The organism is Botrimarina sp., from assembly GCF_040219535.1.
Classification (GTDB): Bacteria; Planctomycetota; Planctomycetia; order Pirellulales; family Lacipirellulaceae; genus Botrimarina.
On the sequence record NZ_JAVJSH010000008.1, the window covers coordinates 1 to 57,671 of the forward strand.

Consider the following 57,671-nt stretch of genomic DNA (forward strand, 5'->3'; position numbering starts at 1 on the left):
TCCTCACGAAGCTCCGCGACCTCTCGCTCGAGCCGCTTGCAGTTCGGGCAGTCCGTCTCGGGTCCGCGGGCGTCCATGCACCCAAGCTAGACCCACTCAAACAAGGGCGCAATAGCGCGAGGGCGGTAAACAAGTACCGCGGACAGCTTCGTTTCGCGGATTGCGTGTTGAAGCCGGCGTTTGTCATGCCGTACGCCCTGGCGCTCCTTAAGCAGGGCGGCGAAGACCAGCGTGTCGTCGACGCGGAGACGCCTCGGCCAGCCCGTCCGACGGTCCCAGACCTCGAGGGATCGCCACCGGTGGTTGGCCCGCCACTCGCCGGTCAGCCCGAACGGCTCGAATTCGGCAGCGCGGATTAACGCGAGGGCGGCTCGCGATTCTTCGCCGCGGTAGCAATCGATGTACTGGCCGAGCGACTTCGGCGCGGCTCGGTACCAGTCGATTTGGGTGTCGCTAAGCGCGAACAGCGGTACCATGGGATTCGCTTCCTTTCGATTGCCCGGCGGCGCGGTGGCTCGCGGCGCCGGGCACTTTTTGTGCGCGCGACGCGGCCGGGCGGGGTTGATGATTAATCCGCGCGATTGCTCCGCAGGTATCGAACCAGTTCGGTTCGCTCGTAGCCGATTCTGCCGCCGACCCGAGTGCCGACGACCTCGCCGCGGAGCCGAGCATCGCGCAGAGCGTGCGACGGGATGCCGAGCAGCGCGGCCGCTTCTTTCTCCGGGTACGCCAGCCGCTCTGACCGCTCGAGATCGACCTCGGCTGCGGTCGCCTCGGCGAGGATCTCGCGGACCAGGTCGCGGAGATCGGCTTTGTCGAATTGGATTCTCACCGGGACGCGCTCTCATCTGAGGCCCGATCGAACTGCAGGCGGATTCCGAATCGCTCGCGTAGTTCACGCGCAGCCGCCCGCTCGAGGTCGCGGTCGCCGGCAAGCCGAGCCGCTCGTACGATGGCGACCAGCGAGGCCGGGCTGTCGGAGCACGTGGGCCGCTTGGGCTGGCTCATGTCGTCATGGATCTGGGTGAGTGAAGTCCCTCACCCTTACAGCCGCCGGTCGGGGGGTGACCGGCTTTCCGACCGGCCCTTGAGCGGCCGCCAGACGAGAAAAGGCCGCCAATCCCGAGGATCAGCGGCCTGGTTTTTTTCGTGATTTTTCGAGCTGGTCGGCGCCCGACCGCTAACCGACCGGCTCATCGGGGTCAGTGGCGCCGCGCATGGCCCTCTTGCGAGCCTCACGATCGGAGTCGCGCAGCTTTTGGATCGTCCCCCACATTGGCGACTCTTGGACAGCGGTTTTGCTGCAGCTGAGAAGCTGTGCCCACGTCGACTTGGAAAGGTTGGTCCGGCTAGCGTTCTCTTCGACAGCCGCCATCATCCGCTGGTTGACCGTCCCGAAATTCTTGTCCCTCCAGGTCGGTGGCGGTGCCTTCTGATCGCCAGCTAGGGCAGCCAGCGTCGGCGCCAGCGCCTCGGCAACTCCGCGCCCAATCGCTTCGACTTCAATGGCGGGTGCGGCTGTGCGGCCGACGCCGAGGGGGCTCCAGTCCACCGCGTAGGCGACCTCCGAGTTGAGCACGGTCTTCACCGCGGCGAAGTCGTACAGCGGCAGCGCCTCCGGCAGCGGAGCGGAGTCCGGATTGTCGGCGTACTCCTGCAAGTGGCGCCGGACCAGGTCGATGCCTTCTTCGTTTGCGGCGCGAGCGTAAAGCTCGACCCGGTCAACCGCTGCCCGGACCGCCATGACGTTGCTATCGCCGCCAGGTAACTGAGGACCGCCCACCTGCGTTGCGCCGTGGGCCAGCGCGAGCTGCGCTTTGGGCGACGGATGCCCAGACCACGCGTCCGCTTTGCGGGCGATCTCGTTGACTCGCTGGAGCACGTTTTCCGCAGCTGCCGAGCCACGCGGGAGCACCTCTTCCGGCATTGCCTCTGGCGGATCCACGCACCACTTCAGAAGTGCCAGGGAATTGATGGCCGACCTCGCATAGTACCCGTGAGCGAGAAGCTCGTCGCGCAAGGTGAGCGGCTCTAGCGCAGCTCCGTTTGCGACATCCATCGCAGCGACCTCCGTCCAGTTCGAAGAGAGCCCGGCCACCCGCTGGGCGCCCTGGACGGGGCGACGCGCAGCGGGTGAGCCGTACAGCGGGAGCTAACCGCTTGGCTCGATGGCGTCAGTGTATCGGGATCCGCGCGGCGCCAGAAACCAGTTGGGGCTCGCGGAGGCGGGCTTCACCAACTCTTCACGATCGGATTCTGAGCCGCTGCGATTGCGACCCGCCAGCAACCCGCCAAAAACCCGCCACGCGGCCCCGATAACGCCCGACCCCGACCGATTCCCGAAACGAAAAACCCCTACGAATCCCGGGGGAAACGTAGGGGCGTGTAGACCGATGTAGGCCACTCGCAAGATTTTAAGTCCGATGCGTCTGCCAATTCCGCCACTCGGCCAAAGTGTTCAACAGCTTACGTCGTTTTTCTGCGGCCTCAACTGGGCTCAACAGTCATCAAACACTCAGTCGGGGCGTCTCAGCCATCGCCGGCAGCCCGGAGGAACCGGGCCGGCACGTGGAGTGTATCGGCAGTCCATCGCGTCTGCATCCGGCGGGCTTCGTTGATGTCGCCCCGAGTCGTCGACGCCGCGCGGCGCCGCGCGGCGCCGCAACAAGCGTTTCAGGATGTCCTCCGGCAGGTGATCGACGTTGGCGTTTGCGAAGCCGAGCCGAAGGCGGTGGAAGGCGCTGCCCCCGCGTGGCGGAGCGGAGGCAGGGCAGCGGGCCGGGAACTCGGCCGGGGCGACCTACCGCAGCGATCTGTGCGGCCCGTGGGTGGTTGGAGTCCTCTCGCCGAGCGGCCGTGAGCCGGCGGGCCGCCCCGAGCGACGCGAACTCCTCGCTTGCCGAAGCGCTGGCGGGGATCGCTTCCTACTTCGCGTTACTGATTCCGGCACGTCGCTGTCAAAGGTGACCACGTCGGTCTGAGTTCCCAGGACACGGATCGGCCTGGTTTGCTTCTCGGGCTGCGTGCGACGCTGGCGTACTTGACGGCGTCGAGCGTAATGAGCCGTTTGGCTCGGCCGCTCCGGGCGGGGGAGAGGAGAGTGCTCGGGGGCGTGCGGCGCGTCGTCGTTCGCGATGGCCGAAGCGCCGGTCGCTGCGGGGTGTAAGCTCGCCGGCGTGCCGCCTGCGGCTAGAAAGCCGCGGTAACGGTCCCGTCGGCACGATCGCCTAACGCGTTGAACAATAGGATGTCGATGTCGTACTGGATCGGCTGGACGTGGCCGTCGGCGAAGCAAGCGTTGAAGGCGGACGTGTGGGCCGATCCGAAGTGGTAGCCGTACCCGCGTAGATCGGCGGGGATCGGGTTGGCCTGCGGCTCGGGGACGTCGGGCCCCGGCTGGTAGCCGGTGTAGCGGACCGTGTCGAAGTCCCACCCGTCGGTCCACCCGATGTCGTCGTACGGCGCCCCGACCTCGTACAAGTCCGTGTGCAGCCGCTTTTCGCCGATCATGACGGTCTTTGACAGGCCATCGGTGATATGAGCCGGCTTGCTCGGGCGTGACATAATCTTTCGGGTGATCACCCCCAAGTAGTCGGGTGAGTATTTCTTGCCGCGATAGTTGAACTGCGATTGCGACGCAGCGACAACGTCCCCCTGGGTGAGCCCTTGCCAGAACCAGGGCTCGTGACTCAGCCGGTTAGGGTCGAGTTGGTTTGCGGGCGTTGCGGCCGCATAGTCTGACAGGGCGCAGCCTTCTTCGCACCCGTTCACCGGGGCGCCCGTCGATTGCTCGTAGACGATCGTGACTCCCCGGCGAGAGGGGCAGTTGTAGAGCGAGACGGGCGTCGCGCGGACGGCTCGGTCCCGCGCCTCGTCGCCGGCGCCATAGCCCTTTGAGATGGCTTGGAGCGCGGTGTTTTCGACGTAGGGTAGGATCTGGACCTGCCACCCGTAGCCGGCTCCGAACCGGGCCCCGTCGGCGCCATCGTCGTGCCAAGGCTCGGTTCCGCCGTTAGGGAACTCGCCATGAACGCTCTCGTAGTTTAGGCTCGCTAACCCTATCTGTTTCAGCTGGTTCACGCAGGTCGTCCGTCGGGCGGACTCGCGTGCGGCTTGCACCGCGGGCAAGAGCAGCGCGACCAGAATCCCGATAATTGCGATCACGACAAGGAGTTCGACGAGAGTAAAACCCGTCACTTGTGAAGGTCTGCTGCGCATGTGCGCCCTCGCATGCCTGGCTTGATGTGAGCGATCGAGAAGAATCGGCAACTCGCTCTCAGGAGCCTCTTGAAAAGCCCATACCGATAGCGGCTGCCCTCTGAAGAAGGGCTTCGGAACGGAAGGGTCACCAGGCGTTGCCGTGCCAGAAATCAGACGCGGCGAAGGTGGCCGCTGATCAGGACACCAACGCCCAGTAGCAGCAACGAAGCCGGCTCCGGAACGGCGGAGGCCGCTGGGGGAAGCCCGGCGGTCACGACGGTGCGAAGCGAGGCGACTTCGCTGTAGTTCGCTTCCCAGAGGTCGTAGTGGGGTTGACCCACAACGCCGAGGCCGTCGTCGTTCGGCAGGCCGCCGACGTTGCCGACGTTGTCTCGGTAGACGGTGTAGTCAGCGGCATCGACCACGCCATCGGCGTTGAAGTCGCCCGACGGCTGTGCGCCCGCCTCGGTTTCGATCGTAACCGCGCCGGCCACGCCGTCGCCGTACAACAGCCCCGCATCGCGATAGACGCCCAGGGCGTCGACGAAATCGTTTGGCAGCGTCAGGCGCCCCGTGCCCTGGATGTCGATCTTGGAGCCGGGCTGGATCGAGCTGGTCCCGCCATCGGTGGTGTAGATGTTGTTGAGGTTCAATTCACCGCCGCTGAGGATGTTGACCGTCGCTGAGCCGCCGCGCGGGTCCACCGCGTTCTGCGTCCCGAGGCCCAGGATTCCGCCGGTCTGATTCAGCGTGCCGCTGATGTTGATCTCGGCGGTGCCCGTCGTGCCCCACCAGAGGTGGCTATCCACGTTCATCGTGCCGCCCGCGTCGATCGTTAAGAAGCCGAGCACGTCGCCGACGATCGGGCCCCTCGCTACCCAGGAGATACGGCCCACGTTCACGACGGCGCCGCTCTCAACGATCATGGTGCCGTCGATGAATCCGTTGTTGCCAACGACGATATCTTCGATGGTTGTAAGCACGCCCCCGTCCTTGACTTCCAAGACACCCGACTCGTCGACGCCGATCAACAAGCGGTTAATGGCCGGAGCTTCGTAGTCGAGGGTCACGGTGTTGCCCGCCCAGTTAATACGGGCCTCGTCCTCCGCCTCGGGCACACGGATGCCGGGCGAGGCCGGGTTCACGCCCCATCCGGGCAGCACGCCGTCGGACACGTCCTGCCACGGCCCGCCCTGCCGATAACGGAAGACTTCCGCCTTCACGATGACGGCGGTTGTCGCGAGGGCGAGCATGAGGAGAAAGGGGGCTCGGACGAGATTGAGCGTTGGCATGACAAGGATCCCAGGATCGGAGGAGGTGAGAGCTGGCAGACAAGCATGGCGGCGAGCGACCGAAACCGCTAACCCTAAGCACGCCCAACGCCGCGACGGATCGAGGAACGGCAATCGAGCGAGATTTCCCGTAGGACAACGCGAACCGGCATCGACGGTTGGCGCCAGAATATGCGTTAAAGAAGAGTTGGCACTGAGTATACCAAACTTGGTCTACTCGTCAACCGTTTTCAGCTTGCCGTGCGGTGATTTCCGGCTCATTGACGCTCAGACAAGGAAATCCCGACGGCTCGCATGCGTCGGTAGGGCCAGTCTGTCGTGAGGGAATCGGTCAAGCGATCGAAACAAGTCCCGTCCGAAGTGCTCCCCGGAGAAGGATCAAGGCCGCGACCGACGAGTTCCCGAGAGTCGGTCCCGGCTTGATCAACATCGGAAGCCGCAGCCCTCGCCACGGTATTTCCCCCGTGGATCGCCGAGCTCTTGCCCACCAACAAGAGCCGGGCGAGCTCGTCCTGAATCGTCGTCGTTGCCGACCGCACCGACGCCCGAGGACCGGCCGTCGTGATGGCGGCCCCAGGGTAGTAAGCAATGGCTTCGTCAATCGCCTCGGTGGTGACGGCCGCAACGCGCGGGTCTAGCGACCGCCCTTCCGACTCAATCTGCGATGCGGTCGCCTGCCGGGTTTCGCCGCCCGCGGCGGTGCGGGACGTCGCCGGGGCCACGCTTCCGTAGTTCCCGCTCCAGACTTCGAAGTCCGCTTGGCTGACAACGCCGTCGCCGTTGCCGTCCGCGACTGTGTACGGGGCTACCTGCGAGCCGCGGGCATCTCGCCAAATCGTGTAATCGGCGGCGTTGACCTTCCCGTCGAGGTTGTAGTCGCCTGGCGTTTCCGGCGCGGCGGCGACGACGAACTCTTGGGACACGACCGCCTCGCCGACGTTGTCACGCCCGTCGAGTGGCGTCAGCCGCAGCCGGTACGCTCCCGGAGAGAGGCCGAGCGTCGAAAGCGTGAACCCGCCCACCCAGTCGTACGCACCGGTCACCGGGTCGTAGCCACCGTGGCTGAGTGGGCTGGGGTCCTCGACCACTGTGGCCGTCGCGATCCAAGTCTGGCCGCCGTCGCCGCTGAGCTCGACTTGCACGCGGTTATCTTCTTGGGGAGTCCACGCGTCGGACGGGCCGGTGCGCCAGTCGTCGGCGAAAGACCAAGACACGCTGACCCCGTTGCCCGGTGTGTCTACCTCCGGTTGGCCCGCGACCAGCACCGGCGGCATCAAATCGGCGAACGAACGAAGCACCTTGACCCGTCCGAAGGCGACGCCGCCGCCGGTTAGCCGGAAGTCCGATCCGCCGTTCTGACGATCCCCGAAGAACGCGTCGTCGAGGTAGAAGCGAGCGGTCCGCCAGGCGCCGCTGTCCGTCAGTTGGATCGGAGTGGCGTCCTTGTAGGCGGCGCCGGTGGAGTCGTATTGGACGCTGAGCTGTCCGAGGCCGACGTCTCGGTAGGTCACCTCGATGACGGCGTTCAGCCCCGCGTGCACCTCGTGAGCGAAGGACGGGTCGACATCGAAATACATATAAAGCGACGACGGGCCGCCCGTCAGCGATCGCGCCGGACGACCACCGACGATCGACGGGACCGTCTGGCCGTCGCCCGACGACTCAACCTGTCGGAGCCCCGCGTCGTGGTTCGCCGCCCCCAGATCGACCTGCGCTTGAAGCACGCTCTCCTTGACCACGCTGACTCGTCGGACAAAGAAGCTGCCGCCCGGCGCCACGAGCCGGAAGTCGGCGCCGCCGTTCTGGCGGTCCGCGAAGAAGGCGTCCGGGACCTCGAACCGGTGGGTCCGCCATTGCCCGCTGCCGGTCAGCGTGGCGGGTGAGCTAATTTGGTCGGCGCCGTCGACGCCGTCGTACTCCAGTGAGAACTGGCCGGCGACCAGGTCGAGGTACTCGACCTCGACAGTCACGTCCCGGCCATCGGACTCGCTCGAAAGAAAGCCGTTCGCCACCGCGAAGTAAAGGTACGGGCCACTCGACCGGATCGCGGTAGACAGCTCGCCTCGGACCGGTACCTGAACGACTTGGACGTCGCTGTCGTCCGTTTCAACGTAAGTCAGGCGGTCGCCGCCGGAGGGCGACCAACGCGCCTCACCGCCGACGTTCGCGCGGTTTTGGAGGTCGGTTTCGGAGGGGAGCGTCTGGGAGATTGCGGCTTTTCCGAGCAGCGCTTGTTTGGCGGCGCCTGTGAGGGCCATCCACCAGTCGTTCGGCCGCGGGTCGCTCACTTGGTAGGTGAGGGGATTTCCCTGCGGGTCGGTGTCGGGAACCGGCGGGTCGTCGGTCGCTGGTATGAGGTTGGTGCCCTCGTCGTACTCGTCGAACATGCCAACGAACAGCCACGGCGCGTCGGTCTCATTGACGGCGTCCTCGAGCATCCGCCAGTAGAAGGCCCCGCCCTCCCGGTCACGCGACGTGGCGGAGGAGCTGTTCTGCAGGTGGGTCCACGAGAAGCCGGGGAAGACGTGCGGCACGTGTGTGGTCACGCCGCCGAGCGTCGCCTCGTCCGGCGCGTAGGAATCACCGCCCTTCCAGTACCCCTGCCAAGGGATGTAGGCGTCGTGGAGTCCGGCGTTCGCGATCTGCAACGACGACTCCGAGTGCCGACCCGCACCGATTACGTACACGCCGCGCGACTTGAAGTAGTTGATGAGGTCTTGCTGCTGAGCCGTCGAGTAGCTGTTGTTGGGACCAACGTAGAGACCGAAGATAGCGACCACGGGCTTGCCGCCCTCACGCTGGTAGTGCGAGTCGCGGACCAAGTCCAATCCATTGGGGTCGGTCAGGTACTCCCAGTCGTCTTTGACCTGTTGGATGACCTGATCCCGCTGCGCGGCGGAGCCGCCGTTCTGGATGTCGTACTCGATCGCCCAGGTCCGGCCGGTGCGGTGCGCCGCGTCGCGGGCGTTGACAACCGGCCACTGTGGCTCGCCCGAGTAGGACCCATCGGGGGCCCTCGTCATGAACGACCCGCGGAACCTCTGGACGAACACGCCGTCGATGTCGTGCTGGCGCATCCACTCGAAGTGCCGATCGACAACCGACCCGTTCGCCGACGAGAAGAGGTACGCTTGCTCGCCGCGCGCGGTGGTCACGCCGGGGACCGGGAACAGCTCGCTCGCGTCGTAGTCGTTCGGGTCGGGCCACTGCTCGATCGACCAGTCGCCCGGTACGCCCCAATGGACGTACCCCTCGTCGGCGGCGTCGTTCGGCGTGTTGAACCATCCTTGGTAGCCAGCGAGGACCTTGCCGGTGAGCGTCGAGGCGTCGACCGATCGGCTGGGGCCGGAGTAGGGCCGCTCCCAAGGGGGGTCCCACGCCCACTGGAGTCCGCTGTCGGCGAACGGCTCGTTAGAGAGGGTCACCCTCGAAACCGGGGCGCCGAACGCGGCGATCCGAAAGTCGTGGCCGTTCGTGCCGTTGGCGAACTGTGTGCTGTCGAGGTAGTGGTACGAGCTGACGAACTGCCGCGTGTCGATCCGGGTCGATCGAGTGTGGGAGTCGGTCGGGTCAAAGTTCTCGCGGGTGCTGTCGTATTGCACCCGGATCGTTCCGGACCCCTCGTCGAAATAATCGACCTTGGCGTAGAGGGGGTCGCCCTGGCGGTACCCGGGGAAAGCCGCGGTTGGGTTGAGGTCGTAGTAGAGGTAAGCCGGCCCGACGTACACGGTCGCGCCGTCTCGGCTCTGGACGCTCCACGTGCCGTCCCCGCCGTTGGAGGAGGGCGAGTTGAAGGTCACGGTCGCGAGCAGGAGCCGGTTCTCGAGCTGTTCGACCCGACGATCGCGACGCGCAGCGGACCGCCGGGCCGGCGCCTCGGGGCCCGACAACGCAGCGAAGAGCTTCCTCATGATTCGCCTGACCTCGGTTTCTGAGCTCTGGTTCTGAGCCACTGTCCCTCTGCGAGAGGCGTCCAACGCGGCGCGGGCAAACAAAAGCTGCCACGGGCCCCGGGGGGCCCGCGGCAGCTACTCACCCCTACAACCATCGCTGGTCACCAAGCCGGCAAGCTCAACGCCGCCGCGCGGCGAACAGCGCCGCGGCGACCATTCCCCCGAGCAGCAGGCCGGCCGGCTCCGGGATCACGTACGCCGTGGTGAAGCCCGGGTTCCGCGTCAGATCGATCGCGAGGTTCGTCATCCCCGGAACGCCAGCGCCGGCCAGCTTGCCGGCGTTGGCGTAGTCGGTCAGCAGGCCGACGAAGTCACCGGGCAGGGTGAGCTCGCCGCTACCCTCGATGTCGATCAACGAACCGGCCTGGATCGACGGAAGGCCGGCCGCTCCCGAGATATTGTTCAACGCAAGGAGGCCGCCGTCCTGGATCGTGACCAGTGCCGTGCCGCCACTCGGGGTCGACGCGTTGCTTGTGCCGAGACCTAGGATGCCGTCGGTCTGGTTGATCGTGCCAGCGACGTCGATGGTCGCGTTGCCGGTGACACCCCACCAGAAGTGGTTGGCGGCGTTGATCGTACCGCCCGCTCGGACGTCGATGACTCCGTTGGAGTCGTTGTTCGCGGCCCAAAGGATGCGGCCGACGTCCACGACGCCGCCATCGTTCACGATCAGCGTGCCGGTGGCGTTCGAATTGTTATTGCCCGCCAAAACGTCCTGGTTGGCGGTCAGGACACCGCCGTTCTCGACCACAACGATGCCGCTCTCATCGACCCCGATTTGGACTCGGTTCACGGCCGGGACCGCGGAGGTGACGCTCACCGTGTTATTGCCGAAGTTGATCCGCGCGTCGTCGGAAGCGCCAGGTAACCCCGCGCCCGGGGAACCGTCGTTGTTTGGATTGAGACCCCAGCCAGCAGACGTTCCGTCCGTCACGGCGGTCCAGTCGCCACTCAGCCGGTAGCGAAACGTGGCCGCTTCAGACTGCTCGACCGAAGCGCCGGCGACAATCATTAAGGCGACGGCCATCTGGCCGCCTAGGCGTACCCGAGTCATTAGCGATTACTCCTCAGATCAACGAGAAAAGGGTGGTGAAGACTCTCAGTTGCGTCGTTCGGTCGCTCGCCCCGTCGTCGCGCGCCAGGGAACGCGGTCCAGCCAGTTGGGAAACGAAGCCGTGGTCAAGGAAGCCGTGGTCAAGGCCGGGCGCCAAAGTGGCCGTGAAGAGACGTGAAAAGAGAAGTGACGAGGGTCCTGCCGACTATACCAAAAATGGTATGCACTTCAAGCTTATTCCCAGCGTCCGCTCGATCTAAATCAGTCTCGGCTGCGATGGCGGCGTCCGCCGCCACGCGCCGGTTCGCTGGAAGTAGCGTCGTTGGCTAAGGTTGAAGCCAAATCGGCCGCTCCGCTGCGACGCGCCGCTTTTCTCCCGAGCCGCGTTTTTCCGACCGCGCCCCGCCGTGCCCCTGAGCCCCGCCGATCTGACGATCATCGCCGCCTATGTCGGATCGTTGTTGGCGATCAGCCTTTGGCTCCGCCGGCGGGCGTCGGCGGGACTTGATCACTACCTGCTTGCGGGGCGGTCCAAGCCGTGGTGGAAGCTCGGCATCTCCGGCGTGATGGACTTCTGGGACCTCGCCGGGTCGATCGTGATCGTTTCGTTCCTCTACCTGATGGGCCCGGCCGGGCTGCTGATCGAGTTCCGCGGCGGCGCGGTCCTGATTTTGGCGGTCGTCATGCTATGGACCGGCAAGTGGCGCCGTCGCTCGGGCTGCCTGACCGGCGCCGAATGGATGCGGTTCCGCTTCGGAGACGGCCCAGCCGGCAAACTGGCCCAGTCGGCGCGAGCGGTGGCGGGCGTCGCTCTCTTTATCGGCTTGGTGGCGTACGCGACCAAAGCACTGGGCGTGTTCCTCTCGTCGATCACGCCGCTCACCCCATCGCAGTCCGCGCTGGCCGTGGTCTCGTTGGTGGCGACCTACAGCGTGTTCTCGGGCTTTTACGGCCTTGTGGCAATCCAGGTGTTGCAGTTCGGCTGCGTCCTGATATCGGCCTTTGCGGTCATGGGCTTGGCGGTGTGTGCCGCTCCGCCACTCGAACCTCTGCGCGCGATGGCGATCGAGGTCACCGGCAACCCCGCGTGGGGTAGGCTCGCGCCCGGAGGCGACCTCGTGTTGCCGGCGGGCTACCGGCAGTACGAACCGCTGATGTTCCTGGCGACCATCTACCTGGTTCGCAACGTCTTGTTCGGCATGGGGGCAGGCGATGACCCCAAGTGTTTCGCGGCACGGCGCCAGGCAGACTGCCCCAAGCTCTCCCTCCTCTGGGTCAGCCTGATCGCGGTGCGCTGGCCGACGATGATGGCGTTCGCCGTGTTGGCGATTACGTTGGTCTCCGAAGATCGAGCGCGCGGCTTTGATTACCGGGCCGCTTCGCGGGCCGTTCGCGTGCACTATCCCCGAGGCGATTGGGACGCGGTCGTCGCGCTTGTCTGCGGCGACGCCGAAGCCCAGCCCCCCTCGCTGCAACGAGCGCTCCGCGAGGCGATCGGCGGCGACTGGCCGCGGCGGCTTACCGACGTGACCGAGTCGGGCGTGGTCGATCCGGAGCGGCTTATCCCTCGGGTCCTCGCCGACGCGGCGCCCCCCGGCATCCGCGGCCTAATCCTGGTGTCGCTGCTGGCCGCCGCGACCGCCGGTCTGAGCGGCTGGCTCAACCAGGCCGCGGGCCTGTTCGCCAACGACCTCTACCTCGTGTGGATCCGTCCGTCTGCCGGGGTCTCCGAGCAGATCGGCGCGACATGGGCCGTTGTTCTCGGCGTGGTGGGGCTCGGCTACCTGCTCGCGTTCTCCTCGACCACGGTCAACGACATCTGGTCGTGGCTGACCATGGGACTCGGCAGCGGGCTGATCGTCGCTCAGATGCTTCCCCTCTACTGGCGCCGCTTCAACGGCGTCGGATTCGCGGCCGGGCTCGGCGGCGGCCTAGTCGCCGCTACGGTCCACCGGTTCGTCGACCCCTGGTTGCCAACGAGCGTCGCGATCGTCAACGACGAGTGGCGTCTGCTGCTGTTGGTCCTTGCGGCCGGGCTGGTCGCCGCCATCTTGGGGACGTGGCTCAGCCCGCCGACGGACGCCGCGGTGCTTTCCCGATTCTACCGGAAGACCCTGCCTTTCGGGTTCTGGCGGCCCGAGCGGGAGTCGCTCAGCGTCGATGAGCGACGCGAGCTAGCCGCCTCGCACCGGCGCGAGGTCGGCGCGCTGCCGTGCGCCCTGGTGTACCAAGTGGCGATTTTTCTCGGCCCGATGATGGCGGTCATCGGAGATTGGTCGACCGCGGCGGTCTGTGGGGCGGTGGCGGCCGGGGCACTCGGCGGGCTTTGGCTGATTTATTTCCGCTGCCTCGAGCGGGAAGCCGCCTTTGTCGAACGGATCGCCGCCACGGCGACCGACGCGGACTAGACCGCTGTCGCTCGGGCCGTGGTGCGGCGCCGGTCAATCCGCGTCGCGCGGGGGCCCCGACGACTCGCCGTCGAGGAGCTGGAGTTTCTTCGGCTCGTACAGCAGGGGACGGCCCCATTGCTCTTTGCTGCCGCCGGCCTCGATCCACTCGACGCATCCGTCGATAAACCCCGCCGCGTCGGGCCGCTCGAACGACGTGATCGACGGGCTCAGGTAGCGCCCCAGGCCCTCGTTGTCGATGGTGCAGAGCGACAGTTCGGCGCCGAGCTCCACGCCGTGCCGCCGGGCGGCCCTCACGACCCCGAGCGCCGCGGGCAGCGTGACACAGTAGACCGCCGTAGCCTCCAGGCGCCGGGAGACCAACCAAGAGTCCGCCGCGGACATCGCCAGCTCGAAGATGTTCTCTTCGGCCGAGCACGGCCGGTCGTAGAGCACCCCTTCGGTCAGGCGACGCTCGCGGCGCCAATCGCGCCACGCATCGATCCGCTGCGTGGTGATCGCGTTGTGCCCCTGCACGTTGAGGCAATCGATCCTCTCGTGCCCCAGACTCCGTAAGTGATCGAGCAGCACGAAGGTCTCGCGCGGCGGGAACAACACGACCGACGGCACGCCGAGGTCGGTCAGGTCTTCCGACAGCGATATCAAGCCGCCCGCGTTGGCGAACAAGTTGGACGTCCACTCCGGGATCGGCTCGGAGCTGGCCACCAAGAACACGCCGTCGTATTCACGCAGCGACTCGGTGATGACCGGGTCGTCCCAGTGGAGGTAGTTTTGCACGCGGATCCGCGCTCCGTGGCGCCGAGCGACGTACTCGGAGACCGACAGCCACTGCTGCAGGTCGGGAGAGAACGAGTTGGGCGCTAGCGACGGCGTGAGGAAGGCGATCTCGACTGCGACGCGATCCTGAGCGGCGGGCCTCAGCCGCGGCCGCCGATTCGGCGGTCGATCAACAAGCCCCCGCCGTTCGAGTTCCCCCAGCGCCTTACGGAGCGTAACACGGCTCACCCCGCACTCGTCGGCGAGGTCTCGCTCGGCGGGCAAGCCGGCGCGGGCGTAATCGCCGTTGGCGATCCGCCGTTCCAGCAGTTCGGTAACTTGCGTCAGCTTCGACTTCGCCATCTGCCGCCGTCTAGATCGGGTGTGAGTGATTCGGCTGTACGCGTCGAATCCTGTCGGAATCAGGTCCGCCAATCATCCCCACCGCGTCCGGGACGCCGCCAGATCCTGGTCGGCCGGCGATCGCAAGTCGGGAGCCGACCGCGCGGCGGGCCACTGGGCAGCGCCGCCGTGTCTCGCGACTCAGGACTAACGATTGACTCCGGGGTCAACCCGATCAAGACCCCGTATCGCCGCGCTGGGGGCGCGATTAGGTCCGCGCCAACGCTTCCGCGCGGGCGGCCGTTCAGCCCGATAACGGCGCTGGTTGCTGGCGGATTCACGCGACAAGCAGCTTGCATAGTATACCATTTTTGGTACACTCGGTTTGGTCAATTCACTAGGTCGCCTAGCCAAGCTTGATCGGCTCCGGTGCGAAGCGGCTCAACTTTTCACGCCTGTCTCGTCAACTTGCGGTCCTCGCCGCGCCCAGTCGCGGTCGCCTCAACCGAGGCGCGAGGCGCTCACAGCGTGCGAGCGGGGCGATAACCGGTCGGACCCAGATCGATGCGTTCGTGGAGCAACCGCGGGGTGGGCGAGAAGCGACGCGAACTCGCGAGACGAGGTGGTGAGGTGGTCGTCGGACGGCCTCACCGCCTCTTCTCCGCCGGCCGTTTGTTGGTCTGGGGGGCGCTCGCCGCAGCGGCCCAAACGCTGGTCGGCGTGTCGGCCCACGCAGCGCTGTTCCAACACCTGGACGCCTCGCAGCCCGGCTCGTTTCTCACCACCGGCGGGGGCGCCACGTGGCTCGATGTCTCGGGCAACAACCGGCACGCGGTCAGCGCCTCGGCCGGAGCCGGGTCGGTCGCCTTGTCGACCGACCCATCGATCTTCCCGACGGGGTGGGCGAGCGTGCGATTCGACGGCTCCGACGCCGCGAACTTCGGCCGGCTCGAACTCTTGAGCGCCCAAGCGTCGGACGGCGTGCTGGATCAGTCGGGCCCGTCGGCGGCTGGCTTCAGCCTGTTCGTCGTCGCCCGCAGCGACGCTTCGTCGCCAAACAACACGTGGAACGACTTAATCGGCAACACGACCGACGTGGCCGACGGGGCGTTCCTGATGCGCTACAACGAGGGCGGCGGGCGGTTTCAGGCCGCGGTCGGCGGCTCAACGGTCCAGAACAACCTGTCCGGCCAGGCCAACTACGGGTTGGGTGCGCCCTCCATTTACGCGTTCAAGTACGACCCGGCGAGCCCCGCAGGCGAGATAACGCTGGCGAGTTCTCTAAACGACTACTCGCAGGTTTTCAATCTCAGCGACTCCGTAAGGGATCGGGATTTCTCGAACAACGACCCGCTGACTCTCGGTAAGGCTTTCGACACCGCGTCCCGGCTGTTCGTCGGCAACGTCGGCGAGGTCAAACTCTACGACGCCGCCCTCCCGCCCGCGGCGTTCCTATCAGAGATGCGCGCCCTCGAGGCGAAATGGCTCGCCAGCCCCGACGGCCGGCTCGATTTGATCGTCGATCGCGCGACAGGACTCGTCACACTGCATAGCCCAGGGGCGGTCGGCGTCTCGCTGGCGGGCCTCAGCCTGAAGAGCGCATCCGGATCGCTCGACCCGAGCGACTGGCTCTCTATCACCGACGCCTACGACGCCGACAGCGGGAGTCCGACGGTCGACCCCGACAACCCTTGGATCGAGTTCCGATCCGAGACGGACCAGCTCGCCGAGGGCACGCTCGGCGCGGCGGTGCTGGCGCCCGGCCAATCGGTCGATTTGGGCGCCGCGTTCGAGATCGGCGGCGCGACGGACCTCACAGCCACCTACGCCGACCCGGTGACCGAGACCACTCGCGACGTTCTCGTGCGGTACGTCAACTCCCCGCCGGAGGGTTTGCTGCCGGGCGACTACAACGCCGACGGGTCGGTCGACGCGGCGGATTACTCGGTCTGGCGCGACCTGCAGGGCCTGAACATCCCGATGCCGAACGAGGTGGTCTCGATCGGCCGCGTGACGGCCGAGGACTACGCCGCGTGGGCGGGCGGCTTCGGCGCGTCGGCCCTCGCTACTTCCATCGCGGCGCCAGAGCCACTGTCGGCGGTGCTCGTGTTTGTGGCCGCGTCCTCCGCGCTGGCGTGCGCGCGCACGACGCGATTCGCCGGCCGGAAAGGGCCCATCGCGGCAGTCGCGGCGGCAACGATCCTCGGTCTCTCGGCTTCCGCCGGCCAGGCGGCGACCACCGTCGGCGCCTACTACTACCCGTGGTGGGACACGCACGACTGGAACGATACGCTCCGCGCGCGGATGCTCCCCGAGGATCACCGGCCCCTAGCGGGCTACACGGACAGTTCGGACTCTGGCCTGATCGCGGAGCACATCAACCAGAGCCACCGCGGCAACATCTCGATGTGGTCGCACAGCTGGTGGGGGCCCGGGTCGATCGAGGACCGAACGCTCCGCGACTACATCCTGCCGCACCCACGGGCGGGGGAACTCAAGCACTCGATCCTCTACGAACCGGTGGGGCGCCTGGGGAACAACTCCAGCCCGGACTTCTCCAATCTGAAGCCCGACCTGGAGTACCTCGCCGAGCATGTGTTCTCGGACCCCAACTATTACCGCATCGACGGCCGTCCCGTTCTGTTTATCTGGATCAGCCGGGTCTACTTCGAGACCGCCGAGGGCATGCAAGCACTCGCGGACGCCCGGCAGTCGATCGTCGAGAAGCATGGGTACGACCCCTACGTCGTTGGTGACGAGGTAACCCCGAACTTCAACGCGTCCCGCGCCGCGCAGTACGACGCGGTGACACGCTACGGCGTCTACGGTCTCGCCGGGCTCAACCGCGACGGCGTTGATCCGAGCGACATCGGCCTGGCGGGCGACGCGTTCGCCGCCGCGGCGGCCACCGGCGCGACCGTTATTCCCGGTGTGGTCCCGGGCTACAACGACAAGGCGGTCCGCGCGGGGAACGCCCCGGCGCAGCGCTACTACGACAACCAAACGATCGACGACGCCGGGAGCGTCTTCCGCGACCTCCTCCGGGGCGCCGCGGTCCCGAACACCGACGCCGCCAGCAACAACCTCTTGATGGTGACCTCGTTCAACGAGTGGCACGAGGACACCCAGATCGAGGCGACCGTCATCGCGCCGCCTAGCACGCTGGATGACTCGCCGTCCGGGGCCGACCTCACGACCGGCCTGGCGTACGAAGGGTACGGCTACAAGTACCTCGACATCCTCCGGCAAGAGACGACCAACGGGCCCATGCTCGTCGACGGCGACGCCGACTTCGACGGGGACCTCGACGCGGACGACGTGCTCGCCTTTGCCGCGGCGTGGGGCTCGGAGAACCTGATCGACGGCGTGCGGGTCGGCGGATACGCCAGCCGGGTCGCGCGGCCGGACTTCAACTACGACGGCGTCGTCGACTTCGCGGATTGGTTCGTCATGCGGCGGGCCCACCCAACCGTCACCAACGCGACTCTGAGCGCGCTCCTCGAGGTTCCGGAACCCAGCGGGCTGGTCTTGGCGTGTCTCGCCATCTTTATGGACCGGTCGGCGCCTCAGCACTTCCGTCAACGCGCCTCCTAGGCCTCTTCATGTCCCCCTTTCATTGGACTCACCGACTCCGCCAAGCAGCGATCGCTGTGGCGGCCGTCGGCCTGCTCGGCCCGACTCCGCGGGCCAGCGCTAGCGACGAACCGACTGTCGGCGCGTACTACTATCCCTGGTGGGACACCCACGACTGGAACGAAACGCTCCGCGCCAGGATGGCCCCAACCGACCACCGCCCCACCGCCGGGTATTCGCCGAGTTCCAACCCGGACGTGATCGCCGAGCACATCAATCAGAGCCACCGCGGCAACATCTCGTTGTGGGCGAGCAGTTGGTGGGGGCCCGGATCGATCGAGGACACCGTGCTGCAGACACGCATCCTCACCCACCCCCGGGCCGGCGAACTCGACTACGCCGTCCACTACGAGTCGACCGGCCGGTTCGGCTCGTTCAGCTCGCCCGACTTCTCGACGCTCACGCCCGACTTCTTGTACCTCGCGGAGAACGTCTTCGACGACCCGAACTACTACCGGATCGACGGTCGCCCGGTGGTCTTCATGTACGTGACGCGGGCCTACTTCAACGACCCCGACGCCGCGCCGGCGCTGGCGGCCGCCCGCCAGGCGGTGCAATCGGCTTACGGCTACGACCCCTACGTCGTGGGCGACGAGGTGTTCGGGTCGGGCTTCAACGCCACGCGAGCGAGCCACTTCGACGCGGTCACGACGTTCGACGTCTACGCGATGTCCGGCATGAACGACGGGGTCGTGACCCCGTCCGACATCACCCGCGCCGCGACGAAGTACGCCCAGGCCGAGTCGGCCGGCGCGGCCGTGATCCCCGGCGTAACGCCGGGTTACAACGACCGCGCGGTGCGGGACGGCAACCAGGCGACAGGCCGCTACTACAGCGGCCAGACGATCGCCGACGCGGGGGCTGTCTTCACCGACCTGATCGATCAAGCCGGCCTGCCCCACGTGAACCCTGCGTCGGACAACCTGCTGCTGGTAAACTCGTTCAACGAGTGGCACGAGGACACCCAGATCGAGGCCACGATCCTCGCGCCGCCGAGCAGCCGGGACGACTCGCCGTCTGGCACGGAGCTGACGCAGGGGAAGACCTACGAGGGCTACGGCACGAAGTACCTCGATCTCTTGCGACGGCACACCACGCCGGGCGCCCCGAACCTTATCGATGGCGACGCCGATTTCGACGGCGATCTCGACCACGACGACATCACGGCCTTCGCGGCCAGCTGGAACTCGGAGAACCTGATCGATGGCGTTCGGGTGGGCGGCTACGCGAGTCGCTTGACGCGGCCCGACTTCAACTACGACGGCGTCGTCGACTTCGCCGACTGGTTCGTCATGCGGCGGGCCCACCCCGCGGTCACCGACGCCACTCTGAGAGCCCTGTTGACGATCCCAGAGCCCGAATCGCTCTTGCTGACCTTCTCGGCGGTCGCCGCGCACGTCGGGCGACGACCCCTCTCGTCGAATCGCAAAGCAAACAAAGGCGCCACCCAATGAAAGCCGATCGTCCCACGAAGCGCGTCCCCGCGTGCGGCCGTGACCTGCCGGCCCGCCCGGGTGGCTTCACTCTGGTCGAGCTGCTTGTCGTGATCGCGATCATCGGCATCCTCGTGTCTCTGCTCCTGCCCGCCGTGCAGTCGGCGCGTGAGGCGGCCCGCCGGGCCCAGTGTGTCAACCAGATGAAGCAAATCGGCCTTGCAATCCTCAACTACGAATCCGCCAACGCAGAACTGCCGCCCGGGTCCGTCACCTACGGTCTATGGGGCTTCCGCAATCCCGATCTGCACCCGTTCGACTGCCCACGCGGCGAGGCTTCGCAGCACGACTGCAGCGGAGAGAACTGGATGATCGAGTCGCTGCCGTACCTGGAGCAGCAGGCCCTGTACGACATGTACGACCACGACGAACACAACCTCGAGGTCGGCGATCCCGACGGCGACGGGTTAGCCAACCAACGGGTCCGCGACAGCCCGCTGCCCAACGCGCTGTGCCCGACCGACGCGTTCGCCAACGAATGGGGCGGGGCGATCGCCGCCGGTTCTTACAAGGCGGTGGCCGGCGTCATCACCCAGGACGGGCGTTGGATCAATTGGACAAGCCCCTACGACGGCGCCGCAAACCCGATGGTGGACGACATGAAGAACGTCTGGAACCGCCGTGGGCTGTTTCACAACGTCGGCATCCCGGGGACGAGCCCCTCGCAGATGCGACACGTGATCGACGGCACGAGCAAGACCTTCATGGTCGGCGAGTTCCACGCGACCGGCGATGACCCCGCCCGGCCCGCTTACTGGGCGCTCTCACAGCGGTGGTACGCACGCGGCGAGGCGTTCGCCGACCCGCTCCTGCGGTCCACCGACGTCGACTTCTGCCTCAACAACCTGGTCACGGCGCCGAAGTGGGCGTGCAGCCGCGCTTTCGGCTCGACCCACACCGGCGACGGGGGCAACTGGCTCCGCGTCGATGGGTCGGTCGCGTTCGTCACCACCGTAGTCAACGGCGAGGTCTACGAGGCGTTGGCGACGATCGCCGGCGAAGACGGTTTGGAGTAGCGTCGCGCCTGCGCGTGCTCGGTGCGTGGCTCGATCTTCGGCATGACAATCGGGAGGTAACCATGCGGTCTGGATCAACCGGCGTGACAGGTCGGGTCGCGGGGGCCTTGAGCTTCTTGCTCGCACTGAGTTGCGGCTGCAACAGTTCAAAGTTCGAGTTCGCCGAGGTCCGCGGCCGAGTCGTTCTCGACGGCAAACCGGTCAGCGAGGCGAAAGTCGTCTTCATGCCGACCACCATCAACGAAGACGGCGAGTCCGGGCCGTACTCTCAGGGACTGACGGACTCCGACGGACGCTACGAATTGACCACCCAGGACGAGCACGCACGCTCCGGCGCCGTCGTCGGCCGCCATCGGGTGGTCGTGAGCACCAAGCAAGCGCACCTCGCCGAGGGCGTCATGGACCGCGAGATCATCGACGTGCCCGAATCGATCCCGCGGAAGTACACCCACTACCGAGAGACACCGCTAGTTTTCGAAGTGCCGACCGGCGGCGCCGACGACGCCGATTTTTCACTCGAGTCTCCGGGCCGCTAGGCGGACTCACCGACCGACAATCCGCCGAGCCACCTCCTGATGACGTTAAAACAACGAACCGTCGGCCCCGCACCGCGCTGGCCACGATCGACCCCGCTCCGCGGTATAGCGGCCGGACTTCTCTTTTCCGTATGGGCCGCGACCGCCCCGGTCGCTAGCTGTGCGTCGGCGCCGCCGGGCCCGGCGCTGCCGAATGTCGTGATCGTGCTGGTCGACGACATGGGCTACGGCGACCCGGCCTGCTTCAACCCCGATTCGCGGATCGGCACCCCGAATCTCGACCGACTCGCCCGCAACGGCATGCGGTTCCTGGACGCCCACGCCCCGGGGCCTTTGTGCCACCTGTCACGCTACGGGCTGATCACCGGGTGCTACCCGTTTCGGACCGACGTCACTCGTTGGCCGACCGAGGCCCTGATACGCCCCGACCAAGAAACCATCGCAACCCTCGCGCGACGCGCCGGCTATCGCACCGCGATGGTCGGCAAGTGGCACCTCGGGTTCAACGAGCGCGGCTACGACCGCCCCCTACGCGGCGGTCCGGTGGACTGCGGCTTCGACACGTTCTTCGGGATCCGAGCGTCGACCGACATCCCCCCTTACTTCTACATCCGCGGTGACCGGGCGGTCGAACCGCCGACACAGCCGATCGACGACAAGTTCTCGCCCGATTGGTCACAAATACAGGGCCGCCGCCGGCTCGGCGGCAAGATCGCCCCGGGCATGCGGCTCGAGGACGTGCTCCCGACGTTCACCGACGAGGCGCTGCGAGTCATCGAAGCCCACCGCCGGCCCGATGAGCGGCGCCCGCTCATGCTCTACCTGGCGTACCCCGCCCCGCACACGCCGTGGCTCCCTTCGCCGGAGTTTCGCGGCAAGAGCGAGGTCGGCCTGTACGGCGACTTCGTCGAGATGGTCGACGCCGAAATCGGGCGGGTCGTCGGCGCGCTCCAGGAGGCCGGCCTGTGGGAGGACACCCTGACGGTCGTCACTTCCGACAACGGCCCGTGCTGGTACGACGCCGACGTCGAGCGCTTCGGCCACGACTCGGCGGGCGGACTCCGCGGCATGAAGGGCGACGCCTGGGAGGCCGGCCACCGGATGCCCTTCGTGGTCACGTGGCCGGGGGTGGTCCGAGCGGGCGCAATCTCGCGGCAGACGATCTGCTTCACCGACTTGCTCGCCACGCTCGCCGAGGTCTTCGGTGAGTCGCTCGACGACTCGGTGGCGGTCGATAGCTACAACCTGCTCCCCGAGTTGCTCGGCGTGCAGCCGACCGACCACGCGGCCCGCCCCCCGGTGGTCACCCAGGCGGGCAGCGCGCCGGAGGTTTTCGCGATCCGCGGCGGCGCATGGAAGCTCATCACCGGTTTGGGTTCCGGGGGCTTTTCCGATCCTACACGCATCGAGCCGACCGCCGGCGGCCCGAAGGGGCAGCTCTACGACCTCGACGCTGATCCCGCCGAACAGCACAACCGCTACGCCGAAGAAGAGCGCCTCGCCGACCGCGCGTTCACCGCGCTAGAGCAGACCAAGAACGAACCGGTTCCGCGGTCGGAGATGCAGCGTGCGGCGGTCGACGCCACCACGCTCCACGGCAAGGTGATGTGCGGATACCAGGGGTGGTTCAACGCTCCGGACGATGGCATGGGGCTCGGCTGGAAGCACTGGGCACGACGGGGTCGCGACCCGCTGGGACCCGGGAACGTGACCGTCGACCTCTGGCCTGACGTCAGCGAGCTGGACGCCGACGAACGGCACGCGACCGAGTTCCGACTCGCCGACGGCCGTCCCGCAGAGGTGTTCAGCAGCGTCCACCCGAAGACGATCCGCCGGCATTTCGAGTGGATGGAGCAACACACTATCGACGGCGTGTTCCTCCAACGGTTCGCGAACGGCCTCGCGAACGAGCGCCTGTTGGCGAACAAGAACCGCGTTCTCCAGGGAGTCCGGACCGCGACTCACGCCACGGGCCGTGTGTACGCCGTGATGTACGATCTCTCCGGACTCCGAGCCGGCGAGACGGCCCGCGTGACCGACGATTGGCGCACCCTCCGTGACCGGCTGCGAGTGACCGCCGACGCAACCTACCTGCATCATCGAGGCAAGCCACTGGTCGCCGTTTGGGGCGTGGGGTTCACCGACGGCGGCAAGCCGCGGGATTACTCGCTCCAGGAGTGCCGGCGGCTGGTCACCGATCTCAAGGAGCAAGGCTGTGCGGTCATGCTCGGGGTTCCGACCGGCTGGCGGAAGCTCGATCGCGACTCGATCAACGACCCACAGCTTCACGACGTTATCCGCTTAGCGGACGTGATCAGCCCGTGGACGCCGGGGCGCTACCGCGATCGCCGCGGTGTCGCAGAGCACGCCGAGGCCTACTGGGAACCCGACGGCGACTGGTGCGACGAGCACGGCGTCGACTACCTGCCGGTCGTCTTCCCGGGGTTCAGTTGGCACAACCTGAAGGGCGAGAAGCTCGACGCGATCCCTCGGGAGGGGGGACGGTTCCTCTGGTCGCAGTTCGTCGCGGCCCGCCGCGCCGGCGCCGAGATGGCCTACGTGGCGATGTTCGACGAGGTCGACGAGGGCACGGCGATCTTTAAGTGCACGAACAGCCCCCCGGTGGGCGACGGGGCGACCTTTCTCACCTACGACGGGCTCCCGAGCGACCACTACCTGTGGCTCACCGGCGAAGCCGCCCGCTTGTTCCGCGGAGAACGCCCCTTGTCGAACCGCATGCCGCAGAGGGAGCCATGACGATCGCAACCCGTCGGATCGAGGCCGCCGTTGGCGCCACGCCGTGCCGGGTGCGTCTGGCGCTGGGCGCGTTGCTGCTGGTCGGGTTGGCGGCGGCCGACGCGGTGTCGCGCCCGAACGTCGTCTTGATCGTCATCGACGACCTGCGGCCCGAACTGCACTCGTACGGCGTCGACGCGGTTCAGACGCCCAACATCGACGCGTTCGCCGAGCGGGGAGTCCGCTTCAACAACGCGTACTGCCAGTACCCGGTTTGCAATGCGAGTCGGTCTTCGTTCCTGACCGGGAAGCGGCCCGACGAGCTGGGTATCTACAGCAACGAGAAGCCGCTGCGCCGCGTCCACCCCGACCTCGTGACCTTGCCCCAAGCGTTCCGACAGGCCGGTTACCGCACGGCCGGGTTGGGCAAGGTGTTCCACCAAGGCCTCGACGAGCGCGGCGAATCGACCCTCTTCCGCGACGACCTCTCCTTCGAGCATCGGTACCGCGCCCTGGGACGCAGCCCCGCGGTCGGCAAGCAGGGCGAAGGCCGTCGCGCCGGCGACGGCAGCATCCCGTGGTGTCGCTGGCTCGCCGCCGACGGGGGCGACGCCGCGCAGCCCGACGGCATGCTCGCCGCCGAGGCGGTTTGTGTGCTCGAAGCGGCCCACAAAGAACCGTTCTTCCTGGGCGTCGGTTTCCACAAGCCACACGACCCGTTTATCGCCCCGCGTGAGTACTTCCAGCCGTACCAAACCGCGAACGTCGCCCTGCCGCGGGCGCCCGACGACCGCTCGCCGCTGTCACGCCACGCCCTGCCGCGGAGCTACGACTTTTCGATCTTCACCGATCGCGACCGCCGCGAGATCAAGCGGGCGTACCACGCCTGTGTGAGCTTCGTCGACGCCCAGGTCGGTAAGGTGCTCGATTGCTTGGATCGCCTCCAGTTGTGGGACGACACGATCGTGATCTTGATGGGCGACCACGGCTATCACCTCGGCGAGCACGGGTGGTGGAACAAGGTGACGATCTTCGAGCTTGGCGCGCGAACCCCGCTGATGGTGTGGGTCCCCGGTGCGGCGGCCGCCGGCTCCGACAGCGACGCCGTCGTCGAGTTGCTCGACCTCTACCCCACGCTGATCGACTACTGCGATTTGAGTCCGCCGCACAGGCTCTCTGGGAAGAGCCTGCGCGACGTCATCGAGGGCCGCGATGCCGGCGATCGGCACACGGCGGCTTACACCCAGGTCACACGCGGCGGGGTCGGCATGGGATACAGCGTCCGCACCGATCGCTTCCGGTTGATCCGCTGGGGGCGTGAGGGCGAGGGGGGCGTCGAGTTGTACGAACATCCCGAGGACCCCGACGAGTACTACAACCTCGCGGAATCGCCCGCGTACGCCGACCGCGTCGAACAGCTCACGGAGTTGCTGCGCGCCGGGTTCCCGTCGCTGCCTTGACACCAACCCCCAAGTTTCCCACGAGTCATCGACCGCATGGCGACCCTACGCCCTACGATCGCGACCGCCACAAGCACCGCCACAAGCTTCGCCGACATCGGCACGCTCGGCTTGTGGAACGTCCGGCGGCTCACCCTCGGCGCGCAGGAGGTCACGTGACCGCCGCCGCACCGAACGCCGCTAGGTCAGCCCCGCTGCTCGACGCGTCCGACGAGCGTGTCGTCCTCACGCTCGACGCCGGCGGCACGAATTTCGCCTTTTCTGCCCTCCAGGGCGGCCGACTTGTCGGGACACCGTGTGTGCTGCCCTCGTGCGCGGACGACCTAGACGCGAGCCTCGACAACCTCGTCGCTGGGTTCGAGCGTGTCGCCGCGTCGGTCCATGCCAGGCCGGTCGCGATCAGCTTCGCGTTCCCAGGCCCCGCTGACTTCCCGAACGGGGTCGTGTTCAACGTCGGCAACTTGCCGGCCTACCGCGATGGCGTCGCCGTAGCGGCTTTCCTGGAAGATCGCTTCGGTCTGCCAACTTTCCTGAACAACGATGGCGATCTGTTCGCCCTCGGGGAGGCCACGGCGGGCCTGCTCCCGCACGTGAACCGGCGACTCGCCGAGGCCGGCTCAACTCGCCGGTGCCGCAACCTTTTCGCGGTCACCCTGGGAACCGGACTGGGGGGCGGCGCGGTGGTGGACGGCCGCTTGCTGTCTGGTGACAACTCCGCGGCCACCGAGGTGTGGCGTCTGCCAAGCGCCCTCGCGAGCGACCGATTGGCCGAGGAAGACGCCAGCATCCGCGCGGTCCGACGCGCCTACGCAACCGAATCGAAGACCCCGCTCGACGAAGCCCCGACGCCGGCCGATATCGCCGAGATCGCCCACGGCAGGACGCCGGGGGATCGCGACGCCGCGTGCGGCGCGTTCGCGAGACTCGGCGAAGCGGTCGGCGGGACGATCGCCACCGCGACCTGTTTTCTAGACGCTCTGGTCGTGATCGGCGGCGGCCTCTCCGGGGCCGCCGACCTCTTCATGCCGGCGCTGTGCGAGAGTGTCACCGCGTCGCTCCGCGGCCCCGACGGAACCGCCGTGCCCCGCGTGCCCCACAAGGTCTTCGACCTGCGGACCGACGAGGGGCTCGCGGCCTTCGGCGCGAGCTCCGAGCACCGTGTGGCCGTCCCGCGGGGCTCACGCACGATCGCGTGCCAACCCGACGCGCGGCTCGGCGTTGGCGTTTCGCTGCTGGGAGCCAACCACGCGACGGCGGTCGGCGCCTACGCGTACGCGCTGCAACAAATCCATTCAGACTAAATCTCTCTACTCGGATCGGCTTCGATGAAACCAAAGTGCCCGCGAGTCCCGCACCCGCTCGCCGTCGCGTGCCTGTTGTCCAGCGCGGTCGGCTTAGCACAGCAAGAACGGCTCACGGCCTACGTCGATCCGTTGATCGGGTCGGACGCCCACGGTCACGTGTTTGTCGGCGCCAGCGTGCCGTTCGGCGCCGTGCAGTTGGGCCTGACGAATTTCCACCAGGGCTGGGACTGGTGCTCCGGCTACCACTACTCGGATGACGTCGCCGTGGGCTTCTCCCACACGCACTTGAGCGGCACGGGCATCCCCGACCTATGCGACGTCGTCGTGGCGCCCTTCGTCGGCAAGGTCAGCCACGCCCGGGGGACCCGGGAACGCCCCGAGGACGGCTACGCCTCGCGCTACTCGCACGACGACGAGACCGCCAAAGCGGGCTACTACGCCGTCCGCCTGATGGACGACGACATCCGAGTCGAGCTGACCGCCACCGAGCGGGTCGGCTGGCACCGCTACACCTTCCCCGAGGGCGTCGCTCCGCGAATCGCGATCGACCTGGAGTTCGAGAACGGCTCGGGGCGGGCGACGCTTACCGAGATGCGACCGGACGGCGCCGACCGGATCGTCGGCCGCCGTTTCTCCACAGGCTGGGCGGAGGACCAACGTGTCTTCTTCGCGCTGGAGGCTTCCGAGCCAATCGAGTCGGCCGCCTTCTTCCGCGGCGGCGAATCGGCGGCGGCCGACGACGCCGCCCGCCGAATCGATGCAGACGTCGCGGTGCTCTCCTTCAAGCAAGGGGTCCGCACCGTGCTGTTGAAGGTCGGCCTCTCCCCGGTCAGCGAGTCGGGCGCGCTGGAGAACGTGCGAGCCGAGGCGCCCGGGTGGGACTTCGACGCCGCGGCCGCCGCCGCCGAGGCGGCTTGGGAGCGCGAGCTGAGCGTCGTGCGGTTCGAGTCGGCCGATCGCTCGCGGATGCGGACGTTTTACACCGCTCTCTACCACACGATGATCGCGCCCGTCCTCTTCAACGACCACAACGGTGACTACCGCGGGACGGACAAGCTGGTGTACCGCGACGCGACGCACACGAACTACTCGATCTTCTCGCTGTGGGACACCTACCGGGCCGCGCACCCGTTGCTCACGTTGACCCAGCCCGATCGCGTTAAGGACATGGTGAACTCGATGCTGGCGATCAACCGTCAGCAGGGCAAACTCCCCGTTTGGCACCTGCTCGGCAACGAAACCGACACCATGGTCGGTTACCACGCCGTGCCGGTCGTCGTCGACGCCATCCTGAAGGGGATCGAGGGGATCGATGCCGAGGCGGCTTTCCAAGCTGCCAAGGCAACCGCGATGCGTGACGAGCGTGGCCTCGATCACATCAAGGAGCGTGGCTACATCCCCGCCGACGCGATGCACGAGTCGGTCGCGCTCGCGATGGAGTACGCGATCGATGACTGGTGCATCGCCCAACTGGCGAAGCACCTCGGTCACCAAGACGACTACGAGTACTTCCTGAATCGGTCGAAGCATTACGAGGCCTACTTCGATCCGGAGACCGGCTTCATGCGTGGCCGACGAGCCGACGGCTCCTGGAACACGCCCTTCGACCCATTTACCTCAAGGCATCGAGCGGACGACTACTGTGAGGGCAACGCCTGGCAGTACCTCTGGCTAGTACCGCACGATCCGGAAGGGCTCATCGGCCTCTTGGGAGGTGAGGAAGCGTTCGTAAGGCGGCTCGACGAGCTCTTCCGCCAAGACTCGACCAAGAACGCCGAGGCCTCGCTCGACATGTCGGGCTTTATCGGTCAGTACGTGCACGGCAACGAACCCAGCCACCACATCGCCTACCTCTACGCGTTCGCCGGCCAGCAATGGAAGACCGCCGCACGAGTACGGCAGATCATGGATGAGATGTATAGCGACTCGCCAGACGGGCTGTGTGGCAACGAGGACTGCGGCCAGATGTCGGCCTGGTATGTCCTTTCGGCGTTGGGCTTCTATCCCGTCGATCCGGTCGGGGGCAGGTACGTCCTCGGAAGCCCGGAGTGCGACTACGCTGAGATCGCGACGCCGGGCGGCGGCGCCTTTCAGATCCGCGTCTCCGACAATAGCCGCAAGAATCGCTTCATCCAGTCCGCACTGCTCAACGGCGTTCCCCTGCGATCGCCGGTCTTGCTTCACGACGACATCGTGAACGGTGGCGTGCTGCGTATCACCATGGGGCCGGAGCCCGGCGACCCGTTCGGCGGCGACGCTCGGGCCGCCCACGCTTGCCCGGGGCCGAGTGATCACCGCTCTGCTTCTCGCGCCCGTTCATCCGTATCCGAATGAGCCGCCCCGGGCCCATCCTGACTACCCCAGCGGTGTTGGAGCCTGTGGCCGCAGCCGTTACGCCGCGAGTCGTTTGTAGGCGATGAGTGCGCAGGCGAGTCCGACGAAGGCGTCGTAGTGCGTCGCTTTGCGGTCGCGTCGGGCGCTGACTTCCCGGTGTTATTGGACCCATGCGATCGCCCGCTCGACCGGCCAGCGGCGTTTGCCGAGCCCCGCTGGAGGGGCCCGCCCACGCCGAGGGATCTCCGCCCCGGAGGCCGCATACCCGGAAGGACCCGAAGCCGTCTTCTCGGTGACGGCGGCAAGGGTGCGGCTGACGGCGTCCACGGGTCGGCGGTAGGTGGGCTGCGGGCTGGCCCGCAGCCTGCCGGTGCGCGCGCCACGCGCCGAAGGATCTTGGCGTGTGTGACGGTTGTGGCGCGCAGGGCGTGGGGCGCCGCGGAGTCGATCGACCCGAGGGGCGGGTTTCCGCGAGCTACTCTCCTCTTGCCGGGTCGTCGGCGACCCGTGCTCCGGAGTGCCCCAACCAAGAGTTCCATCGACTCCAAGCAGCGCCCCGCCCATGATGCGAACCATGTACGTGAGCAAAGCCGAGCAGGCGTTTACGCACGGCGACCTGCAGTCGATGTGCTTCCGCTTCGCCGCCGCGAACGCACGGGTGGAGATCTCGGGCGTGCTGCTGCGGATCGGCAATTACTTTGTGCAGGTGCTCGAGGGCGAAGACGCGTTGGTTGCGGGCTTGATGAGGAAAATCAGGCGTGACCATCGGCACTCGTCCGTCACGGTCCTGTTGACGGAAGAGGCCTCCTCACGGGTGTTCGCGGAGTGGTCGATGCACGTGATCGACTGCGACCAGACCTACTACGTCGACTTGGAAGAGCTCGCCGAGCTGCGCGAGCAGATCGAAGACGTGTGTTCGGCCACTGCGAGCAAGAAAGAAGCGTTCGCGCGGCTCGTCGTCCACATGGTCGAACACGTCAGGCGACGCAGCGCCATCACTCACGCCGCGGCCGCGTCGGGTTAGGCCGCAACCCGCGGCGTCGGGCGCGGCGATCGCGCCGACGCCCAACGCCGGGGGCGCCATCCGGATCGGCTCGGGGCGGAATCGGTCCGTGCCGACGACCGTCAGCTCGTCTACCGCGCACGGGCTGGAGCGGAAGTCGTTGCAGGCGCAGGAGAACCACGACGTCCGCGCCTATTTCTTCCGCAAGCACCGCGACGAGCTCGCGCGGGCGGGGGTGGCGCACCTGTTCCTGCTCGACAGCGCCCGGCGGCGCCTGGCGACGCCCGACAGCGGCCGGGGCCCGGCGTGGCGCTTGGCCTTGGCGGCCGCGCGCGAGGCGCCGCTCTCTCGCAGGCCTTACCAGATGCTGCTGCGCGTGGCGCCCGGCTCGCGAATCGTGTCGCGTCCGTTCCGGCGTGTCTTGAGCCTCGCGTCGCGGGTGGTGAAACCGTAGCCGCCGCAGGGCTTCCTCTCGGTCGGCGCCGCCGGCCGCGGCGCGTCAGGTCTGGCGGCAGGCCCTCGCCAGAGGCCCCTCGGCGGCGGCCGCTGCCGCCCACGGCCCGCGGTCGAGCCGCCGGCGCCCTCAGCCGGATCCCTCCCGCGGCACTGGCCCCCGACGATTCGCGCCCGCATAATAGGGGTCTCCGGTGGCGGCACACCCCCCCGGGGAACTGGTATCCTGCCCGGTCGCCTATTAGGCTTGTCGCGGGGCCTTTCGGGGGCCCCGAGCCTCGCGTTGGCCGCCCTGTTCTTATTTGGAGACTCCTTCGATGAAGCCAGCTAGTCTTTCCCGCCGGGGATTCCTCGCCGCTTCTGGCGCCACCGCCGCTTCGGCCGTAGGGACTTCGGCGCTCGGAGCGGCGAGCGGATCGACGGGGCCCAACGGCCGTCTGCGGATCGGCTTCATCGGCGTTGGCGGCCGGTGCGACACGCACATCAACTCGGCGATCAAGCTGCAGAAGAACGGCGGCTCCGTCGAGTGCGCGGCCGTGTGCGACGTGTTTAGCCGCTACCGCGACGACAAGGCCGCGTGGATCGAGCGGGAGACCGGCAAGGCCGTGTCGAAGACCGGCGACTACCGCGACATCATCAACGACGACTCGATCGACGCGGTCGTCATCGCCACGCCCGACCACTGGCACGCGCGGCAGACGATCGACGCGCTCAAGGCCGGCAAGCACGTGTACTGCGAGAAGCCGATGACCCACACCGTCGACGAGGCGGTCGAGGTCTACCGCACGTGGAAGGTGTCCGGCAAGACGATGCAGGTCGGCGTGCAGAGCACGTCGCTGCCGGTCTGGGGCAAGATCAACGAGGACATCTGCGCCGGCAAGCTCGGCAAGGTGATGCAGTACCAGACCGAGTTCTTCCGCAACTCGGACATGGGCCAGTGGCGGTACTACGAGCTGACCCGCGACATGACGCCCAAGAACATCGACTGGGCCACGTTCGTCGGCCACGAAGAGGGCCTCGCCCCCGAGCAGCCCTTCGACCGCGCCCGCTTCGCCCAGTGGCGTTGCTACTGGGACTTCGGCTCGGGCCTGTACACCGACCTGTTCGTGCACCGCACGACCTCCATGCTCAAAGCCACCGGCCTGCGTTGGCCGGGCCGTGTGGTCGGCGCGGGGGGCATCTACCTCGAGTACGACGGCCGCGAGGCGCCCGACGTGGCGACCGTGGTCGCCGACTTCCCGCAGGGCGTGCAGGGCCTGGTCACGGCCACCATGTGCTGCAGCAACACGCCGATCCGGCAGATCATCCGCGGCCACTTCGGCTCGGCCGTGCTGGGGACCGGCGAGGAGTTTTCGGGCTACGACTTCGTCGCCGAGCGGCCGCAGGTCACGCACGACTCGTCGATCAAGGACGAGCGCGTCGACGTGGGCCGCCCCGAAGACACCTCCTTCGCCCACTTCAAGAACTTCGTGAAGTGCGTGAAGGAAGACACGCCCGATGAGGTCAACTGCTCGCCCGAGCTGGGCGCCGCCGCGATGGCCGTTGTGAAGCTCGGCGCGAAGAGCTACCGCGAGGGCCGCGCGTTCCACTTCAACCCCGACTCGCTCACCTACTCCGACGCCGACGAGTCGTGGGCCAAGCAGTGGGAGAAGATGTCCTACCAGGAGGCCTCGCCGAAGCACGTGCCCGGCTGGCACGCCGGCGACAAGGGCAGCAAGCTCATCCCGCCCGACTACCAGAAGCTGGCCGGCCCGTGGAAGAACGGCGAAGACCCCGCCCCGTCGGCCTGAGCCGCACTCCGATCCCAAATCGAAACGAGCGGCCCGCCTGGCTCCCAGGCGGGCCGTTTTTTGTTTAACCACGACGGACACAACGAGCACGACGCATGCTCCGCCGGGTCTGCACCCGGGTGCTCTGCGAGCCGGGGTGGGACGGCGACCGGAAGAGCCGTCACGTTTGGACCCGCGAGGGCAGCCGTCGTGTCCTTCGTGCCCGTCGTGGTTCTCATGCTTCAGGGCTGGGCTAAACGCGTGCTAGGCATCGGGCGACTCGCCGGCGAGGGGGCGTCCCCTATAGTAGGGCTCACCCCGCGACCCGCCTGCCTCCCTTCCCGCCCGGCCCGATGCCTGTTGACCTCTCGCACCCGCCCCGCACGCTCGCCGAACTCCGCAACGCCGGCTGGCGCAGCAAGACCGTCAAGCAAGAAGTCCACGACAACTTCCTCGCTCGCTTGAAGTCCGGCGAGGAGCTGTTCCCCGGCATCGTCGGCTACGACGACACGGTCGTCCCCGAGCTCTGCATCGCGCTGCTGGCGCAGCACGACCTGCTGTTCCTCGGCGAGAAGGGCCAGGCGAAGAGCCGGCTGATGCGGCGCCTGGTCGACTTCCTCGACCCGGCGATCCCGTACCTGGACGACCGCAAGATCCCGCTGCACGACGACCCCTTCCGCCCGATCACCAGCCGCGGCCGCATGCTGGTCAACGGCACGCCGGCCGACGACGTGCCGATCGCGTGGTGGCGGCGCGAGGACCGCTACGCCGAGCGCCTGGCGCCGGGCACCAAGTTCGCCGACATCATCGGCGAGATCGACCCGGCGATGCTCGCCGCCGGGGTGAGCATGGGCGCCGAGGAGGCGCTCCACTTCGGGCTCATCCCGCGGATGCACCGCGGCTTGTTCGCGATGAACGAGCTGCCGGAGCTCGACGAGCTGGTGCAGGTTGGCCTGTTCAACATTCTCGAAGAACGCGACGTGCAGATCCGCGGCTACCCGGTGAAGTTCGACATCGACGTGATGATCCTCTTCAGCGCGAACCCGGCCACCTACAACCGCTCCGGCAAGGTGATCCCGCAGCTCAAGGACCGCATCGGATCGATCATCCACACGCACTACCCGCTGGAACGCGCGCTGGGGGTGGAGATCCTGGAGCAAGAGGTGGACTCCATTGCGGATCCGGGATTGCGGGATGCGGATTCTGACCAGGGAACTCCGCAATCGGAAACCCGAGATCCGCAACCGGTCGTCGTTCCCTTCTTCATGAAGGAGCTGGTCGAGGAGATCAGCCGCGCGGCGCGCGAATCGAAGTACGTCGACCACGAGTCGGGCGTGTCGGCGCGGCTGTCGATCGCCAACTACCGCACGATGATCGCGTCGGCGCGGCGCCGCGCGGCGGTCCTTGGCGAGTCGCCCGCCGTGCCGCGGATCAGCGACCTGGGGCACCTGTACGCCAGCAGCCTCGGCAAGCTCGAGCTGGACCTGATGGGCTCGCACCAGATGAGCGAGCGTCAGGTGCTCGACGCGGTCATCGCCGAGGCGATCGCCACGGTGTTCTCCGAGTACGTCGACGAGCACGGCCTGGCGGAGATCGCCGAGGTCTTTTCGCAGGGCGTGAAGATCGAGGTCGGCGACATGCTCCCGTCGCGCCACTACGCCGAGCTGCTCCAGCGTGTCCCGCCCGCGTGGGACAAGGCCTTCGAGGTGAACGCGTCGGAGGACGCCGCCGTGCGGGCCAGCTGCGTCGAGTTCGTGCTGGCCGGCCTGTACGCCACCGACCGCATCAGCCGCAGCCAATCGCACGGGCGGATCATGTACGAGACTTGATTCTCCTCCGAATCGTGCGAGCACCCGCGAATGGAAAAGCGCGGGCAGAGCTCGGCTGCTTGTTCGTGTTCGTTCGCATCGTTTGTGGGCCAACCCAATCCGGGGCATAGCGTGGACACCCTCACCGCCATCCGCGAGCGCCGCAGCGTCAAGAACTACGACCCGAACTTCGCGATCCCCGAGGAGCAGCTGCGGCAGTTGCTCGACCTGGCGCTGCTGTCGCCGACCTCGTTCAACATCCAGAATTGGCGGTTCGTCGTCGTGCGCGACGCTCAGCAGAAAAAGCAGCTCCGCGCCGCCGCGTGGGATCAAGCGCAGGTGACCGACGCGTCGGTCGCCATCGTGATCTGCGGCGATCCCCGCTCGTGGGCCAAGGAGCCCGAGCGCTACTGGCGCAACGCGCCGGAGTCGGCCCGGGAACAGATCGTGCCGATGATCCGGCAGTTCTACCAGTCGCGCGGCGAGCAGGTGCAGCACGACGAGCTGATGCGCTCCGCCGGGATCGCCGGCCAGACGATCATGCTCGCCGCCAAGGCGATGGGTTATGACTCGTGCCCGATGATCGGCTTCGACCCCGACCAGGTCGCCAATATCATCGGTCTTCCCGACGGGCACGAGATCGCCTTTATGGTCGTCGTCGGCAAAGCGACCCAGCCGGCGCAGCCCCGGGGCGGGCAATTAGACAAGTCGGAAGTCGTTTTCTTCGACCGGTTTCCCGCCGCCAACGGGTGAGAGCGGTGTGGGGAGTCCCCCCTGCAGGGTTTGCTATGCGGCAACCCGAGTGAGTAAGGTTTCCGTAGCGAATCACGCCCGAGCCCGCTCCGGAGTGCGATGCGACCCGAGACCTTACGAATCTGGCTGCTATCAATTGCGCTGGCGCCCGCCGGCGTCGGCGCCGCCGCGGAGGGTGCGCCCAGCGGCGCCGAGCTGTTCGCCGCCCAGTGCGCCGATTGCCACGGCGAGAAAGGGCAGGGGACCGACTACTACAGCTCGCCGCTGGTAGGCGACCTGCCGGTGCGCGAGCTCGCGCGGGTCATTTCGGACACGATGCCCGAGGGCGACCCGGCCGCTTGCGTCGGCCCCGAGGCCGAAGCCATCGCCCGCTACGCGCACCAGGCGTTCTACTCGCCGATCGCCCAGGCGCGCAACGCGCCGCCGCGCCGCGAGCTGTCGCGGCTGACGGTGCGGCAGTACCGGCAGACGCTGGCCGACCTGGTCGCCGAGTTCCGCGGCCACGGCCGGTGGACCGACGAGCGGGGCGTGAAGGCGCACTTTCGCACCAAGGTGAACACCGGCTCGGTCGCCGAGCCGCGCGACCTGCGCTTGCCGCGGATCGACTTCCGGCTCACGCAACTCGACGAGTTGCCGGACGCTTTCCGCGACCCCAACGCAGAGGGCAAGGAAGAGTTCGGCAACACGCGGATCGACGTGCACGTCGACATCAACGGATCGCTCCTCGCGCCGGTCACAGGCGACTACGAGTTCATCGCGCGCACCCGCAACGGCGTGCGTGTGAGCGTCAACGACCGGGAGCTGATCGACGGATCGGTACGCTCCGACGACGAGCCGGAGCTACGCGGCGCGGCGACGCTCGTCGGCGGGCGGGTGTACCGGCTGCGGGTGTCGGCCACCCGGATCCGCGAGGCCGACCTCGAGCTCGCGCTCGCTTGGAAGCCTCCGGGGTGCGTCGAGGAGCTGATCCCGGCGCGTTACCTGTCGCCGCGGTGGAGCCCGGCGGTGCACGTCACCGCGACGCCCTTCCCGGACGACGACCGGAGCGTCGGCTACGTGCGCGGCGCGGCGATCTCCGCCGGCTGGGACGAGTCCGCCACCAACGCCGCACTCGAAGCGACCGACGCGATCCTCGCCGACCTGCCGCAGTTGGCCGGCGTAGAGCGCGGCGAGGAGCTCACGGCCGACGGCGCCAGGGACTTCTGCCGCCGGCTGGCCGAGCGAGCCTTCCGCCGCCCGTTGACCGACCAAGAGCAGCAGCGGCTCGTCGATCGCCACTTCGCCGACGACAGCGACCAAGACCCGCGGCCGTTCACCGAGGCGGCCGAGCTCGCGCTGCTCTCGACGCTGAAGAACCCGATGTTCCTCTACCCCGAGGTCGCCCTGCTCGGCGCGACGCCGTCGGAGCGCAACGCGGCCCGCTTGGCCTTGTACCTGTGGGACGGCTTGCCGGACCAGGCGCTCCGCGAGGCCGCCGCGCGGGGCGAGCTGGCCGACGCCGCGCAGCTCCGCCGGCACGCCGAGCGGATGCGCGACGACCTCCGCGCCCGCTCCAAGCTCGACGACTTCTTCCGCGCGTGGCTGAAGCTGGACCACGTGGACAACCTGTCGCGCGACCCCGAGGCGTTCCCCGACTTCAACGAGCGCGTAGCGGCCGACATGCTCGCGTCGCTCGAGCGGCTGATCGAAGAGGTCGTGTGGCGCGGCGACGGCGACCTGCGCACGCTCTTCCTCACCGAAGACCTGTACGTCAACCGCCGGCTGGCGGCGTTCCTCGGCGTGGAGGCCGACTTCGACGTCGACGACCCCGCCGCCCACGGCGACGACTTCTTCGTCAAAGCGCCGCGCGACACCCACCTCCGCGCCGGCGTGGTCACGCACCCGCTGCTGGTGACCGCGTTCTCCTACTACAGCGAGCCGTCGCCGATCCACCGGGGCGTGTTCCTCGCCCGCAACGTGCTCGGCCGCCGGCTCAAGCCACCCCCCGAGGCGGTCGCCCCCCTCGCGCCGGAGCTCGCCCCCGACCTGAGCGTCCGCGAGCGCGTCACGCTGCAGACCAGCCCGGGGCAGTGCCAGGCGTGCCACGTGCTGATTAACGACCTGGGGTTCACGCTCGAGCACTTCGACGCGGTCGGCCGCTACCGCCCGACCGACCTCGACAAGCCGGTCGACTCCAGCGGCGGCTACATCGCCACCGACGGCAGCGAGGTGCGCCTGGACGACGCGCGCGAGCTGGCCTACTTCCTGGCCGGCTCGGACGACGTGCACCGCTCGTTCGTCAAGCAACTTTTCCGCCACCTGACGAAGCAGCCGATCGAGGCCTACGGCCCCGAGACCGAGGCCCGCCTGCTCGAGGGCTTCCGCAACAGCGGGTTCCAGATCCCGTGGCTCTTGGCCGAAGCCGCCACGGTCGCCGCCCTGGCCGAGTGAATCAAGGTCGGGCACGGGCTGGCCAGCCGCTTTGAAACCTACCACCGAGGCACGGAGCACACGGAGCGAATCAAGAAGGACCAACGACCAAGCCGCTCCGTGGATAATCCGAACAATCGCAAGCGAGAATCGACCATGACCCATCGCCTGTCGTACGCCAGCCGCCGCGAGTTCCTCCGCGCGGCCGGCGTCGCGCCGGTCGCGTTGCCGTTCCTGCAGGGGCTGCCCGCGCTGGCGGGCGTCGAGCCGGCGCCGCCCCGGCAGCGGCTGATCGTCGTGTTCAGCCCGAACGGCACGATCCCCAAGCACTTCTGGCCCGAACCGGGCCCCCTCGCCGAGGCCGACGCGCTGCCCGAGATCCTCCAGCCGCTCGCCCCGTTCCGAGACCGCACGCTGCTGCTCAAGGGCCTCAACAACCAGATCCGGGGCGACGGCGACGGCCACATGCGCGGCATCGGCTGCCTGCTCACCGGCATCGAGCTGCTGCCCGGCAACGTGCAAGGCGGGTCGGACACCCCCGCCGGCTGGTCCAGCGGGATGTCGATCGACCAACACCTCCGCGGGTTCCTCCAGGCGCGGCCCGACTGCCAGACGCGGTTCGGCTCGCTCGAGTTCGGCGTGGTCGTGCCCAACCGCGCGAACACCTGGACCCGCATGGTCTACGCCGGCGCGAACAAGCCGCTCGCGCCGATCGACGACCCCTACCAGATGCTCGCCAAGCTGTACGGCGACACGCGCGACCGCGAGTCGCTCCGCTCGGTGCTCGGCAGCGTGCAGGAAGAGTTCCGCCGCGTGAGCGACCTGGTGGGCGAGCACGACCGCCGCGTGCTCCAGGAGAACGCCCAGTTCGTCCACGACATGCACCTCCGCTTGGAGGCCGAGCAGGACACGGCCGAACTGGACCACCCCGTGCCGGACCTCGAGCCGGGCGTGGGGGAGTCCGACGAGAACATGCCGAAGATCAGCCGCATGCAGATCGAGCTGATGGTCAACGCGCTGGCGTGCGACTTCACACGCGTCGCGACGCTGCAGTACACGCAGTCCGTCGGCGGCGCGCGGATGCGGTGGCTCGACGTCCAGGAGGGCCACCACGAGCTGTCCCACAAGCCCGACGCCGACGCGGAGGCCGTCGCCAAGCTCACCCGCATCAACCGCTGGTACGCCGGCGAGATCGCCCACCTGGCCAAGCGGCTCGACGAGACCCCCGAGCCCGGCGGCGACGGCACGCTGCTGGACAACACGCTGATCGTGTGGACCAACGAGCTCGGCAAGGGCAACAACCACACCCGCGACGACATCCCGTTCCTCCTCGTCGGCGGGCGCAACCCGCGCACGTGGAACGTGAGCGGCGGCCGGGCGATCGACTTCGGCGGCGTGCCCCACAACCGCCTGCTGATGTGGCTCGCCGGCGCCTACGGCGACGACCTCCAGAGCTTCGGCAACCCCGACTTCTGCGGCGACGGCGCGCTAACCGGGCTGGGGTAGCGTGGCCGGTGGCGGCTGGGTCAGTGGTCAGTGGTCAGTGGTCAGGCGATTAGCCGACAGCCGACAGCCACCTTCCCCCCACCCGGCGGCGGTCTTCGGTTAAACTGCCCGCGTCCCCCCCCGCAGAACCCTGGGCGACCCCGCAATGGCCCCGCAGCGATCCTGTGCTTGGCGCGTCGTGCTGAGCGTTAGCGTCTGGCTCTCTCCGATTGCCGCGGCGAAGGCCGAGCCCCCGTCGGCCGCGGCGGCGCTGACGCCGCGGAGCGTGGCGGCGGTCACCGTGCGACTCGCCGACGCGTTGCGGACCGAAGTCGCCGAGCCCTGGCCGATCGAGGTGGCCGCCGCGGCGAGCGAAGAGTTCCTCGGCGTGGGCGTCGAGTCGATCGAGCGGGTGACCGTCATCGCCGAGCCCCCCGCCGGGCCGCTGCCGCTGTGGGCGATGGTCGTCCACACGTCGGCCCAGGTGTCGCTCGACCAGCTCGACCCGCGCCTGACCGCGCACACGACCCCCTCGGAGCTCGAGGGCCGCCCGTTCCTCGAGAGCCAGCAAGCCTTCCTGCCGAGCTTCTGCACGCTCGACGAGGGCACGCTCGCGGTCGGCGCCAAGGCGGTGCTCCGCCGGCTGCTCAAGCCCCGCGCCGACGCAGGGGCGCCCGACACAGGGGAGCCCGAAGCAGGGGAGCCCCCGCTCGCGTCGGCCATGCGCACGCTCGGCGGCGACCAGAACCACCTGCACGGCGCGGTGATCCTCGAGCCGCTCCGCCCGCTGATCCAACTCGGCCTCAACCAGGCCCGCGGCGATATCCCGCCCGAGGGGCAGAAGTACCTCGGAGCGGTCGACCTCGTCAGCGGCGCGGTCGTCGCGGTCGACCTGGCGGGCGAGCGCGAGTCGTCGCTGACCGTGTACGCGAACGACGCGCGCGACGGCGACCGACTGGAGGGGCTGATCCTCGCGGCGATCGATAAGCTGCGCGCCAACATGTTCGGCAGCGAGGAGTTCCAGGAACTCGCGGGCAGCGACGACCCTATCCAACGAGCGATGGCAGAGTACTCGATTCGCTCTTTTGAGCGGCAAGTAGCGAGGTTCACGCCGCGGCGCGACGACGACCGAGTGTTCCTTATTGGCGAAATGAACGTCGCCGAGCCCGACGCGGCCGTTTATGCAGCGAGCCTCGGTCTGCTTGTCGCCCTGCTGCTGCCCGCCGTGCAAGCCGCGCGTGAAGCGGCCCGACGCAACGTGTCGATGAGCAACATGAAGCAAATCCTCCTCGCTCTGCACAACCACCACGACACCGACGGGGCGTTCCCTCCCCAAGCGATCCGCGGCGCCGACCGCGCGCCGCTGCTGAGCTGGCGGGTCGCTATCCTGCCGTACATCGAAGAGCAAGCCCTCTACGACCGGTTTCACCTCGACGAGCCGTGGGACAGCCCCCACAACCTAGCGCTGCTGTCCCAGATGCCCGAGACGCTCATCGACCCGTCGTCGGGGCTCGACATCACCGAAGGAAAGACCCACTACCTCGCCGTCGCGGGGAGCGACACGCTCTTCCCGCCCGGCGAGAACGGCCTGCAATTCCGCAGCATGACCGACGGCACGGCGAAGACCCTCGCCGTCGTCCAGGTCGACGACGAACACGCCGTCGAGTGGACGAAGCCTGCCGATTACGACGTCGCGGCCCACGCGGCCGACCCGGTCGCGGGCATCGGCTCGCTGCACCCCGGCGTCTTTCTGGGGGGGTACGCCGACGGCCACGTCAGCGCCATCCCGCTAGACATCGACCCCGCAACCTTGAAGGCCCTCTTCACACGCAACGGCGGCGAGCAAGTCGAGGCGCCCTAGCCCGTAGGCCAGAACGAGCGCAGCCCCGGTCGGGCAGGCGCGCCGTTTTGCGCCGGACCGGCGCTGGGCTTGGTCCGGTCTACACCGACCTAACGGCACGTCGGGCCGAGGGCTTACGCAACGTCCTGTGAGGCGGAGTCAACCCACCCGAGCTTGACGCTCCCAGCCGATGCTGGCGAGGATAGGGGCATGAAGGAAGTCCACATTTCCGATGAACTCTACGACGCAATCGCGGCGACCGGAGGCGACGTCAGCGCCTTCATCGAGCGTGCCGGGAAGCAAGCAATTCAGAGACGAAGCGCGTCGGACCGTAGCTTCGACGTGCACGCCGTGCGGGAACGGTTTCGCGCACTCGAGGGCATGTTCGGTGGAGCAACTCTGAAAGAGGTCTTGGCCGATCGAAAGTTGGGGCGCGAATGAAGCCGCTGGTGATCGGTGTCTCTGCGATCTTGCCACTGGCGTTCCCCGACGAGGAGCAGCGTTACGCCGAGCGAGTCCTGGACGAGCTCGGCCGAGTCGGCGGCGCCGTCCCGTCGATCTTCTGGTACGAGCTCTGGAACGTGCTCTGGACCAACATGGCCAAGCGGAACCGCATCGATTGGGAGAAAGCGATCGATTTCCTCGCCGCAGTCGATAGCTTTCGTCTCGTCACGGCTCCGCTCGCGGATCCGCGGGCTCTCCTCGATCTAGCCGTCGCGACGCGAGTGACGGCCTACGACGCCGCCTATCTCGAATTGGCAAGACGCGACGGCCTTCGGCTCGCGACCCTCGACGCCGGCCTGATTAGCGCGGCCAAATCGTCTGGTCTAGTTGACATCTATAGCGACGCATGAGCCGCAGCAGCCAATGCGCCGGCCCGACCCATCGCTCAGTCCAGCCTATGGCCGCCCTACCTGGGGCGTGCGGCGTTCGGCGCCCGCACGGCGATCGGCGCCGGCTGCAGGCCCATCAGCCGGGCCAGCCGCATCTGCATCTGGAAGGCCTCGATCCGGCGGCGCCGGCGCTCCCGGGCGGTCCAGTCGCTCCGGACCTCTTCGCAAGTCCGGCGGAGGCGGCGATGGGCGAGGGCGGCGGCGCGCTTGGTTGCGGCGATGGGCATGTCGGGGTGTGCTCCGTCAACAGACGCTGTTCGAGGGGGAATCCGAGGCAAGTGGAGCCCGGCCAAACCCCGGCCGACTCCCTGTTCCGGAGCCTGATACGCCGCGAGCCGCCCAAAGGTTCAGCAGATCGGTCGGCCGCCTAGCCCGTCGGGGGGGCACGGCCCGCCACGTGGCCGACGTTTCTCTAGATGACCGACCGCAAGCGTGAGTTCGCCCGACGCTAGCGCGTGCGGCTCAAGCGCTGCGCTGCCGGTGGCGCCGGGGCTCTCCCCGGGCTGACGCCCTGGGGCTCGCTTCTCTCGGGGCTCTCCCCGGGCTGACGCCCTGGGGCTCCCTTCCCTCGTCCCTCACCCCTCACCCCTCAAGCCTCCTGGTGCGACCGCTCGGCTAGCTTCGCCAGCAGCTCGGCGGCCGCTCCGGAGTCGATCGCCGCGGCGGCGCGGCGGGCCGCTTCGCGGGGCTCGTCGCACTCGCCGGCGGCCACCAGCGCGGCGGCCGCGTTGAGCACCACGATCGTGCGCGGCGAGCCGGGCTCCCCCTTGAGCACCTTGCGGATGACGATCGCGCTGTGCACGGGGCTCTCGACCTCCAGGCCCGTCGTGCCGCTCCGCTCCAGGCCGAAGTCCTCGGGCGTCCAGCGGTACTCCCGCGTGCCCCCGGGCGTGACGTCCGACACGTTCGTGACGCCGCTGATGGTGACGTCGCCCAGGCCGTCCTCGCCGCTGACGACCAGCGTCCGCTCGGTCCCGAGCTTGCTGATCGCGCCGGCCAGCAGCGTGCGCAGGTGGGGCAGGCCGGCGCCGAGGAGCTGGCGCGTCGCGCCGGCGGGGTTCGCCAGCGGGCCCAGCACGTTGAAGATCGTGCGTGTGCCGAGCCGCTTCCGCACCGCCGAGACTCGCTTCATCGACGGGTGCATCAGCGGCGCGTAGCAGAAGCACAGGCCGAGCTCGTCGAGGCAGGCCTCGACCTGCGCGACGCCCGCGTCGATGTTCACGCCGAGCTCCGCCAGCACGTCGGCCGATCCGGTGCGGCTGGTCACGCTGCGGTTGCCGTGCTTGGCGACCGCCGCGCCGGCCGCCGCCGCGACGATCGCCGCGGTGGTGCTCACGTTGAAGGTCTTCGAGCCGCCGCCGCCGGTGCCGCACGTGTCGACCACGCGCGGCCGCGACGTGCGGATCGGCGTCATGTGTTCGCGGAGCGCCAGCGCGGCGCCGGCCACCTCGTCGACGGTCTCTCCCTTGGCCGCGAGCAGCGTCAGCAGCCGCGCGATATCGGCCTCGCCCACGCGGCCGGCCATGACCTCGCCCAGCACGTCGCGCATCTGCTCGACAGACAGCCCCTGGCCCGCCGAGAGCCGGTCGAGCGTGTCGCGGACCACGAGAGTCATGCTGCAAAGCGGGCGGGCGGGACGCCGCGCTGGGGAGGAAACCGCATTGCGGCGCGGCGGGCGGTGCGGGATAACCCGTGAAGGATAAGCCGGCGCCCACCCGCCCGCCAGGATGCGAGGCGCCGCGCGCTCTTCGGAGCGGGACCCGGCGGGCCAGCGACCGGGGTGAGTACAAAGGGGAAAGGGGAAAGGGGAATGCGGAAAGTGGAATGAACGAGTCGCTTGCGCGGCTTTCCCCTTTCCCCTTTCCGCATTCCCCCTTTCCCATCTCGCCCCGCTCGCCACAACCGATCGATACCGAACGACGCAACCCCCCTTTTGCCGCATGCCGCCACGCAAGGTCATCCTCGACACCGACCCGGGCATCGACGACGCGGTCGCGGTCTGCTTCGCCCTGGCCGAGCCGAACCTGGAGGTCGTCGCCCTCACGGCCACCGGCGGCGTGGTCGGGCCCGAGCAGGCGTCGCGGAACCTGCAAGCGATCGTCGAGCGGGTTGATCCGCCGCTGCGGCCGCGTATCGGGGTCGCCGACCCGCTGCAACCGCTGCGCACCGACGCGCGCGACCTGCACGGCCCGGGCGGGCTCGGCGGCGCGGAGATACCGGTCGCAGAGAAGGCCAACCGCCACCTGTCGCCGAAGGTGATCGCCGAGGAGGTCCGCCGTTGGCCGGGCGACGTGCTGCTGATCGGCGTGGGGCCGATGAGCAACCTGGCCGCCGTGCTCACGCGCGAGGCCGACGCGCTGAACGGCGTGTCGGGCGTCGTGGCGCAGGGCGGCTCGGTCGGCGTCGGCGGCGACGTCACCCCGTCGGCCGAGTTCAACGTGTACTGCGACGCGGGCTCCGCGCGCGAGGTGTTCCGCGCCGACGCGCCGGTCACGCTGCTGCCGCTCGACGTGACCAACGAGCTGACGTTCGGCTTCGACCTGCTGGAGCTGGTCCGCTCGCGCGGGTCGCGCACCTGCCGGCTGCTGGCGGAGATCCTGCCGGGCTTCTACCGCGCGTACCGGCAACGCTTCGGCATCGAGGGGGTGCGGCTGAACGCCGTGGCGGCGGTCGTGGCGGCGGCCCACCCGGGCCTGGTCGAGAAACAGGCGATGCACGTCGACGTGGAGACCCTCGGCGAGCTGACCCACGGCCAGACCGTGTTCGACCGCCGCAACACGCCGGCGGCGGAGCCGAACGTCGAGGTCGTTACGTCGATCGACGGCGAAGCGGCCCGCGACGCGGTGTTCCGCGCGCTTGAGCACGCGCCGTGAGCCGCGGCAATTTCCGGCGGGGCTGGGCGGGCCAAGCCGGATAATTATCCAACCAGCCGCGGCGCGCGGGGTGCGGGAGAGCGCACTTTTGGCGACGTGTAACGCTTCCCTAAGTCGTTTCTCGGCAGGGGGTTAAGGGCGGAAACGCACGCGCGAAACGCAACACGCAAAAATTCTTCGTCGTGTCGCGTTTCAAACAGAATCTCATGCGGGTGACCGCCGTTGGGGCGGGGAAGTGTTGTTCTCGGCCGCGCGGCGGCTTGCTACCGTTCGCCGCCCGCCGATCCCCCGAACCGCCGCCCGCCGGCCCCTGAGTTGAAAAAGCTCCAGCGCTATGTCTTGTTCGAGCTGCTGCAGGTTTTCCTGCTCACGCTGGCCGGCCTCACCGCGCTGATCTTCGTGGCGCTCGTGGGCCGCGAGGCGGTTCAGAAGGGGCTCGGCCTGGGGCCGCTGCTGCGGATGACCCCCTACCTGCTGCCGCAGGCGATGCAGTTCGCGGTGCCGGGGACCATGCTGCTGGCGACCACCAGCGTGTACGGCCGGCTGTCGGCCGCGAACGAGGTGATCGCCGCCAAGGCGCTGGGCATCTCGCCGTGGCGGCTGGCCCAGCCGACGCTCGTGCTGGCGTTGCTAACGAGCTTCGGCGCGGTGGCCCTGAACGACCTGGCGGTCTCCTGGGGCCGGCTGGGCGTGCAGCGGGTGTTTGTCGAGTCGCTCGAGCAGGTCATCTACCGCCAGCTCGCGCTGCACCGCAGCTACGCCGAAGGGGGCGTGCAGATCAATGTGAAGAAGGTCGACGGCCGGCGCTTGCTGATGCCGACGGTCACCGTGCAGTCGTCCGACGGCGGCGAGCCGTGGACGATCTCTTCCGCGTCGGCCGAGCTACGCTCTTCGCCGGACCGGCGGAAGATCGTCGTGCGGTTCGACGGCATCCACGTCGAGGGCGACGTCAGCATCGCCAACAAGGAGGCCGTCGAGCGCGAGATCGACCTGGCCGAGGTGCTCGGCGCTGCCGAGGGGTCGCGGAGCCCGTCGAACTACGCGCTGGGGGAGATCGACCGCGAGCTGCGCGAGGTCGCCCGCCAACAGGCCGAGGTCCGGCACGAGCAAGCCACCGAGCGCACGCTGGCCATGACGACCGGCGACTTCGACCGCCTCGGCCCCGACGCGTGGGCCCCCCTGGAGCGTCGGCTGCGGGCACATGAGCGGCACAGCCGGCGGCTGGCGCTGGAGCCCTACCGGCGGTGGGCGAACGGCTTCAGCTGCTTGGCCTTCGTCACGATCGGCGTGCCGATGGCCATCTGGCGGCAGAAGGGGGAGTTCCTCGCCAGCTTCTTCCTCTGCTTCGCGCCGATCCTGCTGGCCTACTACCCGCTGCTGATGGTGAGCGTCGACGCGGCCAAGGCCGGCGAGCTGCCGCCGCTGGTCGTCTGGGTGGGCAACGCGGTGCTGGCCGCCTGGGGGGTGTGGATGATGCGGCGGGTGGTCAGGAACTGAGGCCTTCGCCTATCCGCGTTGTCTTTGACTCGGCCGGGCTGCTACCCTCCGGCCGCGGGTGCGGGCAAGGAAGCCCGCCGCGGGGCGTGGGGGAAGGCTGACGGCGACAAGGAGGTCGCGCGTGCTTTCGCATCGATCGATCGGCTACAAACTGAGGGTAGGCGTGGGGCTGCTCGCGGGCAGCACGATCCTGCTCTTCTGCGCGGCCCTGTACGGCCTGTACGCGTACCGCGGCCTCGCCAAGACGCTCAGCGTGCGCGCGGCCGAGCTGCCGCTGACCAACGAGCTCTACCAACGGGCCGCCGACCTGCACGTGGTGCTCGGCCAAGCGCGGGAGCGGTCGCGCCGGCTGGAGCGCTTCGAGCCGCGCCGCGCGCTAGACGACCCGTTCGAGTTCGCCGCAGCGGTCGCCGAAGCCGAGCGCGAGCACACCGCGGCGCCGTGGGAGCTGAAGCTGCTGTTGGCCGAGTACCGCACGGGCTTCGAGCGGCTCAAGGACACGCTCTCCGAGTACCGGGACCGGCTGGACTACAACAGCGAGAGCGACGACTCCCGCATCAGCGGCGACGGCCCCGAGCGCAAGACCCTCGCCGAGATCGACGCGGTCCTCGGCCGCATCCGCCGCGACGACCTGGAAGACAGCCTGTTCTACGACGAGCTACGCGGCGACACCGACGCCCTGGAGACCGAGATCGGCGCGCTGCGCGAGCTGGCCGCTCAGCTGCCCAGCCACCTGCACAACCGCTTCGCGCAGCTGGCGGGCGAGGTCCGCAGCCAGTACCACCTGGCGATCGGCCTGGCGTGGGCGACCTGCGCGTCGGCCCTGCTGCTGCTGGTGGCGGCCACGCAGGTCTTCCGCCGCGCGATCGCGTGCCCGCTGGCGTCGCTCGTGGAGGCGGCCCGCCGCGTGGCGTCGGGCGACTTCGCCCACCAGATCTCGCTCGATTCGCGCGACGAGATGGGCGAGCTCGCCGAGGCGATGAACTCGATGATGGCCAACTTCAAGCAAACCCACGACGAGCTCGACCAGCAGGTCAAGCAACGCACCAACCAGGTGATCCGCAGCGAGCAGCTCGCCAGCGTCGGCTTCTTGGCGGCCGGCGTGGCCCACGAGATCAACAACCCGCTGGCCGCGATCGCCATGTGCAGCGAGTCGCTCGAGAGCCGGCTGGCCGACCTCGGCGGCGACGACCCCGCCCACGCGGCCGAGTGGGAGGTCGTGCGGTCCTACCTCGAAACGATCGGCAAGGAGTCCTTCCGCTGCAAGCAGATCACCGAGCAGCTGCTCGACTTCTCGCGCATGGGCGACCGCCAGCGGCGCCCCGCCGACCTGCGCGAGCTGGTCGAGGGCGTCATCGAGATGGTCAGCCACCTCGGCAAGTACAAGCGCAAGCACGCGGTGCTCTTGCCGGGCGACCCGGTCATCGCCGAGGTCGACGCGCAGGAGATGAAGCAGGTGATCCTGAACCTGGTCACGAACGGCCTGGACAGCCTCGACACCGACGGCCGGGTCACGGTCGCCGTCGAGCAGGTCCCCCGCGGCGCCGCCGCCAAGGCGCGGATCGTCGTTCGCGACGACGGCTGCGGCATGACCGACGAGGTCAAGCGGCACCTGTTCGAGCCGTTCTTCACCCGCCGGCGATCGGGGCAGGGGACCGGCCTCGGCTTGTCGATCACCTACCGCATCGTCGAGGAACACGGCGGCGAGCTCACCGCCGACAGCGACGGCGTCGGCCGGGGTTCGACCTTCACGATCACCCTGCCGACCGAACAACCCATCGCCGCGGCGGCCTAAGTGACCGTCGCCAGTTGTCAGTAGTCAGTAGCCAAGTCGCTGCCGACCTGCAACCAGCTACTGACTACCGACGAAACCCGATGTGCCCCCCCAGCCGCTAGACCGATATGCCCGCCAACGACAAGAAGCCCGCCGGCCTGAGCCTGCTGTTCGCCGACGACGAGCGTTCGCTGCAAGAGCTGATGAAGCTCGAGCTGCCGCGGATGGGCCACACGGTCACGGTTTGCCCCGACGGCCTCACCGCCGTCACGGCGATCGAAGAGAACAACTACGACGCGATCATCGTCGACCTCGACATGCCCGGAATGACCGGCGTGGAGGTCATCGCCCGGCTCAAAGAGATCTCGCCCGCCACCGAGGCGGTCGTCCTCACCGGCAAGAGCACCACCGACAGCGCGATCGCCGCCTTGCGGCACGGGGCCTTCGACTACCTCACCAAGCCGTGCAAGCTGGTCGAGATCGAGGCCCTGCTGCAGCGGATCGCGGCCAAGCGCGAGCTGACCCAGAAGTTCTACGCGCTGCAGCGGCGCCTGGAACGGATCGAGGGGGCGCCGACGCTGATCGGCGACAGCCGGCCCATGCAGCGCGTCAAGGCGCTGATCGGCAAGGTCGCGCCGACCGAGTCGACGGTCCTCGTGCTCGGCGAGACCGGCTCGGGCAAGGAGCTGGTCGCCCGCGCGGTCCACGACCAGAGCCCCCGCGCGGGCAAGCCCTTCGTGGCGATCAACTGCGGCGCGCTGCCGGAGACCCTCATCGAGTCGGAGCTGTTCGGCCACACCAAGGGGGCGTTCACCGGCGCCGACGAGCACCGCGTGGGCCTGTTCGAGGTCGCCAACGGCGGCACGATCTTCCTCGACGAGATCGGCGAGCTGCCCAAGGCCATGCAGGCCAAGCTGCTCCGCGTGCTGGAGAGCCGCGAGGTCCGCCGGGTGGGCGAGAACAAGACGGTCTCGATCGACGTGAGGGTCGTCTGCGCGACGCACCGCGACCTGGCGGAGATGGTCGCCGCGGACGAGTTCCGCGAGGACCTGATGTACCGGATCAACACGTTCGAGATCCAACTGCCGCCGCTCCGCGACCGGCTCGACGACCTGCCCACGCTGGCCGAGCACCTGCTCCGCCGCTTCCGGCCGCACGCGAGCAAGATCGAGCAGCAACTGACCGACGACGCCGTCGCCGCGCTCCGCGCCCACGTGTGGCCCGGCAACGTACGCGAGCTCGCCAACGTGATCGAGCACGCCACGATCCTCTGCGACTCGGGGCCGATCACGGCCGACGACCTGCCGCAGCACTTCAACCGCCGCCAGCTGACCGGCGCGGCCCGGTCGCGGGGGCCGATCACGCTCCGCGACCTCGAGATGGAAGCCATCCACGAGGCCCTCCAGCGGCACGACGGCGCCAAACCCAAGGCGGCCGCCGAACTCGGCATCAGCCTCAAGACGCTCTACAACAAGCTGAACCAAGAGACCTCGGGGCTCAAGGCGGCGTGATCGAGTTGCGAGTTGCGAGGCGCGAGGCGCGAGTTGTGGGATACTGCGGTTTGCGTTGTCAACTCAAGGCTCGCGCCTCGCAACTCGCTACTCCCAATGACCTCTCTTCTCGAAAGCCCCGCCGCGTTCGTCGCGCTGGGCTTGCTGCTGGTGACCGCCGGCGCGATCCCGTTCGTTCAGACCCGCTCGCGGAACTCGCTGCTGCTGCTCGCCGCGACGGTGCTGCTGGCGATCGGCGGGGTGGTCTTCGAACGCGCGTGGGTCACGCCCCGCGAAGCGGTTCGATCGGCGGTCGACACGCTCTTCGACCGCATCCGGGCTGGCGACCTGCCCGGCGTGCTCGCCCTGGTCGACCCCGGCGCGGACAAGGTCCGCTCCGACGCCGAAGCCCTGATGCCGATGTTCGAGATCCTATCGGCAGGCAAGGGGGGCGAGGTGCGGGTCGAGCTGCCCGGCGACCCCACGGCCGACGACGCGGTGGCCACCGCGCGCCTGAAGCCGCTGATCAAGGTCCAGCACAAGCCGACCGGGACGACCGGCGCCTACTTCGACGGGCTCGAGCTCGATTTCGCCCGCCGCGGCGATCGCTGGCTGGTCGTCGACTACCGGCCCGAGAAGGACTGGCGAGACGAAGCCAGCCGCTTGCGCCGGTGACCGGGGACCGCGGATTAGCGCGGATCGAGCGGATCAACGCGGAGAGCAACCGCGCCGTCGGCGTCGCTCCGCTCGATCCGCGTCGCTCGGCGTCCTACCTGTCGGCCATCGCTCAACGAGCGCCTGGGTAGTGGCCGAAGCCGGGACCAAATGCCGGGAAACCGCCCCAGAACGGGCCGATCGGGGCGACCGGCACGATGGCGCCGGTCTGCGGCTGGTAGGGGTACGCCGTGCCGGGCTGGCCGACGGGCGGGGGCGGGGCCGCCGCGCCGGCGCCCGCCGCGGGGTGGGGCACGTAAGGGGCTTGCGGCGCGTTCGGGTCCTGGGCTGGGTAGGGAGCGCCGTGCGGCGGCGCGTACCCGGCCGGCGGCGTGTAGCCGGCCGGCGGCGCCGCGAAGCCGCCGTAGGGCGGCGCGGCGGGCAGGCCGGGGAAGCCGTAGCCGAAGCCCTGCAAGCCGCCAAAGAACAAGAACGGGTTGCGGCGGAAGGGCTCCAGCGCTTCGAGCGTCTGGAGCGACGCGTCGAAGCCCCGCTCGCGCTGCGCGTCGTAGCCGCCGCGCGTGTTGCCGAAGCTCTGCACCTCGATGATCTGGTCGCTCGACCCGTCGGCCCCGAAGCGGTTGGACGTCGTGCGCGAGTACCGGCTGACCGTCTGCCGCGGGTCGTCCAGCGGCTCGACCCACGCGTCGGGAGCGTACCGCGTGGTCCGCACGCCGGTCATCGGGTTGTGCGTGTACGGAGCGGGCGCGAAGACCCAGCTCGTTTGGGCGAGCGACGGGCCGCAAGCGGCCGAGGCGGCGACCGCCACGGCTAGCGGGAACAAGCGTCGTTGCGAGCGAAACATGAGAGCGGGGTAGCGAGAGGAGGGAAGCAAGAGGAGGGGGGAGGCGGGCCGCTGGGCCCGGAGCCCCGCGGCGTCAGCCCGGGGAGGGAAGTGGATTTTGGGTTGCGGATCGAGATTGGGGTCAGCCGTCCTGGAGAGCCGCTTCGGCGGACTCGGCTTGGGCCTTGGCGGCTTCGATGTGTTCGGGCGTCACCCGCTTCATCAGCGTGTGGCTTTCGCCGTCGTACCACGGCTCGTACGGGTCCTTGAGCTCTTCGAGCTGGATGTTGTTGAACTCGACGATCTTCTCCATGAACTCCTCGTGGTCCTTCGGGTAGCGGCCCTCGGAAGCCATGAACAGGTTCAGCGCGTGCTCGACCGAGAAGGACTTGAGGTCCTGCTCGGCGCGGATGCCCGCGCGGATGGGCGTCTGCAGCATGTCCTGTCGTTTCAGGTGCGAGCCGCGCACGTAGTCCTCGTCGGTGATCGGGCTGGGCGGCTCGTTGGCCAGGCGATCGGCCTCGGCTCGGAGGCTCTGCACCTCGTCGGCGGTGGCGACCACCGCTTGCTGCTCGGCGGCCACGCGCTCGTCGGCGACTTTTTGCTCGAGTTGCTGGGCCATCCGGTCGAGTTCCGACGGGCCGCTCGACTCGCCGGCGCCGCAGCCGACCAGCGCGAAGCCGCCTAGCGCGACCACCGGCAGGACGAACCGGACACGCGCCGGGCGACGGCCCGCGCTGGCGCTGGCAGGTGCTTCATTCATCATCCGCTCGATCCTTCGGAGGTTGGGGGGCCGCGCCGAGGGACAAGCCCCAGTCGGCCATCGGCTTGAGCATCGATTCACAGGTGCGCTCGATCTCGAGCGGCGTGAGCGACAGCGCGCCTTCGCGGATGGCGACCACGTCGGTGTCGGCGCCGGGGGGCTCGGTCGGCGGCGTGCCGACCGTCCAGAAGTAGCGGCGTCCCTTCGGGTCGAGCCGCTCCTCGAACGCCGCGTCCCAGCGGTGGGCGCCCATCCGGCAGACGCGTAGCTCCGGCGCGCCGGAGGTGGCCGTGGTGGCGGCCGTCGGGATGTTGAGGTTGTACAAGCGGTGGTCGCGCCACGCATCGACCTCGAGCATCCGCTGGATCACGCTGACCGCCATCGCGGCGGCCGTGTTGAAGCGGGCGTGCTCGTCCCATTCGAGCGACACGGCGATCGACGGCAGGTCGTGCAGCGCGGCCTCGGTGGCGGCGGCCACGGTGCCGGAGTAGAGCACATTGATGCCGACATTGAAGCCGTTGTTGACGCCGCTCACGACCAGATCGGGCCGGAACGACTCGCCGTTCTCGTCGATGCAGAGCTTCGCCAGCGCGAGCTTCACGCAGTCCGCCGGCGAGCCCTCGACCGCCCAGCCGCGCGGCTCGTCCAGGTCGAACACCTGGTTCGCCATCAGCGGCGTGAGGAACGTGATCGAGTGGCCCACGCCCGACTGCTCGCTCGCCGGGGCGACGACCGTTACGTGGGCGATCCGCTCCAGCGCCGCGCGCATGGCGGCCAGGCCCGGGGCGTAGACGCCGTCGTCGTTGGTAAGGAGGATCCGCATAGCCCCCATCATAAGCGGGCGCCGGCTCCGGGCGGAACCAACGGGCCCGCGCTGCTGGCTGGCGGCCGGCGTAACCGGTAGAATCCGCCGCTTTCGCACGCCCCGGCCCGCGCGACACGCACGACACGCGCTCTCCGCGAGCCGGGGGCCCCCCCGTCACGGACCGACCTTGATGAGCGTCGCCTCGGCAGAGAGCAACCCGACCGGCTCAGCCAGCAGCACGACCGGCGCAGCCAGCCGCCACGAGCAGTCCGCCTTGGCGGGCGAGCGGGTGCTGGTGCTCGACTTCGGCTCGCAGCTCGCGCAGCTGATCGCTCGGCGGGTGCGCGAGCAGCACGTGTACTGCGAGATCGTGCGGCACGACCTGTCGGCCGAGCGGATCGCCGAGATCGCCCCGAAGGGGATCATCCTCTCGGGCGGGCCGAGCAGCGTGTACGCCGCCGACGCGCCGCGGTGCGACCCGAAGCTCTTCGAGATGGGCATCCCCGTGTTGGGGATCTGCTACGGCATGCAGCTCGCTTGCGAGGCGCTGGGCGGCCGGGTGCACGCCCACGACGTGCGCGAATACGGCCGGGCCCACTGCGAGGTGGTCGACTCGGCCGACCTGTTCCGCGGCGTGCACACGCAGACCGAGGTCTGGATGAGCCACGGCGACCAGGTCACGCAGATCGCCGCCGACTTCACGCCGCTGGCGAAGACCGCGACCTGCCCGTTCGCCGCGGTGCGTCACAACCGCTTGCCGGTCTACGGCCTGCAGTTCCACCCGGAGGTGACCCACACCGTCGAGGGCAAGACGATCCTCGGCAACTTCTTGCGCGAGGTCTGCGGCACGACCGGCCAGTGGCGGCTGGGCGACTTCGCCGACGAGACGATCGCCGCGGTGCGCCAGCGGGTCGGCGGCAGCCGGGTGATCTGCGGGCTCTCGGGCGGGGTCGACTCGTCGGTCGTGGCCGCGCTGCTGGCCAAGGCGATCGGGCCGCAGCTGAGCTGCATCCTGGTCGACAACGGCCTGCTGCGGAAGGACGAGGAAGCGGCCGTCGTGCGGGAGTTCACCGAGCACTTCCAGACCGACCTGCACGTGGTGAAGGCCGAGCAGCGGTTCCTCGAGCGGCTGGCCGGCGTGGTCGACCCGCAAGAGAAGCGGCGGCGGATCGGCGCCGAGTTCATCGAGTGCTTCAAGGAGGAGGCCGCCAAGGTCGAGGACGCGCGGTTCCTCGCGCAGGGCACGCTCTACCCGGACGTGATCGAGTCGGGCGGGTCGGGCGACGGTCCGGCCGCTTCGATCAAGCTGCACCACAACGTGGGGGGCCTGCCGAAGGAGCTCGGCTTCGAGCTGATCGAGCCGCTCCGCGACCTGTTCAAGGACGAGGTCCGCCGCCTGGGCCTGCAGCTCGGGTTGCCGGAGGAGATCGTGTGGCGGCACCCGTTCCCCGGGCCGGGGCTCGCGGTGCGGTGCCTGGGCGAGGTCACCGCCGACAAGCTGCACACGCTGCGGGAGGCCGACGCGATCGTCGTCGGCGAGATCAAAGCGGCCGGCCTCTACCGCCAGACGTCGCAGGCATTCGCGGTGCTGCTGCCGGTGCAGAGCGTGGGCGTCATGGGCGACGGCCGCACGTACGAGAACGCGCTGGCCGTGCGGTGCGTGAACACCGACGACTTCATGACCGCCGACTGGAGCCACCTGCCGCACGACCTGCTGAGCCGGATCAGCACACGGATCATCAACGAGGTGGCCGGCGTGAACCGGGTGGTCTACGACATCAGCAGCAAACCGCCAGCGACGATCGAGTGGGAGTAGCGCGGCGTTCGCGCTAACGAACGGCCGCGAGCCGGCCACGTTAGTGGTCGGTGGAACCCGGGCACTCGGCGCACACCGACCACTCACGTGGCCGGCTCGCGGTCAAATGTGCGGCTCTACGATCCCGCGGGACCAGCCCTTGGCCGGCTACTCCGCCGACACGTCGAAGCAGAACAGCAGCTCTTGGTCGCGTAGGTAGAGCTTGCCGTTCGCGATCACGGGGTGGACCCAGATCTTGCCCTTGGGCTTGCGCAAGTCGGTTTGCGGCTCGAGCGTGAAGCGGCCTTTCTCGATCCATTCTTTCGGCGAGGGCTCCAGGAGCACGACCTCGCCGCCGTCCTCGCTGAGCAGGTAGAGCCGCTCGTCGGCGTAGCCGAGCGAGCCGGCGTCCAAGGCGCTGCGCTCGCGCCAGACGAGCTCGCCGGTGTCGAAGTCTTGGCAGACCCAGCCGGCGCCGTCGGAGTGGCCGTACACATGACCATCGAGCAGGATCACACCGCCGTGCTTGTTCTTGATCACCTTGTTCTCGTAGACGACCTCCGGCGTGTTGTCCGGGGCGATCTCGACCAGCATGCAGCCGATGCCGTAGGCCGTCGTCGCGTAGACGCGGTTCCCCTCGACCAGCGGCGTGGGGATCACCGCCACGCGGCCCGGCCACGGCACGCTCCAGAGCAGCTCGCCGGAGTCGGGCGCGACGCCGACCAGCTGGTCTTGCAAGAGCTGGATGTACTGCTTCTGGCCGTTGGGGCTGCCGACGACGATCGACGAGTAGTGGGCGATCGGCGTGAGCTCTTCGGCCTGCCAGATCCGCTCGCCGGTCAGCTTGTCGAGCGCGAGGATCGCCCCCTTCTCGCCGCCGGGGGTCACCACCACCCGGCCGTCGTCGACCAGCGGCGACTCGGCGTAGCCCCAGTTGGGGGTCTCGCCGCCGAAGTCTTGCAGCTGCTTCTTCCAGATCGGGTCGCCGCTGTCGGCCGACACGCAGACCAGCGCCCCGCGGGCGGCGAGCGCGTACACGCGGCCGTCGTCGACGGTGGGGGTGTTACGCGGCCCGTTGCCCCAGTCGTTCTCGTACTCTTGGCCGAGGTCCACCGCCCAGAGCTCGTCGCCGGTGTCGGCGTCCAGAGCGATCAGCTGCTCGACGCCGTCGCGCGAGCCGAGCGTGTAGAGCTTGCCGTCGGCGATCGCGGGGCCCGAGTAGCCCAGGCCCACTTCCCGGTTGAGCCAGACCCGCTTCGGGCCCCCTTCGGGCCACTCCTTAAGCAGGCCGGTCTCGCTCGTCAGTCCGTCGCGCTGCGGGCCCATCCATTGGGGCCAGTCGCGGGCGTGGGCGGTCGCGGAGGCCGAAAGGAGGAGGGCGAGTCCGAGTAGGCGGGTCATCGTTGGGCTCCGGGCAAAGATCGAAACGCGGTAGGCCGGCATTTTAGGCCGGGGCCGATCGGGTGGTCCACGGCGCCCGTCGCGGGCCGCTCAGCCCGCGGACCGCTCGCGCTGCGTCCGCACGCTGTCGATCGCGATCACCACGGCCAGCACGACGGCGTCGTACTCCGGGCGGAAAACGTCGACGCCGTACGTGTCGCGGAGCGACCACATCGCTCGCGACACCAGGGCGACCGGCTCTTCGCCGGCCAGGAAGCGGAACTCGTGCTCAAACAACGAGCCGGCCACCAGCAGCTCGCCGCCGCCGGCCAGCCCGATCGTGTACCGCGGGCGGAGGGTCCACCGGCGGGCGACGGTCGCCAGCGGGCGGCCCTGCTGGGTGATCTCGAAGCGGGGCCGCCACGAGAAGAGCTGCTGCTTGACGCGGACAAACTCCTCGCCGGAGAGCGAGCGGATGACCACCTCGGCCGCCAGGACGAACAGCTTGCCCTCGCCGACGAGGATCGGCTCGCCCGACTCGTTGGCGATGTCGAACGTGGGCCGGACCGCTAGCAGGCGTTGCTTGATCTGGTAGCGCATCGGCCCGGGGCGAGGGTGGTGGGGTGGGAGGGGGCGCCGGACCTCGGCGGCGGCGGGGCGTGTCGGCGATCCGTCGCGGAGTGCGCGATCTTGCCGGGTGGAGCGGTCCCCAGCCAGCCGGCGACTTGGTAAAACACGGGGCTGAGCCACCCGACACCACCCCACCGAAGCGGCCGCCCGGCCGCCGAAGCCCCCCCACGCCGCGGAAGCTTGGCCTTATGCCGCCCAACCAGAAGTACATCTACCAGATCGCCGGCCTCACGAAGAAGCACGGCCAGCGCGAGGTGCTCAAGGACATCGACCTGGCGTTCTACCCCGGCGCGAAGATCGGCGTGCTGGGTCGCAACGGCGCGGGCAAGAGCACGCTGCTGCGCATCATGGCGGGGGTCGACAAGGAGTTCGACGGTTCGGCCCGCCTGACCGACGGCTTCACCGTCGGCATGCTGCAGCAGGAGCCGCCGCTCAATCCTGAAAAGGACGTGATGGGCAACATCATGGAAGCGGTCGCCGGCACCCAGGCGCTGGTGGACGAGTACAACGCGAGCTGGGAGAAGATGGCCGAAGTGGCCGACGACGCGGCCGCGACCGAGAAGCTGATGGCCCGCCAGGCCGAGCTGCAAGACGAGATCGACGCGCGCGGCGCGTGGGAGCTGGAGCGGATGGTCCAGCGCGCGATGGACGTCATCAACGTGCCGCCGGGCGACTCGGACGTGACCAAGCTGTCCGGCGGCGAGAAACGCCGCGTGGCGCTGTGCAAGCTGCTGCTGGAGCAGCCGGACCTCTTGCTCCTCGACGAGCCGACCAACCACCTCGACGCGGAGAGCATCCAGTGGCTCGAGCGGCACCTGGCGGACTACGCGGGCACGATCGTTGCGGTGACCCACGACCGCTACTTCCTGGACAACGTGGCCCAGTGGATCCTCGAGGTGGAGTACGGCCGGGCGATCCCGTTCGAGGGCAACTACACGCGCTGGCTGGAGCAGAAGGCCAAGCGGCTAGAGATCGAGGAGAAGCAGAAGTCGGCCCGGCAAAAGACCCTGGCCAAAGAGCTGGAGTGGATCCGTTCCTCGCCCAAAGCGCGGCAGTCGAAGAGCAAGGCGCGGATCGCGTCGTACGAGAAACTCGCCGCCGAGGAGTTCCTAGAGCGCCCCGACGAGCTGGAAATCCAGATCCCCCCCGGCCCGCGGCTGGGCGACCAGGTGGTCGAGGCCCGCAACCTGTCGAAGGCCTTCGGCGACCGGATGATCTTCGAAGACGTGAACTTCCGCCTGCCGCCGGGCGGGATCGTGGGCATCATCGGCCCGAACGGCGCCGGCAAGACGACGCTCCTCAACATGCTGATGGGCAAGGAGGAGCCGACCAGCGGCGAGCTGATCTTCGGCCCAACGGTCGCGCTCGGCTACGTGGACCAGAGCCGCGACCACCTCGACCCGAACAAGACCGTCTGGGAAGAGATCTCCGACGGGCTCGACCTGATCGAGATGGGCAAGCGCCAGGTGAACAGCCGCGCGTACGTGGCCAAGTTCAACTTCCAGAAGGCGGACCAGCAGAAGAAGGTCGGCGTGCTGTCCGGCGGCGAGCGGAACCGCGTGCACCTGGCGAAGCTGCTCCGCGGCGGGTCGAACGTGCTGCTGCTCGACGAACCGACGAACGACCTGGACGTCGACACGCTGCGTTCGCTAGAGGAGGCCGTCGCCACGTTCGTCGGCTGTGCGGTGGTGGTCAGCCACGACCGCTGGTTCCTCGACCGCCTGGCCACGCACATCCTCGCGTTCGAGGGGGACGGCTACGTCCACTGGTGCGAGGGCAACTTCCAGGACTACGAATCGCAACGCAAGGAACGCATGGGCGAGTCCGAGGACGAGCCCAAGCGCTTCCGCTACAAGAAATTGGCTTAGGAGTTACGAGCCGGGAGTCGCGCGGCGCGAGTTGAGCGCTTCGGAGGCGGCTCCCGCTGGTGACCCCTAACTCGCAACTCGCTACTCAAAACTCCCAACTCACTCCTATGAGCACCGCCCGAGTCGGATCGAACGAAAAATACGCCAGCGGCTGGGAGAAGGCCTTCGGCGGGAAGAAGAAGACGGCCAAAACGGCTTCGCCGAAAAAGGCCGCGAAGAAGAAAACCGCCAAGAAGAAAGCGGCGAAGAAGGGCGCCGGCAAGAAGAAAGGCAAGAAGTAAACGCCCCGCCGCGAGCCGGCCACGTCAGTGGTCGGTGGAACCCGGGTACCCGGCGCACACCGACCACTGACGTGGCCGGCTCGCGGT

Annotated in this window: 43 protein-coding genes; 28 read left to right on the forward strand and 15 right to left on the reverse strand. The window is 68.4% G+C overall.

Annotation, left to right across the window (positions count from 1 at the left end; translation table 11 throughout):
• Positions 1-86 precede the first annotated feature (86 nt).
• From RIC11_RS03085 to RIC11_RS03115, 7 genes are all read right to left on the reverse strand, one after another.
• The gene (locus RIC11_RS03085; protein WP_350208367.1) at positions 87-476 is read right to left on the reverse strand and encodes a hypothetical protein; all 390 of its coding nucleotides are present in this window, start codon (positions 474-476) and stop codon (positions 87-89) included.
• Positions 477-568: 92 nt separating this feature from the next.
• Positions 569-832, reverse strand: a complete 264-nt coding sequence (locus RIC11_RS03090) for a helix-turn-helix domain-containing protein (protein WP_350208368.1) — start codon at positions 830-832, stop codon at positions 569-571.
• A 348-nt stretch (positions 833-1,180) separates the two neighbouring features.
• Positions 1,181-2,059 (reverse strand): hypothetical protein, encoded by an 879-nt coding sequence (locus tag RIC11_RS03095; protein ID WP_350208369.1) that lies wholly within the window; start codon positions 2,057-2,059, stop codon positions 1,181-1,183.
• Positions 2,060-3,189: 1,130 nt separating this feature from the next.
• Positions 3,190-4,164 (reverse strand): DUF1559 domain-containing protein, encoded by a 975-nt coding sequence (locus RIC11_RS03100; protein WP_502879364.1) that lies wholly within the window; start codon positions 4,162-4,164, stop codon positions 3,190-3,192.
• Positions 4,165-4,370: 206 nt separating this feature from the next.
• Positions 4,371-5,453, reverse strand: a complete 1,083-nt coding sequence (locus tag RIC11_RS03105) for a PEP-CTERM sorting domain-containing protein (protein ID WP_350208371.1) — start codon at positions 5,451-5,453, stop codon at positions 4,371-4,373.
• Between the two features lie 296 nt (positions 5,454-5,749).
• Positions 5,750-9,403 carry a dockerin type I domain-containing protein gene (locus RIC11_RS03110; RefSeq protein ID WP_350208372.1) on the reverse strand — a complete coding sequence of 1,218 codons (3,654 nt, stop codon included), beginning with the start codon at positions 9,401-9,403 and terminating at the stop codon, positions 5,750-5,752.
• 160 nt (positions 9,404-9,563) lie between these two features.
• Complete coding sequence (locus tag RIC11_RS03115; RefSeq protein ID WP_350208373.1) at positions 9,564-10,472, reverse strand: hypothetical protein; 909 nt, start codon at positions 10,470-10,472, stop codon at positions 9,564-9,566.
• 434 nt (positions 10,473-10,906) lie between these two features.
• Between RIC11_RS03115 and RIC11_RS03120 the strand changes: the two genes are divergently transcribed.
• On the forward strand, positions 10,907-12,907 hold the full coding sequence (locus RIC11_RS03120) for a sodium:solute symporter family transporter (RefSeq protein ID WP_350208374.1): 2,001 nt from the start codon (positions 10,907-10,909) through the stop codon (positions 12,905-12,907).
• 33 nt (positions 12,908-12,940) lie between these two features.
• Here the strand turns inward: RIC11_RS03120 and RIC11_RS03125 are convergent, their stop codons facing one another.
• A complete protein-coding gene (locus RIC11_RS03125; RefSeq protein ID WP_350208375.1) occupies positions 12,941-14,026 on the reverse strand; it encodes a substrate-binding domain-containing protein in 1,086 nt (361 codons plus the stop codon).
• A 543-nt stretch (positions 14,027-14,569) separates the two neighbouring features.
• Between RIC11_RS03125 and RIC11_RS03130 the strand changes: the two genes are divergently transcribed.
• The 19 genes from RIC11_RS03130 (at position 14,570) to RIC11_RS03220 (ending at position 40,891) form a co-directional block, all read left to right on the forward strand.
• Positions 14,570-17,599, forward strand: a complete 3,030-nt coding sequence (locus RIC11_RS03130) for a glycoside hydrolase family 71/99 protein (RefSeq protein ID WP_350208376.1) — start codon at positions 14,570-14,572, stop codon at positions 17,597-17,599.
• Positions 17,600-17,607: 8 nt separating this feature from the next.
• The gene (locus RIC11_RS03135; protein WP_350208377.1) at positions 17,608-19,092 is read left to right on the forward strand and encodes a DUF5010 domain-containing protein; all 1,485 of its coding nucleotides are present in this window, start codon (positions 17,608-17,610) and stop codon (positions 19,090-19,092) included.
• A complete protein-coding gene (locus tag RIC11_RS03140; protein ID WP_350208378.1) occupies positions 19,089-20,147 on the forward strand; it encodes a DUF1559 family PulG-like putative transporter in 1,059 nt (352 codons plus the stop codon). The genes RIC11_RS03135 and RIC11_RS03140 overlap by 4 nt, the downstream gene beginning before the upstream one ends.
• Before the next feature lie 116 nt (positions 20,148-20,263).
• On the forward strand, positions 20,264-20,683 hold the full coding sequence (locus tag RIC11_RS03145; RefSeq protein WP_350208379.1) for a transthyretin-like family protein: 420 nt from the start codon (positions 20,264-20,266) through the stop codon (positions 20,681-20,683).
• 198 nt (positions 20,684-20,881) lie between these two features.
• On the forward strand, positions 20,882-23,440 hold the full coding sequence (locus RIC11_RS03150; protein ID WP_350208380.1) for a sulfatase-like hydrolase/transferase: 2,559 nt from the start codon (positions 20,882-20,884) through the stop codon (positions 23,438-23,440).
• Positions 23,437-24,879 (forward strand): sulfatase, encoded by a 1,443-nt coding sequence (locus tag RIC11_RS03155; RefSeq protein ID WP_350208381.1) that lies wholly within the window; start codon positions 23,437-23,439, stop codon positions 24,877-24,879. The genes RIC11_RS03150 and RIC11_RS03155 overlap by 4 nt, the downstream gene beginning before the upstream one ends.
• A 36-nt stretch (positions 24,880-24,915) precedes the next feature.
• Positions 24,916-25,038, forward strand: coding sequence for a hypothetical protein (locus RIC11_RS03160; RefSeq protein ID WP_350208382.1), 123 nt, complete (start codon positions 24,916-24,918; stop codon positions 25,036-25,038).
• Positions 25,035-26,180, forward strand: a complete 1,146-nt coding sequence (locus tag RIC11_RS03165) for an ROK family protein (protein WP_350208383.1) — start codon at positions 25,035-25,037, stop codon at positions 26,178-26,180. The genes RIC11_RS03160 and RIC11_RS03165 overlap by 4 nt, the downstream gene beginning before the upstream one ends.
• Positions 26,181-26,204: 24 nt before the next feature.
• Entirely contained in the window at positions 26,205-28,517 is a 2,313-nt protein-coding gene (locus tag RIC11_RS03170; RefSeq protein ID WP_350208384.1) for a GH92 family glycosyl hydrolase, read from the forward strand.
• Between the two features lie 565 nt (positions 28,518-29,082).
• Positions 29,083-29,541, forward strand: a complete 459-nt coding sequence (locus RIC11_RS03175) for a BLUF domain-containing protein (protein WP_350208385.1) — start codon at positions 29,083-29,085, stop codon at positions 29,539-29,541.
• A gap of 88 nt (positions 29,542-29,629) precedes the next feature.
• Positions 29,630-29,974: a hypothetical protein gene (locus RIC11_RS03180; protein WP_350208386.1), complete on the forward strand. Its 345-nt coding sequence runs from the start codon at positions 29,630-29,632 to the stop codon at positions 29,972-29,974.
• 316 nt (positions 29,975-30,290) lie between these two features.
• Positions 30,291-31,763, forward strand: coding sequence for a Gfo/Idh/MocA family protein (locus RIC11_RS03185; protein WP_350208387.1), 1,473 nt, complete (start codon positions 30,291-30,293; stop codon positions 31,761-31,763).
• 332 nt (positions 31,764-32,095) lie between these two features.
• Positions 32,096-33,571 (forward strand): magnesium chelatase, encoded by a 1,476-nt coding sequence (locus RIC11_RS03190; protein ID WP_350208388.1) that lies wholly within the window; start codon positions 32,096-32,098, stop codon positions 33,569-33,571.
• A 111-nt stretch (positions 33,572-33,682) separates the two neighbouring features.
• A complete protein-coding gene (locus tag RIC11_RS03195) occupies positions 33,683-34,303 on the forward strand; it encodes a nitroreductase family protein (RefSeq protein WP_350208389.1) in 621 nt (206 codons plus the stop codon).
• 99 nt (positions 34,304-34,402) lie between these two features.
• Positions 34,403-36,733, forward strand: a complete 2,331-nt coding sequence (locus RIC11_RS03200; RefSeq protein WP_350208390.1) for a DUF1592 domain-containing protein — start codon at positions 34,403-34,405, stop codon at positions 36,731-36,733.
• A gap of 135 nt (positions 36,734-36,868) precedes the next feature.
• The gene (locus tag RIC11_RS03205) at positions 36,869-38,218 is read left to right on the forward strand and encodes a DUF1552 domain-containing protein (RefSeq protein WP_350208391.1); all 1,350 of its coding nucleotides are present in this window, start codon (positions 36,869-36,871) and stop codon (positions 38,216-38,218) included.
• A gap of 145 nt (positions 38,219-38,363) precedes the next feature.
• Positions 38,364-40,058, forward strand: coding sequence for a DUF1559 family PulG-like putative transporter (locus RIC11_RS03210; RefSeq protein WP_350208392.1), 1,695 nt, complete (start codon positions 38,364-38,366; stop codon positions 40,056-40,058).
• Positions 40,059-40,247: 189 nt separating this feature from the next.
• A complete protein-coding gene (locus RIC11_RS03215; protein ID WP_350208393.1) occupies positions 40,248-40,478 on the forward strand; it encodes a hypothetical protein in 231 nt (76 codons plus the stop codon).
• Entirely contained in the window at positions 40,475-40,891 is a 417-nt protein-coding gene (locus RIC11_RS03220) for a type II toxin-antitoxin system VapC family toxin (protein WP_350208394.1), read from the forward strand. Before RIC11_RS03215 ends, RIC11_RS03220 begins: the two co-directional genes overlap by 4 nt.
• Before the next feature lie 56 nt (positions 40,892-40,947).
• On the opposite strand, the gene RIC11_RS03225 is transcribed toward RIC11_RS03220, so the two are convergent.
• Positions 40,948-41,157, reverse strand: coding sequence for a hypothetical protein (locus RIC11_RS03225; RefSeq protein ID WP_350208395.1), 210 nt, complete (start codon positions 41,155-41,157; stop codon positions 40,948-40,950).
• Between the two features lie 362 nt (positions 41,158-41,519).
• Positions 41,520-42,545 carry an anthranilate phosphoribosyltransferase gene (gene trpD, locus RIC11_RS03230; RefSeq protein WP_350208396.1) on the reverse strand — a complete coding sequence of 342 codons (1,026 nt, stop codon included), beginning with the start codon at positions 42,543-42,545 and terminating at the stop codon, positions 41,520-41,522.
• 325 nt (positions 42,546-42,870) lie between these two features.
• Here trpD and RIC11_RS03235 point away from each other — a divergent pair, with 325 nt between their 5' ends.
• From RIC11_RS03235 to RIC11_RS03255, 5 genes are all read left to right on the forward strand, one after another.
• Positions 42,871-43,803, forward strand: coding sequence for a nucleoside hydrolase (locus RIC11_RS03235; protein ID WP_350208397.1), 933 nt, complete (start codon positions 42,871-42,873; stop codon positions 43,801-43,803).
• Positions 43,804-44,118: 315 nt separating this feature from the next.
• Positions 44,119-45,300: an LptF/LptG family permease gene (locus RIC11_RS03240; RefSeq protein ID WP_350208398.1), complete on the forward strand. Its 1,182-nt coding sequence runs from the start codon at positions 44,119-44,121 to the stop codon at positions 45,298-45,300.
• Positions 45,301-45,421: 121 nt separating this feature from the next.
• Entirely contained in the window at positions 45,422-47,095 is a 1,674-nt protein-coding gene (locus RIC11_RS03245) for a sensor histidine kinase (RefSeq protein WP_350208399.1), read from the forward strand.
• 107 nt (positions 47,096-47,202) lie between these two features.
• Entirely contained in the window at positions 47,203-48,585 is a 1,383-nt protein-coding gene (locus RIC11_RS03250) for a sigma-54-dependent transcriptional regulator (RefSeq protein WP_350208400.1), read from the forward strand.
• A 96-nt stretch (positions 48,586-48,681) separates the two neighbouring features.
• Entirely contained in the window at positions 48,682-49,239 is a 558-nt protein-coding gene (locus RIC11_RS03255) for a hypothetical protein (protein WP_350208401.1), read from the forward strand.
• Positions 49,240-49,351: 112 nt separating this feature from the next.
• Here RIC11_RS03255 and RIC11_RS03260 read toward each other — a convergent pair whose 3' ends face one another.
• The 3 genes from RIC11_RS03260 to surE form a co-directional block, all read right to left on the reverse strand.
• Complete coding sequence (locus RIC11_RS03260) at positions 49,352-50,083, reverse strand: hypothetical protein (RefSeq protein ID WP_350208402.1); 732 nt, start codon at positions 50,081-50,083, stop codon at positions 49,352-49,354.
• Between the two features lie 121 nt (positions 50,084-50,204).
• A complete protein-coding gene (locus RIC11_RS03265) occupies positions 50,205-50,825 on the reverse strand; it encodes a hypothetical protein (protein ID WP_350208403.1) in 621 nt (206 codons plus the stop codon).
• Complete coding sequence (surE, locus tag RIC11_RS03270; RefSeq protein ID WP_350208404.1) at positions 50,818-51,648, reverse strand: 5'/3'-nucleotidase SurE; 831 nt, start codon at positions 51,646-51,648, stop codon at positions 50,818-50,820. Before surE ends, RIC11_RS03265 begins: the two co-directional genes overlap by 8 nt.
• A 172-nt stretch (positions 51,649-51,820) precedes the next feature.
• On the opposite strand from surE, the gene guaA reads away from it, so the two are divergent.
• Positions 51,821-53,446: a glutamine-hydrolyzing GMP synthase gene (gene guaA / locus RIC11_RS03275; protein ID WP_350208405.1), complete on the forward strand. Its 1,626-nt coding sequence runs from the start codon at positions 51,821-51,823 to the stop codon at positions 53,444-53,446.
• A 147-nt stretch (positions 53,447-53,593) separates the two neighbouring features.
• Here the strand turns inward: guaA and RIC11_RS03280 are convergent, their stop codons facing one another.
• Complete coding sequence (locus RIC11_RS03280; RefSeq protein ID WP_350208406.1) at positions 53,594-54,826, reverse strand: outer membrane protein assembly factor BamB family protein; 1,233 nt, start codon at positions 54,824-54,826, stop codon at positions 53,594-53,596.
• Between the two features lie 90 nt (positions 54,827-54,916).
• Positions 54,917-55,405, reverse strand: coding sequence for an LURP-one-related/scramblase family protein (locus tag RIC11_RS03285; protein WP_350208407.1), 489 nt, complete (start codon positions 55,403-55,405; stop codon positions 54,917-54,919).
• 218 nt (positions 55,406-55,623) lie between these two features.
• Here RIC11_RS03285 and ettA point away from each other — a divergent pair, with 218 nt between their 5' ends.
• A complete protein-coding gene (gene ettA / locus RIC11_RS03290) occupies positions 55,624-57,303 on the forward strand; it encodes an energy-dependent translational throttle protein EttA (RefSeq protein WP_350208408.1) in 1,680 nt (559 codons plus the stop codon).
• A gap of 107 nt (positions 57,304-57,410) precedes the next feature.
• Entirely contained in the window at positions 57,411-57,584 is a 174-nt protein-coding gene (locus tag RIC11_RS03295) for a hypothetical protein (RefSeq protein WP_350208409.1), read from the forward strand.
• Positions 57,585-57,671 lie beyond the last annotated feature (87 nt).

Coding starts and splice junctions, on each gene's coding strand:
- RIC11_RS03205 (WP_350208391.1), top strand. CDS start 36,869: ATGACCCATCGCCTGTCGTACGCCAGCCGCCGCGAGTTCCTCCGCGCG.
- RIC11_RS03095 (WP_350208369.1), bottom strand. CDS start 2,059: ATGGATGTCGCAAACGGAGCTGCGCTAGAGCCGCTCACCTTGCGCGAC.
- RIC11_RS03110 (WP_350208372.1), bottom strand. CDS start 9,403: ATGAGGAAGCTCTTCGCTGCGTTGTCGGGCCCCGAGGCGCCGGCCCGG.
- guaA (WP_350208405.1), top strand. CDS start 51,821: ATGAGCGTCGCCTCGGCAGAGAGCAACCCGACCGGCTCAGCCAGCAGC.
- RIC11_RS03280 (WP_350208406.1), bottom strand. CDS start 54,826: ATGACCCGCCTACTCGGACTCGCCCTCCTCCTTTCGGCCTCCGCGACC.
- RIC11_RS03140 (WP_350208378.1), top strand. CDS start 19,089: ATGAAAGCCGATCGTCCCACGAAGCGCGTCCCCGCGTGCGGCCGTGAC.
- RIC11_RS03255 (WP_350208401.1), top strand. CDS start 48,682: ATGACCTCTCTTCTCGAAAGCCCCGCCGCGTTCGTCGCGCTGGGCTTG.
- RIC11_RS03160 (WP_350208382.1), top strand. CDS start 24,916: ATGGCGACCCTACGCCCTACGATCGCGACCGCCACAAGCACCGCCACA.
- RIC11_RS03260 (WP_350208402.1), bottom strand. CDS start 50,083: ATGTTTCGCTCGCAACGACGCTTGTTCCCGCTAGCCGTGGCGGTCGCC.
- ettA (WP_350208408.1), top strand. CDS start 55,624: ATGCCGCCCAACCAGAAGTACATCTACCAGATCGCCGGCCTCACGAAG.
- RIC11_RS03210 (WP_350208392.1), top strand. CDS start 38,364: ATGGCCCCGCAGCGATCCTGTGCTTGGCGCGTCGTGCTGAGCGTTAGC.
- RIC11_RS03190 (WP_350208388.1), top strand. CDS start 32,096: ATGCCTGTTGACCTCTCGCACCCGCCCCGCACGCTCGCCGAACTCCGC.
- RIC11_RS03250 (WP_350208400.1), top strand. CDS start 47,203: ATGCCCGCCAACGACAAGAAGCCCGCCGGCCTGAGCCTGCTGTTCGCC.
- RIC11_RS03155 (WP_350208381.1), top strand. CDS start 23,437: ATGACGATCGCAACCCGTCGGATCGAGGCCGCCGTTGGCGCCACGCCG.
- RIC11_RS03175 (WP_350208385.1), top strand. CDS start 29,083: ATGCGAACCATGTACGTGAGCAAAGCCGAGCAGGCGTTTACGCACGGC.
- RIC11_RS03285 (WP_350208407.1), bottom strand. CDS start 55,405: ATGCGCTACCAGATCAAGCAACGCCTGCTAGCGGTCCGGCCCACGTTC.
- RIC11_RS03085 (WP_350208367.1), bottom strand. CDS start 476: ATGGTACCGCTGTTCGCGCTTAGCGACACCCAAATCGACTGGTACCGA.
- surE (WP_350208404.1), bottom strand. CDS start 51,648: ATGCGGATCCTCCTTACCAACGACGACGGCGTCTACGCCCCGGGCCTG.
- RIC11_RS03265 (WP_350208403.1), bottom strand. CDS start 50,825: ATGAATGAAGCACCTGCCAGCGCCAGCGCGGGCCGTCGCCCGGCGCGT.
- RIC11_RS03105 (WP_350208371.1), bottom strand. CDS start 5,453: ATGCTCGCCCTCGCGACAACCGCCGTCATCGTGAAGGCGGAAGTCTTC.
- RIC11_RS03135 (WP_350208377.1), top strand. CDS start 17,608: ATGTCCCCCTTTCATTGGACTCACCGACTCCGCCAAGCAGCGATCGCT.
- RIC11_RS03115 (WP_350208373.1), bottom strand. CDS start 10,472: ATGGCCGTCGCCTTAATGATTGTCGCCGGCGCTTCGGTCGAGCAGTCT.
- trpD (WP_350208396.1), bottom strand. CDS start 42,545: ATGACTCTCGTGGTCCGCGACACGCTCGACCGGCTCTCGGCGGGCCAG.
- RIC11_RS03200 (WP_350208390.1), top strand. CDS start 34,403: ATGCGACCCGAGACCTTACGAATCTGGCTGCTATCAATTGCGCTGGCG.
- RIC11_RS03125 (WP_350208375.1), bottom strand. CDS start 14,026: ATGGCGAAGTCGAAGCTGACGCAAGTTACCGAACTGCTGGAACGGCGG.
- RIC11_RS03295 (WP_350208409.1), top strand. CDS start 57,411: ATGAGCACCGCCCGAGTCGGATCGAACGAAAAATACGCCAGCGGCTGG.
- RIC11_RS03220 (WP_350208394.1), top strand. CDS start 40,475: ATGAAGCCGCTGGTGATCGGTGTCTCTGCGATCTTGCCACTGGCGTTC.
- RIC11_RS03215 (WP_350208393.1), top strand. CDS start 40,248: ATGAAGGAAGTCCACATTTCCGATGAACTCTACGACGCAATCGCGGCG.
- RIC11_RS03185 (WP_350208387.1), top strand. CDS start 30,291: ATGAAGCCAGCTAGTCTTTCCCGCCGGGGATTCCTCGCCGCTTCTGGC.
- RIC11_RS03130 (WP_350208376.1), top strand. CDS start 14,570: ATGCGTTCGTGGAGCAACCGCGGGGTGGGCGAGAAGCGACGCGAACTC.
- RIC11_RS03225 (WP_350208395.1), bottom strand. CDS start 41,157: ATGCCCATCGCCGCAACCAAGCGCGCCGCCGCCCTCGCCCATCGCCGC.
- RIC11_RS03170 (WP_350208384.1), top strand. CDS start 26,205: ATGAAACCAAAGTGCCCGCGAGTCCCGCACCCGCTCGCCGTCGCGTGC.
- RIC11_RS03235 (WP_350208397.1), top strand. CDS start 42,871: ATGCCGCCACGCAAGGTCATCCTCGACACCGACCCGGGCATCGACGAC.